Consider the following 57,671-nt stretch of genomic DNA (forward strand, 5'->3'; position numbering starts at 1 on the left):
GGACATCAAAGTCGATGCGAAGGGTTGGGTTGTCGGATTCGACTCTGTCTTTGATGCCTACAACGGAGACCTCAAGATCTCCGGAACGGAAGGTGTCGAACTTCGTGGAGCTGAGCTGTTTGCCTTCGACAACATCAAAGTGAAGTCGAAAGGTCCCGTCATCGCGGAAGATTCATTCTGGAGTGCGATTGATACGCCAGAGTCCAGTGTCAAAGTCGCCGCGAAGGACGATGTCGTGCTGGACGGCAGCTGGGTCGAAGCGAGCGAGAAAGTTAGCATCGCTGCGGACGGAGACTTGTTTGCTGAAGCCGCTGTCATTCAAGCAGAAGGAGTCTCGTCAAAGGTTCGAATTGCAAGCAAAAGTGGAAACGCTTCAGTCTACAATGCGTCACTTCGAGCATCTGAAAAGATCTCTCTCAAAGCCTTCTACAATTTGGATCTGACTGATTCCAGCATCGGAATCACTGATGGAAGCATTAATGGCCGAGTGATCGCCAAGGCCGGCAACATTGATTTGGAGGGCTCAGAACTGGTCGCTCCGAACGGAATCACTGTTCGCGGTAGTATTCATGGGATTCCGAGTTTCGTCGATGACGACGGAACACTTCCGCTGATCTAATCTTCATTGCGGACGGAACGACAATGGGTTTGACCGGGGCTGAGAACAGAACCGGCCATCTCTGTTGAAAGTTTGACGATCACGCTGATCACAAAACCCTGTTGGGAGAACGCTTTTCCCAACAGGGTTTTTGCGTTCGCCGTCGGGCGTTTCAGGAGATGTTCGAAGGTCAGTTGCCGGAACCGAACAGAATGAAGCTTGCCCAGAAGAACGGATGAGCGCCTCCGTGTTGCTCGCGTCGTTCTTTGATTCGTTGACGCTGGGCGCGACAGAGCGCAGCCCGACGATTGGGAGACTCCAGAAGCTGCTGGTAGAAGGCACGCATCAACTCGCGAGTTTCGATATCGGGAACTTTGAACAGAGATGTGAGAATAGAGTGAGCGCCAGCATTCAGGAATGCACGCCGAATTCCATGAACTCCCTGCCCGGAAGAGATGTCGCCGAGCCCACTTTCACACGCACTGAGAACGACGAGTTCGGTGTTTCGGAATTCCATTCTCGCGATTTCCTGAGCGGTCACCCAACCATCCTCAAGCCGATCTTCGTCACCGGGTTGGGAAGCTCGATTCGCTCCGGCGAGGACGATCCCCGAGCGGAGTAGAGGATTCTCGGCTGATCTAAGTCGAAACAGATTCGTATTGATCGAAGCGGATCTCTGGAACGCATTCCCGAAATCCTCCTGCTCAGCCAGCGGAACGTAAAATCCATGTGTCGCCAGATGCAGGATTCGGGCTGCGTATGTCGACTTGAGTAACTCTTCAACTGCATCATTCCCGATGTAAGTTTTGACGGGACCGTAAGCGGTTTCTCTCAAGAGATGTTCGACGTCGGTTGCTTCGTCTTCAGCTCCTGGAAGCCGCTTCCATCGAAGTGAGCGGAGATCAATTTCTTCTTCGCCACGCATCGTGAGTAACATTCGCGACTGGTCTTCATCGTTCACACGGGCAATGGACTCCTCCCGCTCGGCGAGGTCTGCATCGAAGTTTGGATTGGAGATGACGACCGTTCCAACTCCCGGAGCCCCGTTCGACCTCATAAGATCACGGGCTGAGGAGACGTAACTGATCTCTTTGCTTTCAACGAGATAGCGATCATCAGCATCAACAAGTGCCGCGAATGGAACGGTGGAGATCGCTGCGTCTGGCCCGAGGATGAGTGTCTCGGCATTGTGGATTTGCTTCTGGAATGGACCTAACAGGGCTTCGTAGAGTTCGAATGCAAGCTCGCGGTATTGTTCTTCAAGTTGCTCTTCGTCAGAGAAACGCATCATGCGCGGGACCTCGCGGGTGGTCCGTCGCAAGACATCGATCATGCTTTCGATTTCAGCTGCATCACCAAGGTCAGCGAAGTCAATTTGCAGCTCCTGCGACTGATTCCGGACAATGAACGCGACATAGCGATGACTCGGTTCAGAAGAGTCGCGAGGACGAAATTGGTCGACCTTCAGGAATTCCAGGTATGCCCAGTTCTCGTCGATAAACTGCCCGAGTTCGGTCAGCACTGCCGATGGCGAAGGCAAACTGATTTGTTCTCCGCGCAGTCGTTCGCTCAGGTCGCTTTGAGCTTCGGCGATGGCTTTTAATCGCTTCTGTCGTTCGATCGCAATTTCTTCTTCGGAGAGGTTCGAACTCTCTTTCAATGCCAGATCGGCAAGTTCCTGGTTCAGCAGTCGGATCTGCTCAATTAGCGCGAGTGTTCGTGTGTCGAAGGATCGCGAATGTTGCAGTGACTTCGTTCGACAACTCAAATCGAGAGCCAATCCTTTTCGCTGAACTGTCCATTGGAACGCATTTTGGATGACCTCCGGATCAGATTCGTCGTCTACAAGGGAGACCAGCAAATCGAGTGGTCGCTCCTCTTTGTTGAGGAGATTAAGAAGCGACGAGTCGCTGAGAAGTCCACCGATTTTAGATAGCTCTGCCTGTTCAATTCGCAAACACTGCTGCACATGAGAACGAGCACTCTCGATGTTGCCGAGAAGTTTCTCGATTACGGCGAGCTGAAAACGAGTTTCCGCGACGGTCTTCGACTCTCGACCGAACAGGTGTTCCTGAAGCTGGAGTGCGGCTGTCAGATGTTCGCGTGCTTCGCTGATGTTCCCGGATTTCCGCTGAACTGTTCCCAGCGTCGACAAGAGGACCTGTCGGAGTGCGGCGGTGGTCTCATCAATTGCGAGTCCCGCTTTCGCTCGCTGCAAAACCTGTTCGGCTTCTTCAAGTTCATTCCAGTTCAAGAGTGCTGTGCCGAGATGGATGAGCAACTGTTGAAACTCCGCCGTCTGGTCGAGCCCAGCTGCTTCGTATTCGGAAACGACGGAATCAAATCGTTTGTGAGCTTCCTCGGAACGTGCCGGGTTTGAAGCTGTCGAGACCGCCAGGACGACTTTGTTGCGGAGAAAGTTTCGGTCATCCGGTTTAAGGATTCGCTTCATTACTTCGTAAGACTTCAGGATCTGAGAGTGACCGAGGTCCGGCTGGCCGATTCCGTAGTAAATTTCTCCGGTGAGCTGGAGTGCGGTGGCATACTCCAGGTTTTCATCCCCCCAGAGTCGACGAAATCCGTCGCTTGCAGAACGTGCAAGTGGGAGTGCGGAACCGAAGTCTTCAATGGTGGAATAGAGGGTCGCCAACTCGAGACGAGCAGAAAACGTATCGAAGCTCCCATCGCCCATTTCTTCTTCAGCGGTTTGAACAGCTTGTTCTGCGAGCAGTCGGGACTCGCGATATTTTCCCAGGATTCGCAACAGTCGGGCACGCTGGGTCAGAAGAGGAATCACTTCGGAGTGACGAAATCCGAAATGCTTCGTCGCACAGGTCACGGCAAGGGAGCTCATCTCAAGGCTCTTGTCGAAGAGTTCCTGCGACTCGTAGTAGTCCGCCATTTCTCGTGCATAGGCCAGCAGAGGCAGGCTTAACGGCCCGAGAATTTCCTCAATATCCTGAATGAGTTGAGGGGACCGCTCCACCAGTTTTGGATCGATGCGGTTCGCATCCTGTTTTTTGAGTGCGTCCGTGTCTGCAACTAGTTGCGTGTAAGTCGGCAAAGATTCCTCGTCCAAAGCTGCAATCCTCCGCGCGAGTTCGAGTTCCACTCGGAGTTGATCAAGAATGTCTGGCCACTTGGCATACAGGACAGCTTCAGAACTTGTTGCAAATTCTCTGACAGCAACAACCCGGTCCCACGCACCGATCGATTCGTAGTGCTCGCGGAGTCGCAACAGGTTGATGTCGAAGTAACCCCATTCGACTCGATCGATCTTGTTGAGATCGTCGATTTTCTGGAACGATTCGAAAGCCTGATCCAGGAAGCGAAGCGCCTCTTCCGGACGCTCCATCAGGATGGCAACATGACCTTTGACGAGAAAATGTTCCGACACGATGAGAGGATCGGAATCGAAATGTTCGGCCACGAGTGCCGAGATTCGTTTCAGAACCTGTTGGGCTTCCTTGTCTCGATCCTGTTTCGCGTAAACGACGGCCAGTTTGTGGTGGGCACTCCGGTATGTTTCGTCGAGGCTTCCTTCGCCATACCGGGCGATCAACTTTTTGAGGACGGTTTCCGCCTGTTGATACTTCTCCGTTACGTCGTAGCTGTTGGCTGCATTGTACAAACACCACTCATAGGTGCTGGTGTAGTCAGACAATGACTTTCCATAACGATTCGCTTCCGGATTCCAGAAACCATTCTCGAATAACTCAATCGCTTCGCTGTAGTAGGCAACCGCATCCAGGTTTCGACCCTGATCCGCGGAGACGTTTCCGAGGTAGTTCAGAACCATTCCAAGATCGTAGTCAATGTTGTCGTTCGAGTTGTTTCGGAGAAGCTCAGCCGCTTCCGCGAGTCGATGTCGTGCTTCGTAAGGATCGTCGAAGTTGTAGTAGTACGCGCCCAGCGAGGCCACGGCCACGCAATGAGCGTAGCTTCCGCGACCCGGCCGCGATTCCCAAAGCTGAATCGCCTGATTCAGGTGAGTCACAGCGTCTTCAGAAAGTTGCTCTGCCAGCACGCATCCCATTTTCGTGAGCGTGTCGACATGCTGATCAGACTTCTCTCCCAGCGAGGAGCGAAAACCTTCGGCAGCACGTTCCATCAACTCCATCATCATTGGGTCTGCGGAATCCATGCTGGCTGCGAATTGGGAACAGGCCGAAGCATATTCCCAGTGATCTGTGCCGAGGAGATTTCCGAAGTCGACCAGAAAAATGGTGATTTGATGCCGAAGCTGTTGGTGGTCCTGAGCTCCAAGGATCTGTGGATTCAGCAATCGGGTCAAAAGATCGAACCGTGCCCGCAATGTCTCGAGACTATCTTGACCGAAAAGACTTGATGCCAGACCAAGACGCTTTCGCGCAAGTGCCAATGCTTCGGTCGCTTTCCCGGATTGGCTCAGGGTTTGAATTTCCGGGAGGAGGTTCTGGAATTGCTGATAGTGTTCCCATTGGTCATCGCTCCACGACTCCGCGTCGGTCGTGACAACAGGATCGACCCGGAGATCGGTCGCGCGAAAATTCTCTGTTCCCCATTGCTGATCGACGATCTGCTTGGCTTCCTCGATCGCTTGCCTGGAGGTCATCCAGTCCTGATTCTCCCATTTCGATCTCGCGACCGTGCGAAGCGCGTAGACCAAATTGTCGGCGATTGGTCGGAGACGTTCACGAGGAAATCCTTCGCGAGATCCAATTGCATAAGCTTCTCGAAGCGGCGGAAGTGCCTCCTCGATTTCCCCCTGCATCAGCAGGATGGCTCCGCGTATCTCGAGGCTGCTGAGATACTCTGACGCAAAAAGTTGACCGGCGTTGCGAAACTGCTCAATCGCAGAGTTGGCAGAAGAGAGGCCCTTTTCCAGATCGCCGGTTGTCACCTCATACTGTGCGAGGAGATTCAGGACAACTGCGTGATCCGGATGTTGCGGGTGTTGGACCTGTTGCAAGTCGATTCTCAGTTTGGCCAGCTGCGTTCCGACCGTATCGATCTGGCCAAGTTGAAGCTGCGCCGACTGAATCGACGTCATCGCCATGATCAAGAATGGGTGTCGCTCGCCGAAGTTTTCTTGTGTCACTTTCGCGAGATTCTCGGCAGCCTCAAGTCCGCTCGTCGCGTCTTCCTCTTTCACTGCCTGCTGCAACTGCCGTTGCCAGGCGTACAACTCCTGTCGTTGGGGCAGAGGCATTTCCAACATGACTTTCAGGAATCCCTCCTGTTGTTTCGCCGCAGCGACCCGCCAGTGTTCTTCCGGTTGATTCAATGACAAAACTCGAACGGCATTCTTCGAGTGTCGTTCCGCAACCTCGTCGCGACCGAGTTCGAGAGCATAGTTGCTGAGCACAATGCTCCGGGTTGCAAGACGGAGATCGTCGGGCGGAAAGAGTTGTTCTTCGATGGCGAGTACGCGCTCTCCGGAGGCGAGTGCTTCTGAGACTTCTCCATTTCCCCACAGGGCAGTGATGGATTGATTCCGGGTGGTTCTCCCATCTTCCAGGTTTTTTCGAGCTGCCTGGGATTCGATAGCTTCAGCTTCATAAGAGAAAGCTGCGGGAAGAAAACTGCCTGCACAGAAGAGTGCGATCACCGCGATGATCCACCGTGAACAGCTTCGCGAATTCCGGCAATCAGAGGTCATCACAGTGCACGCCATGTTCAAGGGGAAGTGACTCAAGAGCGAAAGCGTTCCGCGTCAGCGTTCTCTCCGTTAGCGAATATTCTACGGCAGTGCGTATTGCGATGAAAACTCGATATCAGCCGGAGTTTGACCAATGACCCGGAATTCGAGGCAGGCAACTTCGGGTATGACTGTTCTCAGACCTCCATTAAAATGCCGGTCCACTCGAAACCGCCAAGAGGGCAATCCGTCGACTGGAGAGAACCCGAGACGGGAATTTTGCGAGTGGATGATTCGGAGTGTGAAGACTTAGGAGTCAGTCTGTGATCGTTTCGCATAAGTATCGGTACATCTTCATCAAGACAAACAAGACGGCAGGCACCTCTGTGGAGATTGCACTGTCAAAGTTTTGTGGACCGGATGACATCATCACGCCGATTTCGCCCGTCGACGAACAGAAGCGAACAGAGCTTGGCTATCGCGGACCGCAAAATTATCAGGCACCGATCTCTCAGTACGGAGTGAAGGACGCCTTGAAGCTGATGACCAAAGGCAAGCAGAAGACGAAGTTCTACAATCACATGTCAGCCCGTGAAGTGATTGATTTCGTCGGACAGGACATCTGGGATCAATACTTCACATTTTGCTTCGAGCGAAATCCCTGGGACCGGATCGTGTCGCTGTACTACTGGCGCAACAAGACCGAGCCGCGTCCGACCATCTCGGAGTTCATTGAATCTCCCGATCCGCAAATGCTTAAGAATCGAGGAATCAATCTCTACACAATCGACGGCGAAGTCGTGGTCGATCGCGTGTGCAAGTTTGAAAATCTGGCTGACGACCTCGAAGAGATCCGCAAGCAGGTTGGTATCCCGGAGCCTCTCGAGCTCCCTAACGCCAAGTCAGGTCATCGCAAAGATAAGCGAAGCTATTGCGAGATTCTGAGTGACGACGATCGAGATCGCGTGGCAGAGATGTTCAGCGACGAAATCGAACGGCTCGGATACACGTGGGAGTAGAGCAGTCGCAGCAGCGAGGCTGATTCGGAAGTTGGTCCGCTTGGGCGGATTGAGTTGTTGAGAAGTTGGAACTGTCGAACGGAAAGATCACCCGCCGAAGAGGGGAAAATAAAACGAGCCTCGACCCCGGCGGGCTGACCGGGGGAGGCTCTAATCCAGTGAGGCGGGCCAGCACTCACTGGCGTTCCTTAATCGTCGGTAACAGAGGGCAATAAGTCAATAAACAAAAGCGTTTTCAGTGGAAAATCTGGGATGAGAGAAGAGATTTTTTCCGAGCTTTCTGGTTGCAATCGTCGCACCCAATGCGTGAGTGGTGTTGACGCGTACAGTAGGTTAGGTTTGGTCGAGCACCAAACGGCAGAAATCCATTCAAAACGGTCAAATTCCCAGTGAATGACGCCAAAATCCGTTTCGGGCGGGGTCGGAAGAAAAAAGAGCAGTCGAGACGCGACAGCCTCTGATTTCGCCCTGTGCAGTCGCGAATTTTTCGGACTCAATTTGTGGGTCGTCGACACGTCTCCGGCAGAACGAAGTTTACTGACACCAAATGTCAGTTTGTCAGCGCGAAACATCATTGTTCAGAAGGCGGCTGAGAGACTGTCGATCTCGCTTCGCGAATACAAAACGGCCCGACAGAAACTTTCGATTCTGTCGGGCCGTTGATGTCTATTCAGAGATCAGCGGAAGCAGCTTTAGGCCGGAACCAGAGCAACTTCGCTTTCGTTGACCTTTGGGTCTCGCCAGTTGAAGCTGCGAGCGATCGCGTCCTTTGCCATCAGCGTCAGCATGTCGCGGTCAACATGTGGGCAAAGGTTTTGCGGAACCGCTGTCTGAGTGTTCGTCGAATCGAATTCCGGATCGTCTTTCCAATACGATTCGTAAACTTCCATGTGCTTGAAGAACACTTTCTCCATTTCGGTCGGTTCGGAAGTTTGGTTCTCGTCTGTTTCCAGTCCAAGACCGTAGAGCCCGATTACTTCTTCGATGACATCTCGAATCAGCCGTGAAGGGACCGGAAGGCGAGGTGTCAAATGGTAGGTCTTACCGTGCAGCGTTTTGTCGGTCACGATCGTCGCCATCACTTCGGAAACCCAGTCCACTGGGACAAGATTCTTCCGCTCGTCTCCGGACGACTTAACGTTGATGTTGCTGGCGTCGACCTTCCCGGAGAAGTGAGTTTCGTGCATGCTGCGTGCAATCGTGTAAGCGAGTTGCACCATGGCGTAAAAGTTGTGGTAGGTGAACGTCAGACCCGTTTGCGAATCGCCGACGATAATTGCCGGGCGGAAGACGGTCAGGTCATTGATGAAGTTTGCTTCACGGACCAGCTTCTCGGCCATGACTTTGCTTTCCTCGTAAGGATTCGCAAATTCCTGTCCGACGTCGAGTTCTGACTCGAGGATGCGGCCTTCTCGAAGCCCAGCGACGTAAGCTGTTGAGACGTGGAAAAACTCCTTGATTCCGGCTTGCTGGCAGAATTCGAGAACTGTCGCGGTTCCATCGACGTTCGATCGCCACGGTTCGCTGTCTCGACCGGTGCTGACGAAGGAAAGGCTCGCCGCGTTGTGAATCATCGATGAGCAGTTTTCACTCGCCCATTTGATGTCTGTGTTCGACAAACCGAGATCCGGAGAGTTGATATCGCCTTTGAGTACGACAGGTCGGGGCAACTGTTCTCCGAGAATGTTGTCCCACACTCTCATCGCTGCTTCGACGCGTGCTTCCGGACTGGTTCGACGACTGGGACGAGCAAGGACGGCCAGCTTGACACCGTTCTTCAACAAATCCTTCATCAAATATCGACCAAGCAGACCGGTAGCGCCTGTCAACAAAAGGTGGTCCATACTCAAGACTTCCTGTAAAGAGGAGTGGGAGTCAATGCAGCAGCTTCGCTGTCTTTTTGCAAAAATCACACTTGAAGATTGTGGGAGAGACTACTCACGCCCAGAGCAAGACTCAACTGAATTCACGAATCGTAAAACCGAATCTTGAATAATTGAGCGGCCAGCGTCTTGTCGTGCCTCTTTGATGATTCTAAACGATCGTGTCGACCTGAGGGGTGAGAGATGAAGATTTTGCGGCTGCAAACCGGGAATTCCGGAGTTTTCTTCAAGTTGGGGCGATCTGTTTCAAAGTGTGAGAAATCCCGGTTATGATGTCTGTGTGTGGCTGTAACTGATTGCCGTGTCGTTGGTTACGCGTTCCTAGCGAGAGGCAGCCGCTTCGCAGGGGTGACTTTGCCACTGATTCGGTTCGGGAATGTGGGCGAAAAGAAGTTCTTTGGAAGAATTTATGAAGTCGGGGGAGTTTGTTCCGACAATAGCAGACAATTTGGCGTGCGGCGGCTTTGTGGTCTTCGTGAACGTTTGGCCAGTGACGCGAGCCTTTACGGACGGTAAGGGATTCGGCTATTCTGTCACGCCAGATACAACTTTGTCTCAGATGAGCCTGTTGCTCACTCTGAGAGAGTTTGCCCCGTGTTCACACGCGATTGACTGTGCCTGTGTACTGGCAGTGTTAAGAGCGAAATCGGGTCGACGATTGCTGTTCGTCTCGGATGTGTCTTTCCTGCGGGTGACTCCTACTGAGTTCCTTGCAGTCCGAAGGGTCCACAATCCGGCGAACGTCCGATGAGACACACATTTCACGAATCAAGAATACAGTTATCAATCAGGCGGCTATCAGCGTCGCATTTGAAGAGTCGTCTTATCGGCAGACTTCAGATGGTGTCAAGGTGATGGCGCTTGTTGTGAAGATTGACTAAGTAACGACAGCGTTTGCACACAGTTTCTAGTACTTAAATTTCACCAAGGTTTGCACAGAGTGTATTCCAACTCTTGTTTCCGAGACGTCATGCAGGGTAACCGGACAGTCCGGATAGGTGTCAGCCAACAAAGTTCGCTGATTTCTTCAGCGAACGTCAGACGGATCACGTTTCAAGATTTGACGATCGAATCCGGTTCGATGTCGAGGCAAGAGTTCATGGCGTCAAGTATGTTGCTGGGCGGTTTTTCTGTCCCCGCGTGTGAAGAATTCGCGGATTTGAGAGAAGTTCAGGCGAGAAACCCGCAGGAGTCAGCTCTGGTTCGAGGTCGAACCAGTCACAAAAAGGATCACCGCTTCAGAAAGGTGAGTTCAAATGGATTTGAGGCCAATCGAGTCAGTCGGGATAATTGCCAGTTCTTTGGCAGTTGACCAGACGAGGCTCCCTTTGAGTCTCCCGTGATTCCACAACACATCGACATCAATGGGATGCACCCTGTTCGTCGCCGCAGGCGAAGAGGGTTTTATGAAAAAGGAAATGTTGATCAATGTTCTCCAGCCAGAGGAGAGCAGAATCGCCATCGTTGAAGATGGCACGCTCGAAGAATTGTACGTCGAACGCACAAGCATCGAGCAGTATACAGGGAACATCTATAAAGGCCGGGTCGTCAACATCGAGCCCAGCATTCAGGCCGTCTTTGTCGACTTTGGCGTCGGGCGAAACGGATTCCTTCACGTCAGCGATGTGGAGTATCAATACTACAAGCACCTGCTTTCCGACCGGGAACGCAACGACGCCGAACGGAACCGAAACTCGAAGTTCAACGAACGGACCTCTCGAAATAAACCCCCGATTCAGGACATCTTCCAGCGAGGAAGCGAAGTCCTGGTTCAGGTGATCAAAGAGGGAATCGGGAATAAAGGTCCGACACTTTCGACCTATATCAGCATCCCGGGGCGTTACCTCGTCTTGATGCCGGGGCTGAATCGTCTTGGAGTGAGCCGCAAGATTGCAGACGAAGATCTGCGACGCGACTTGCGAAAAATCCTGCGCAATCTCGATCCGCCTGAAGGGCTCGGTTTCATCATTCGTACAGCGGGTGCAGATCGGACGGAAAAAGATCTTCAGCGGGACATGAACTATCTGCTTCGCCTGTGGAAAACGATCGTCAGGCGAATCAAAAAGCTGCCTGCCCCGGTCGATATCTACGAAGAAAGCGACATCGTTCTGCGAACCATTCGGGATATCTACTCGAGCGGAATCGATGCCATCTGGATCGATGAAGAAGAGACCTACAAACGGGCTCGCGAATTCATGAAGGCGGTCATGCCCAAGAACGCTGACTCGATCAAGCTGTTCGAAGGGAAGGAGCCGATTTTTCATACCTACAAGATTGAGAACGAGATCGACCGGATTCAAAGTCGACACGTTCCACTACCCGGTGGGGCATCGCTTGTCATTGACCAGACCGAAGCCCTCGTGGCGATCGACGTCAACAGCGGAAGCTATCGGGCTGATGACGATGCGGAGAAGAGTGCCTATCAGGTCAATCTTCGCGCAGCGGAAGAGATTGCTCGACAGATTCGCCTGCGTGACCTCGGCGGTGTGATCGTCAACGACTTCATTGATATGCGAGACGAACGGCATCGACGCGGCGTGGAGCGAAAACTTCGCGACTGTGTTGCCAGAGACCGGGCGCGAACAAAAGTGCTTCGCATCAGTCCGTTCGGCTTGATCGAGATGACACGGCAGCGGATTCGACCGTCGCTTCGCCGAAGCATCTATGAAGACTGTCCATGCTGTAATGGGACCGGACAGGTCAAGACAGCCGAGAGTATGGCCATTGAAGTTATGCGTGCCTTGATGACAGCCTCAGCCCATTCTGATGTCAGCACCGTCAAGGTGGAACTGCATCAGCAGGTTGCCGACTACCTCATCAACAACAAACGCCGCGAGATGCTGGAACTCGAAGAAGAATACTCCGTCAAGGTCCACTTTCAGACCGCCGCAAATGTGGGACCGGCCCATCTCAGTCTCCGCTGTCTGAACAACAATGGATCACATGTGAAAGTAGCGGAAGCTCGAAACTAACGGAGTTCACCTGCGATCATACTCCCCCCGATAGAGGGTCCGCCTTGACTTTCAATTCGGGGGAGAAGTAGCCTCGTTGTTGTGCAGGGCGCAGCGAGGTGGACATGTGAACGACAACCTTCGTGAACTCATTGAGTGGACTGTCACGCGGCAGCCCACATGCGATGAAATTCGCAGACTCATGACAAGACGCAAGCGGGCAGGATTCAACCTGGTTGAATTGATGGTCGTGATTGCGGTTGTCGGCATTCTTGTGGCTTTGATTCTGCCAGCTGTGCAGTCATCCCGCGAAACAGCCCGGCGGTTGCGGTGCCAGTCTCATCTCAAACAGATTGGTCTGGCTGTCCATCATTACGAGGCTTCGCATCGCGTCTTCCCCGCGGGCTGGGGTTGGAATGGATATCTCTATCGGCTGCTTCCCTATGTGGAAGAAGGCACGACTTACCAACTGATCACGACAGCGATCGAGGCGGACCGGCTCGATGAAGAGGCGTCGGACTTGCTGGCTCTTCGTCCGGCACTCTTTGCGTGTCCTTCATCGTCGACTCCACGGGACATGAAACACGTTTCAAATTACGCTGACAATGTGGGGTACGGGAAACGGCACGAGTTTGACGAGCAGGGCGAGCTTCGGAATGTTTCTTACAACGGGATTTTTTCCTCGCTTGATCGAATCGATTGGGACGGACCGATTGGCGGAGTCGTGACAACGGCGATGGTTTGAGACGGCCTGTCGAAAACAGCGGCCATTTCCGAGATTGCGACGGAAGGATCCTCCAGCCCGTACCGACTCACCTATATCATCGGTGATCATCTCGGGATGGTCAATCAAATGGACCGGGCTGCTGACGAATGTGGAAGCCTGCGTCCTGGGATGGAGGATCATGGAAATCGCGGGGACCATTGGCTGTTGGGTGCGGAACTTTCCACGCTCTACAATCATGTCGCCACACCCAATCAGAATACCTGCAAGCTGGGAAGCTGTGTTCCGTGTATGGTTTCTTCAACTGCCAGTGAGCATTCCGGCGGAGTGAATCTCGCATTTGCGGATGGGCACGTGGTCTTCCTTTCAGAATCGGTTGATCGAGATGTCTGGCGAGCGATCGGGACACGAAACGGAAACGAAGTCGTCACAATGCCGTCGTTTTAGAGCAAGTTGCTCTTTCCTGTGCACTCGCTTGAACTTTTTCATCAGTTAAAAGGGTGAGTTTGCTCGTGCGAGTGAGTGCATATCGAAACAGAAGGTGCTCTGGAGTGCTGAACTTATCGTCGCGCGGACAACTGAGAAGTCGTGTCCTGATGGCACGAGGCGAAGGCGCGATGGCTCAATCGTCAGGCTGCCAATCTTTAGAGAACATGATGATCAACAACAAGTCCCGGTTCGTACTTCTGATTCTATTCATGAGTTTCGGTTGTTCGCAGCAACCGGAAAACCGACCACTTGTGAAGGTTCCAGCAGCTCAGGTGACAATCGGAGACGTCGAGATCTCTTTGTTTCCATTGGGCCATGAACGTTTTGCGCCCGTCGAGAAAATTACTTACGGAGTGCCGTGGTACGTCAGCGGAACTGTCGAAGGTCCGGACGATCTGCTGGGAGCGATGATTGTCGTCGATGCAAAAGTCTTCGTTCAGAAGGTCAAGAAAACAGCGATTTTCGACACAGACGTTGTGACCCTAACCGCGAATCCGGAAGGAGGTTTTCAGTTCTCTGCGGAAATGAAACCGATTCCCAGCGAGTATCCGAGCCCGTTCGAGGTCACTGCGAAATACGACATCGGCCATACTGCGGAAGATATTTCCAGTCAGACGATTTCGGTTGTCGTCGAATAAGGCGATTCAGAGATTGGTGTTGGGAGCTAACATCTCGGGAAAGGGGGACTTCCTCTTTCCCGGCTTCTTGTTTTGGATACCGAACAGGGAATCAAATCATGAAGTCGGTCTTCTGACCGAGAATTCGATCGACGAGGTCTTGAGGCAGGTCGATGGCTTCGGATTCGCCGTCGCTCATATCGGTCGGATTGATTCCACAATACGCTGCGGCCGTGCCGAGATGTCGCCAGCGACCCGCACGTTTGGGCTCGTGAGGCAAAACGGGAGTTGTGCACCGGTTACATCCGATGGTGGTGTAACCCTGATCGTGAAGCGGGTTAATGATCACATCCTGTTCCGCGAGATAGGCAGCCATCTGCTCGTCGGTGAAGTTGGCCATGGGATTGATGCGGACAGTGTTCATCTCGATGTCAACAGCCAAGAGCGGGCATACTCCGCGACGTCCTCCATCGGCTCGACGCAAGCTGCCGATCAGGGCGTCGTAGTCTCCTTTGGTTTTTAAGAGAGGCTCGACTTTCCGCATGTGGCAGCACTCTTCCTGCCCCTCGACAGACATATAAAGAACGCCCATTTTCTCGGTCTGTTCGACCATCGTCAGTTCCGGATGAAGCGTGCGGACGGTCAGTCCGTAGTCCCGGGAGATCCGATCGCGGGTTTCAAGCGTCTCTTGAAACATGACTCCGGTGTCGACGAAGAGAACGGGAATGTCCAATTCGAGACGGGAGATCATGTGACACATTACGCTTCCGGATTTTTGCATCGCCGAGATGGCAGCGACGCGGTCTCCGAAAATATCTTTCGCCCAGCGAAGCATCTCGTCCGGAGTCCGTTCTTCGAAGTTTTTACTGAGGCGATTGAGTTGCGTTTGTGTGAGACGAGCCATTTGCTTTCCATTTCTCGCAACGGGTCGACAGCCAGGATTGCTGAGGATGGGGTCGTTGAGAAGTCAATTGTTTCATTCCGCGGCGGGCAGTTGTTCCACTGAGAATCTCGAACTCAGCAGCTGATGATGGGATCACAACCTGTCGGCCATATCGAATACCGGATTGCGGCCGCTGGTCATTGAGGACACGGTCTCCTCCGCCCGGGTTCTGCATCAAGAGCGGAAAGTGTAGCAGCGTAGGAGTCGAATCATCAAATCGAATTTGCGACGGTCGTTCGAGTTTATTTTGCAAAATGCTACACTGATCAACTCTAACTTGTGCGTTTTCCAATCCTCGAGAAAGATGAGAGTTCATCGCAATGACAAACAGGCTGATGCTTCTTCTGCTTGCCGTGACGTTTCCTGGAGTATTGGAGGCCGCGGAGCCACTGAAAGGGCTGCTGATTACGGGCGGGTGTTGCCACGACTACGAGAATCAAAAGACCATTATCACCGAAGGGTTGAGTCAGCGGGCCAATATTGTCTGGGATGTTGTTCATGAAGGAGGAACAACACGGGACCATAAGGTGTCTGTCTATTCCGATCCCGACTGGGCGAAAAAGTATGACCTGATCGTCCACAATGAATGTTTCGGCGGTGTCACTGACCCGGAATTTGTCAGCTCGATTGCGAACGCTCACTTCGATGGCGTCCCCGCGATTTTCATTCACTGTGCGCTTCACAGCTACCGAAATTCCGGAGCTGCCGATGCGTGGCGTGAACTGATTGGGGTGACATCCAAAAGCCACGAAGGGAAGCGAGCCTTGAATGTCGTTCGCGTGGACGATCATCCGGTTATGACCGGTTTCCCCGAGGAGTGGAAAACTCCGAACGGAGAGCTTTACAAGATTGAGCAAGTCTGGACGAACTGCACTCCACTGGCTTTGGCGTTCGGTGAAGACACGCAAAAAGATCATCCGGTCATCTGGGTGAATAAATTTGGAAAAGCGAACGTCTTCGGAACGTCACTGGGGCATCACAATGAAACAATGAACAACGACATCTGGCTCGATCTGGTTGCTCGCGGGGCATTGTTTGTGACGGGAAAACTGACCGAAGACGGCAACCCGAAGCCAGGATACGAAGGTTCGGGAGTGAAACCGATCGAAATCGGAAAACTCGAATCTGTTCAGGATCCGGTCTTTTCATCGGAGACGAAAACAGCGTCGACGAAAGTGCTGGCGACAACGCCCGAATAATCGATATTGGTCTTCATCCCTGAGAATCCTCCAATCCTCAGGGACGAGACTGTTGTCGCCCTCGAGTTTCTCACGTAACTTGGACAGTCCGTGCTGTGCGTTTTCAGGAGAAATGCGCGCCCATCTCCGGCAGGAGCGGGAACGGAATTCAGTCACTAACAGTGTTGGACCCCTGACGTCTGGCACTTTGACGTTGAGAGAAGATTCGAGGAAAATCGATGGCGACTGTGGAAGAGATCAAAAGTCTCGTGGAAGGAATCAATGTCCCGGCATTCGACAAATCATTGTCGAACGCGAAGATGTTGAAGAACGTTTCCGTCGAGGGAAACCGTGCTGTTGTCGACATCGAGTTTCCAACCACTGCCTATCCTCAGCCCGGCGAGTTGGAAGAGACTATCCAAAGTGAGATTCAAAGCCGCTTCCCGGGCATGGAGGCGGCTGAGATTCGCTCGAAATTTGTCGTCAAGGGAAAAGATTCCGGGGCGAAGGTCGGGTTAACTGTCCGCAATGTGATTGCGGTCGGAAGTGGAAAAGGGGGTGTCGGGAAATCGACTGTGGCTGCTTCGCTGGCTTATGGCCTCAAGCAGTCAGGAGCGACTGTCGGGCTGATGGACGCAGATGTTTACGGTCCGAGTATTCCTCACCTGCTGGGGGCGACGGGACAGCCTGCGATGAAGCAAATCGAGGGTCCCGACGGACGAACGATCGAGAGAATCGTCCCAATTGAAGTGGACGGCATCAAACTGATGTCGATGGGTTTCATGGTCGGCGAAGATCAGGCAATTGTCTGGCGCGGGCCAATGCTCCACAAAGCGTTGTCTCAGTTCCTGCAGCAAACGGAATGGGGAGCACTCGACTATTTGATTGTCGATATGCCGCCCGGAACCGGGGATGTTGCCTTAACGCTTTCACAAATGGTTTCGCTGGCAGGGGCTGTGGTTGTCTGTACTCCGCAGAAAGTGGCGCTGCTGGATGCCGGGAAAGCGATTTCCATGTTCAAGACGGTCAAGATTCCGGTTCTCGGGATGGTGGAGAACATGACCGGGGAAATCTTTGGACAGGGCGGAGCCAAAGCGAAAGCGGAAGAGATGGGCGTTCCGTTTCTCGGCGAAATTCCTTCGGACCCCATCATTCGAATCCGTGGCGACGAAGGCAAAATCTCGCGCCTCGTTCAGGAAGAGAATCCTGTTCAGGACGCCATCATGAACGTCAGTTCTAACACCGCAATGGAAGTAGTCCGACAATTGTTGGCCAATCCAACAATGCCGACACTTGAGATTCTGTAGGCAAATCAGAACCTCGATCTGCCAGGCAAATTGGCTTCGAAAACTAAAAGACGATCCGCAACTGAACTGGTGCGGATCGTCTTTTCTTTTGATCAGTCACAAAGAATCACGGGGTCCGACGAAAGCGACGGAGCCCGCATCTTCGACTAGCTGCCTTCGTATTCGGCCAGATATCCCTGAAATTCCCGACGATGTTGTTCTTCATCTCCAAGAGCGGTGATGCAGAGGTCTTGCGTCACGTAGTCAACGCCGTCGCAAAGCTGAATGAGCTTGTTGTACTGTGCGATCGCCCCATTTTCTGCATCGATGACCCCTTTGATGACGGCCACGACGTCAGTCAGTTTTTGCGGGGGCTGCAGCGACTTCTGTGAAGCCTGAAATTCCATACTTCCGGGAACGACACCGCTCAGAGTCTTGATTCTCTGAGCGAGATTCTGGGCATGAGTGAGTTCTTCCTGCACGTCATTGGCGAGCGATTTCTTGATTTCCTCAGCACGAACCCCGTCCAGATTGATCGAGTTGGACAGGTAGTTCATGACAGTTTCGATCTCCATCCAGTAGGAGACCTTCAATTCCTCGACAATTTCAGCAAGTTTTTCGTCAGCCACGTCTTCGACTCCGATCTCGAGTGTTCAAGAGGATGGGTTCGTCAGCAAATTCTCACATCTTTCGCATTCTCATTGTAAGAAATTGTAGGCGTTGTTGCGTTTTCGTCAGCCCGAAATCTCGACAGATTCAACATCGTCGATGCTCACCGGCCCGACGGTTTTCCCATCGTCGGTGATCAGAAAGAGAAGTCCCGCCTGTGAGGTTCGGGCGTCCGGGTAACCTGTGACCTGTGTGCCATTCTTCCGGAAGATGGTGACTTGATGGGTCTCGTTGAGTTTTCCGACATTCGGGTCGCACAATTCCGGAAAACGGTTCCATGCCCATGCCCAGAGTGTCAATTCCGGATCCGGGCGGCCGGCTAGATCGACCCACTCCTGTTCTGCGAGGAGAAGATCTTTCCGTTCCGCGGTTTTGCACCAGGGAACGAGTGTCTCATGAATCCATTTTCTTCGGGATTCGACAAGGTCGTGAAAGTTTTTCATGCCAGCAAGCTCTATGGTCCGCAACGATTATCGAACTGAAAGCGATTTGAACCGATCGAAGTGATGAAAACTCGGCGACCCTCATTTGAACGCGGTTCCTTCCGTCGGTACAGTGAACGACTCATTCTTTCCTGTGGGATCGGGGAATTTCCGGTCCGCAGCCATTTCATTGCAATTTCGTATTGAATTTCTCCCGAATTCAGGACTCCACAAACATGTTCGCCTTTCCTCAACTCCTCGCGCAGGCCGGTGAAGGAGCAGTGTCGCTGCCCTATCTTCCGGTGACGGTGGGATGGTGTATCTTTCTGATTCTGTTGTTGGTGTTCAATTACACGACGCGGGCGGGGACGATTGCCCGAGCCACGACGAAGGAAGCAATTCGGCAGCCGATCTTCCTGCTCGTCACAGGGTTGGGTGTTTTGGTGATGATCGCCAACTATTACGTTCCCTTCTTCTCGATGGGGGACGACACCAAGATGTACATCGACTGCGGTTTGGCGATGACGCTGATTTGTGCCCTTCTCATGTCCGTCTGGACCGCGAGTATCAGCGTTGCTGAAGAAATTGAAGGAAAAACGGCAATGACGCTTCTTTCGAAGCCGATCAATCGCCGCCAGTTCGTCTTTGGAAAATATGTGGGGATTACTCAGTCGTCCCTGTTGCTCATCTTTGTCCTTGGGATCGTTTTCTTTTCCCTGACGTACTTCAAGTTCGGGTACGACCAGAAAGAGTCCGGGGAAACTCAGGCCGCTCTGTTTTACTTCCGTGATGTCGGACTGCCATTCCAGATTCCGTATCTCGTGAAAGAGCGGTTCAACATGGCACGCTCGATCTTGCCGGGACTCACGCTGATCTCAATGGAGGTTGCAGTGATGACGGCGGTCAGTGTCGCAATTTCGACACGCATGCCGATGCTCGTGAACATTTCGACATGCTTCTCGATCTTTGTGATCGGCCATCTGACTCCCGTGCTGGTGCTGTCGGATGCGAACGTGTTCGTGCGTTTTGTGGCGAGGGTTCTGGCGACATTCCTTCCGACGCTGGAACACTTCAATATGCAGGCAGCCATATCGACGGGTAAAATAATTCCCACTGATTATGTGGCCATGGCGGGCCTATACTGTATGGCGTATGTCGGCGCGATGATTATGGTCGCGTTTTTGATGTTTGAGGATCGAGATTTGGCGTAGGGAGACCAGAGATGCAATTTCACAGTGACAACTGAAGCGACTGATTGCTCGATGGGACGAAATCGTTGATCGGACGAAACGAGAACTGCGTCGGCCTTGGCGGCGCAGTTCTCGCGATGGTCATCAGGTCAGCTTGAGGTTTCGTCGTCAGAGCCAGTCGAATTCGAGGCATAACGTGCAATCCAACCAAGAACTGGCTTTGGCTCGATTGATTCCTCGTCGATCGTGGACTGACACGAATGGACTTGGATTGTTTCTATGGACCGCACTCTATTGCCTCGGAATTGTGGTCTCGCTGATTGCACTCACGCTTTGGTGTGACGTTCTAATCGTCAACACTCAAGTCTCTCCCCAGCATGTTGTGGAGTCGGTCCAGGAAGGTGGCGAAGTCGTCATCGAAGACCGGGGATTACTCCGACAGGTGGAGCGGTTCGGTCATTTGACCGCATGGAGTTGGCTCGACAATGTTTGCGAGCAGTTCGCAGCATTGCGGACGAATCGCTCAGCGCTTGTCGTGCTGACAGTGCTGCTTGTTGTGCTCATTATCTTTCTGATGTTCGCAAGAGGACGAGCGCGGGCGCACTCGATGGAGGCGGCGAGACAGGTGGCCACCTGGCTCCGGACGTCGATTCACCGGCAGACGCTTCGCTTGGGCCCAAGTGATTTGACCGGACAGCGATATCAGGCAGCATTCCGGTTGTTTACCAGTGATGTCGATGATATCCGGGATTCGTTGACCACTTATCGGCGGCGCGTCGTGCGCGGGTGGATGTTCATTCCGACACTCCTTCTCGTCATGTTCTCGATTGACTGGCGGCTGGCATTGCAGTGTCTTCTGCCGACGGCCTTCTGTTGGTTTGTCTATCGCTTAGAAAGAAAACGCGGAGCTGCTCAACGACAACTGGCGGAAGCTCATGCAGAAACGGAGTCCCGGTTTCTTGCCGACGGACTGAAACAAACGCGACTTGTTCGCGGCTATCACATGGAGACCTTCGAGCAGTCATTGTTCGAAAGCCATCTCGGACGTCTCTCGTCAGAGTCTCGAACCGGCGACCGGCTTGAGTCGGGAGCTCTCAGGCTCGCACGGTTTGTCGTGGTTGCGTCGATCGGAATCGTCTTTCTGTTGATCTCGATGAGAGTCCTTTCGGTTTCCAATCCGCTTCCCCTGTCATCGGGAATCGTTCTGGCGGTGGCGCTCGCGATGTTGTACCGGGAAGCGAGTGCGATTGAAGAAGCGGTCGCTGAGCGACAGCAATTGCATACGAAGGCCGACCAGATTTATCGCTATCTGGATGAGATCCCTGAAGTGGGGCAGGCTGTCGGTGCGAAGTTCATTCAGCCTGTGGCTAAGTCGATCATTTTCGAATCGGTTCACTATTCACATCAGGGCCATGAGATTCTGCGTGGCGTTGATTTGCGAATCGAAGCGGGGGCGCAAGTCGCTGTCGTTTCGATGGACCCTCTTGTTCCGCGGGCAGCTGCGTACCTGCTTCCGAGGTTTATCGAACCGTCGAAGGGACGCGTCCTGTTTGACGGAGAAGATATCGCCTGGGGTACTCTGGAGAGTCTTCGGGCAGAAACTCTCTATGTCGGGGGCGACGACCCAGTTTTGTCAGGGACCGTTCTTGAGAATTTGATCTGCGGTGACACTCGTTACACGATGCAGGATGCGATCGAAGCAGCGAAGAGTGTTCACGCAAACAAGTTTCTTTCGGGACTTCCGCTCGGGTATGAAACTGTGCTGGGAGAACACGGAGAGACTGTCGCGACTGGAGAGAAATTCCAGATCGGACTTGCTCGCGCCGTCCTGCGAGACCCGGCTGTTTTGATCATTCAGGAGCCGGATGAAATTCTCGGGGAAGACCTCAGAGCTGCCATTGATGATGCCTATCAACGTCTCTCGAAAGGGAGAACATTGATCTTCCTTCCGAGTCGGCTTTCAACGATCCGACGTGCTGACAAGGTTGTCCTTTTGCATGAAGGTCGAGTGGAAGCATTTGGAAGTCACAACGACTTGCGAAAGGCTTCCGAACTCTATCGGCATTGGGACTATATCAACTTCAACGCCTATAGTCGGGAGTCACGTCGGCTTCACTCCGGCGGATGATTTCGCGTCTGAGCGAGCGGGCACGACAAGGAATTGAGTGTCCTTCAAACTCTATTTACTCGGTGTTGAAAGACAGTCGAGTGCTGTTGTTGCGGAGATCCGGACTTCCGGGAGATCGTACTCAGCCATGTGCATGAGGTCCGGAAGGGCAAACATGGCGTATTCTTGCAAAGCTCCCAGGCTCAAAGCTGCTGCTGAACGAACGATGGCTTCTTCGTCATGGAGAGCCACTCGCAATGCAATCGCGGCATCTTCACGATAATCCCCGGTCATGCCAGCGAGAGTGACTGCGGCGAAGTAACGTTCTTCAACCGGAACACTCGCCAGGGCCTGTTCCAAAACCGCATAGGATCGTGGGTCATGAGGAACGATATTCAAAAGTGCTTCGGCAGCATGGAGTCGGGCGAGGCCGGTTCCCTGATCGCGTATTTGACAGAGTTGCTCAACAGCGTCCATTGCTTCGGGACCCATTTTCCCGAGTAGGTATGCCGAGAGTTGAACAACCTGAGGATCGTCTTCGGTCAACAGGTCTCGGAGTTCGTGGACGGTATCCCATGCGTCGCCTTCGAGGTCCCGAATTGTTCCGGCAGCATGCGTCCGCACGAGAGGATTCGGGTCTTCGAGGAGTTTTCGAACTTCAAGTGAAGCAGGCTGTGCTTCAGGTCCCTGGAGGCTGAGTTGGACGAGTCCAGAAATTCTCTCTCCGGGAACTTCGCTCGAAAGCAAAGCGATGACGGGTTGTAGATTCTCTGGAATCGGGGTCGCAGCCAGTTCTGCGGCTGGGATCTCTTCCGGGCTGGCTACCGGAGTCTCTTCTGGTCGAGTCGGTGCCCACTTCGGTTGAATCACGGTCGGATTCAAATCTGATTCGACGATGAGTCTCGTGCTCTCGCTGGTTGGGTGTTCAAGAACGGGAGCTGGTCTCACCTCGACTGCCGTTTTTACTTCCAATTCCGTTTCGGTTTCGGAAGAACTCTCTACGAGAGTCGAAGCGAGAGTCACTTTTCCGGGGCTTGCTTTGGGTGTTGTTTCCTCAGCGGGCGTCGAAGTGGCTTTCGGAGCAGTTTCTCCTTCTTCGAAGATCGCATCCCACCAGGGTGTTTCTGAGGAATTCGAAGGTTCCGTTGTCTGGCTCGCGATTGCGTCGCCTTGCGTATTGGTCGGTGCCCAATCGAACTCGCCAATGGATGCGATTGGCTCGCTTGGCAAACTCTCGACTTGTGCAGGTTCCGGAGTCTCCGCAACTTGAGGTTCGGCGCTCTCGGTGTTGGCAGCGACGTTTACGAATTCAGGAAATGACTGTTCCGATTGAGGAGACGGTTTCTGCTGAGAAGAATCCAAAGTTTCGGTCGCGGCTGCCGCGGTGCTTGCTGCAGGACTCGGTGTGTGTTCGAGATGTTCCTCGAGGAGTGCCAGGAATTCCTGTTGCTGGGCCCGGGTGAGCTGGGGATCTTCGGACTTTGGCTGTTGAGTTTCAGAGTCAAGAGTCTCCACCCAACCTTCGTTTTCAACCGGCACGATGACGTTGCTTGCATCGGACTTGGCGATGGCAGTTTCCGTCTTCTTCAGGTCAAGAGGTTGAGGGTAATTCTCTGCTTTTGCGAGACTCTCGTTGAGAAGCGTGATTCTGTTTCGGGCGACAGAATGTGTTGGATCTTCCTCAAGAATCTGTTCATACAGTTTCTGAGCGACCTCCGTCTTTCCCTTTTGCTCATACTTCTCGGCGATTTCGAGCAGACGATCGAATCGGTCTTCTTCTGCAGCTTGAACAGCTGGCGCAGGAGATCTGGAGGCCATCCAACTGGGTTTCGATGCGCATCCTGTCGCGGCCAGAAGGACTGGTGCAACTAACAGTAGAGTGTGTGAGATTCGACGCATCCGTAGTCCCCTCAGTGAATCTTCTCGAGTGGCGTTCGAGTCGAAACGGCTGATTCCTGCGATTCAATACGGGTTCCCGCGCACCCATCCTTGGTGCACTCCCTATCGGAATTATCGGCGGAATCATTTCAAGACTGCATCGAATGATTGATTTTGTGCTCTCGTTTCGATCTTCGGAAAAATTCCTCAAGTCGATTCGGGCAAGGAGAGTGTCGATCTGTGTCGCACGTCCTCACGTTCGGGCTTCATGTGAGGAGTTGGAATCGAGGTTGGTGGCGTGACGCACGGCAGTTTGTTCTCAGCTGGTTCGTCGTGGCTTTCGAGGACAGTTTCGACAAGCGTCCGGAGAACCGAATGCCGGGTGACCATCCCGACGAGAAGACCGCGATCGATAACGGGAACGCGTTGATGAATATGTTCCCGGAGGGTGCACGCCAGCTTCAGAATGTTGTCGTGAGGATGGGCGATCAGCCGGACTGGAAGCATGAACTCACTGATCGGGCGATCGATCTCGCGTTCGATGATTCGGTTCTTCAAGAAGATGTAATCAGGAACGACACCGAGAAGCGAGCCCTCTGAACTGGTTACGTATACTTCGGGGAGTTGGCAGAGAAGAAGAATTTTCTCTGCTCGCAGGGAAGAGGTTTCCGGCAACAGGCTCAGCGGAACTGATTGCATGATCTCTGAGACCGTCGGGGTTTCCATAACCTGCTCCGCTGCCAAAGTGTCTTTTGTGGCCCTGAAGACAGAACTGACTCTGAAAGTGCGAGGGTGGAGAGATCCTTCACATTTCATTTTAATCTGTTCGTGTCTCAATGTTCTTCGGCACAATCTGCCGGAATCATGATCTCAAAAAACGATCTGCCTCAAACAGATGTGATTTTGACAGAGAACTGTTGCAGACTTTACAGAAAGTTCGATCACGCCCTGTGACGAGAGAGGAGGGCGAGATGTGAGAAGTTGCTCATCGATCTTGCCAAGCTCGGCGATTCGGCCGATAATGCCGATGGATGACAGAAAGAGTGAACAAGTGGAACTGACAAGCCAGGAAAAGCTGGAATCTCTTCTTCAATCGTCCCGGATTGGGATGATTGGCCTCGTAGTTGCAATTCTGATTCTCGCCGGCTTGATTCACTGGTTACGGTCGTGGTATCGGGATCGTGATGATCCTGCCGGTGGTCCGAATGAAATCCTCAATCAAATGAGGGAATTACACTTGGAAGGTGACCTGTCAGAAGAAGAATTCCGATCCATCAAAGGTCAGATGAAAAGACCACGAGATTAATTCATTCCGAATTTCCTCAAAGGATGTCTTGAGTCACTCGGCACGACTTTGTCTCCAACAGGGAGAACGGTGGGGTTGAGTTGTCATTTCAAGAAATCACGCTGAATCGGCATCCCTTGCGAAGCTGGTTCAGCAAACTACCCCTCCCAAGGGTATATGCCAGGATGGCCATCCAGAATCACAACACCTCTCCGTTGTATCCTGGCAATTGAGTCTGATTCACTGATCATTTCCGTATCGGTTCACGAAGATCCAAATCAAACCCCAACTCGAAACCAGTCATGGAGGTTGTTTCGAGACCTGCCGATGCTCGAGTCATCGATCGACAGTTGAGAAGGAATGTTGAATGACCTCCAAAGAGTTTACAACCGGCCGAAGCAGTTCGGGCAAGAAGAATGCAAACTGTTCTTTTTGTGGGAAAAGCTATCGTGATGTCGGACCTCTGGTAGAAGGGCCTGGAGACGTCTATATCTGCGGGGAATGCATCGATTTGTGTCAATCGATCCTCGATCAGGATCGTCGTCGCCGTGGTGACAATAAAAAATTGTTCCAGAAGGTTCCCACACCTCGGGAAATCGTCGCCCACATGGATCAGTATGTGATTGGTCAGGAACGGGCCAAACGGACGATGGCGGTCGCTGTCCACAATCACTACAAGCGACTCTTGCTTGCCAGTGAAGGGGAGACCGATGTCGAAATCGAAAAGTCGAACATCCTGTTCATCGGCCCAACGGGCTCAGGAAAGACTCTCCTGGCACGAACCATTGCGAGATTCCTGCAGGTTCCATTCGCCATTGGCGATGCGACCACACTGACCGAAGCGGGTTATGTGGGCGAAGATGTTGAAAACCTGTTGCTGAAACTCCTGCACTCCTCTGATTTCGATATCGAATCAGCGCAGCGAGGAATTATCTTCATCGACGAGATCGATAAGATCGGGAAGACCAGCCAGAACGTTTCGATCACACGAGATGTCTCCGGCGAAGGTGTTCAGCAGTCGTTGTTGAAGATGCTCGAAGGAACAGTGGCGAATGTTCCTCCTCAAGGAGGTCGCAAACATCCTGAGCAGCAGTACATTCAAGTCGACACGACGAACGTGCTCTTCATCTGCGGAGGAACGTTTGTCGGCCTGGAAGAAATCGTTGCGAAACGATTGGGCAAGAAAATGATCGGGTTCGGTCATGATCCTCGTGATATCGAAGATCAGCGACGCGAACTGCTCGCAAAGGTGAACGTCGAGGATGTGCTTGAATTCGGGTTGATTCCAGAACTTCTGGGTCGGTTGCCTGTCCTCAGCACCCTGCGAACACTGACCGAAGACGAACTGATCTCGGTATTGACGGAACCCAAGAATTCATTGGTCAATCAATACACGAAACTGTTTGAAATGGAGGGAGCCACTCTCGAATTCCAAACAGGTTCTCTTCGAGAGATCGCAAAAGTCGCTCGTGCAAAAGAGACCGGAGCACGTGGACTGCGAAGCGTAATCGAAGATGTGATGTTCGAAATCATGTTCGAACTTCCTGATCAGGAACGTGGCCGGCACTACGAGATTACCCCCGAGATCGTCCGAGGAGAAAAATCGCTGTTTGCTCGTGATGAATCGGCCGCAGCCTGACCTTTCGAATCCCGCCGGTAAACAACCGGTGCTGATTTGATGATCTAACGAAAAAGGTGATTTCCCGATTGGGAAGTCACCTTTTTTTGTGGAATATGCTTCGCCGACATCTCCTTCGAGTCGGTCGCTGCGATCGGGAATTGAACCGATTGTGAATGTCAGAAAATCGGTCTCGCTGTCATTCGGACAAATGAGATAGACTGGCCCCGAATTCGGAGAATTTCCGCACCCACGGAGTGAAATGGTTCCACTTTCCGTGTAAGAACGGTGTCTTACTGGTGCGGCGAGAGTTTTTACGTTCGGACGACGTGGCAGAAGGATCTGCCTGGAATGATGAAATCGCAAGCAGCGGAGTCTCAGCAACTGACGTTTGTCCACCATCTCGGACAAGCGGTGGTCGGTTTTGTCACCCTTGCTGGGGATTTGACACTGTTTGGGCTGCGGATGGCATCCTGGATTATTCCGGGTTGGCCACGTGGGAACGTCTTGTGGCCGGTCATGTATCAGATCGGCGTGCTGAGTCTTCCGGTGATCTTGATCACAGGTGGCTTCATCGGCATGGTGCTTTCCGTTCAGGCGTACGAACAGTTTGCCTTAATGCATATGGAAAGCCAGTTGGGCACAGTCGTGAACGTCACATTGCTCAAAGAACTGGGACCGGTTCTGGCTGCGGTGATGCTCGCCGGGCGTGTTGGAAGTGCGATGGCTGCGCAGCTGGGCACGATGCGAGTCACGGAGCAAATTGATGCTCTGACGGCTCTCGGAGCGAACCCGGTAGCCTATCTTGTTGTCCCACGCTTTCTCGCCTGCTTTCTTCTGATTCCCTTGCTGACGCTGTTTGCCGATGGGATCGGAGTCTTGTCCGGGTGGTGGTTCAGCACTCAGGTTCTCGATGTTGAAAGCTTTTACTACTGGCATCACTCCCGTCGATTCGTCACTTCTTATGATCTCCTCAGTGGGATTCTAAAAAGCGTTTTCTTCGGGACAGCGATTTCCTTGATCGCCTGTCATCGCGGATTTCATAGCCGCGCAGGGGCTGAAGGTGTGGGGCAGGCCGCGACGGAAGCCTTCGTCTATTCGTTCGTCGTGATTCTCGGGATTGATTTTCTCCTGGGTTACCTGTTGATGGAACTCTATCCAATTCTTTGGAAGTAAAGAGCGAATCGATTTCTGTTATGTCGTCACTCATTGAACTTGAAAATGTCTCGCGTCAGTTCGGGACCCAACAGGTGCTGCGGGATATCACTCTGTCGGTTGAGACAGGGAAAACGCTCGTTCTCATCGGGGAGTCGGGATGCGGCAAAAGTGTGACAATGAAGCTGATGATGAATCTGCTTCCCCCCAGCAGTGGCACCGTTCTCTGGGACGGTCGACCTGTGAAAGACAGGACCGAAAAAGAAATCGTGCGCGAGCGATTGCGGTTCGGATATCTGTTTCAGGGAGCGGCTTTGTTCGACAGCTTAACGGTCTTCGAAAATGTTGCGTTCGGGCTTCGACAGAATCGCCGGCTGCATCCGAAGCAGATTTCGCAAACAGTTCACGAACGGCTGCGCGACGTCGGACTCGACCCCGCCATCGTCGTCGATAAGAAACCGGCTGAACTCTCAGGCGGCATGAGAAAACGGGTCGGGCTCGCTCGGGCACTCGCAATGGACCCGGAAGTGATGCTCTATGACGAACCAACGACCGGGCTCGATCCAATCATGAGCGATGTCATTAACGAACTTATTCTGCGAACTCGCGAGCGATGTAATGTCACAAGCATTGTTGTGACTCACGATATGAACACCGTTCAGAAAGTTGCTGACCGCGTGGTGATGTTTTATCCGCTGGCCCGCCTCAATCCGGAAGATCCGCAAATCATTTTTGATGGGGCAGCTGAGGAAGCCTTTGAGTCCCTCGATCCACGCGTCTCGCAATTCGTGCGAGGGGAAGCCGGTGAACGACTTCAGGAACTCGCCATTGGCTAACGCATCATGAATACCGAACTGCAGCAATTCGACTGAGCAAACACTGCAGCAATACAGCGATTAACGAAAACGAATTCCGGCGAGTCGATCGAGTCCGTGAAAATGGGCGACCACTCGTCTTTAAGTCAATCAATCAGATCTGTCTGAAACCTTAGTCTCCAACTGGTCGTAGTCACATGTCCGAACGACAATTGCAATTTCGAGTCGGCCTGTTTGTCTTAGCGTCGATGGTCATCGGTGCCGTGCTGATTCTTCAGTTTGGTGACATCAAGGATTATTGGAAGAAGACATATCCGCTGGCCATTCACTTCGATGATGCCCCCGGTTTGTATCCCGGAAGCCCGGTGAAACAAAACGGACTCGGAATCGGGACCGTCCGCAGCATCGTGCTCGACGAAGCAGAAGGAGGCGTTCTCGTCGTCGTTGACATCGTTGAGGATCATGTGATTCGCATCGATGCGGAAGCTTCTCTGGTGCAGTCCTTGCTTGGCGATGCCAAGATCGAGTTTTCCTCGGGCCGTGCAGGAGAAACGATTCCGCCAAACTCTCGAATTGATGGAATCGCTCCGGCCGATCCGATGCAGATCGTGCAGAGGATGGAATCAACGGTCAACGAATCGTTGGTCTCATTCACGGACACCAGTCAGGAGTGGCAAAAGGTCGCGGTCAATCTCAACAACTTGATGGAAACCCGCGAGGGCGATCTCGATACCGTGATTGAACGAACAGCACTCGCTCTGGACTCATTCACGAGAACGATGAACTCAGCGACGAAGACGTTTGATGAAGTCGGAACAACACTGACGCAGGCAGGTTCGACGCTCGAAACGGCAACGGCAGCCATTTCCAATGCGAACAGCTTTATCGCCGACCCGCAGCTTCAAGCCGATTTGCGGAGAACAGCAGCAGCGCTCCCTGTCATCGCTGAAGAGACCCGGCTCACCATTTCAACCGCGAGAGATTCGATTGTTCGGCTGAGCAAGAACATGGACGAAATTCACTCCGCGACCGCCCCGCTGGCCGAACAGAGTGATCTGATCGTGAATAAACTCTCCGGAAGTTTGATTCAACTTGAATCGCTTTTGACCGAGATGAATCAGTTCGCACAACTGATGAACGACGAGAATGGCTCCGTGAAGCGTCTCGCATCGGACCCGGAGCTGTATCAGAATCTCAATCGCTCCGCAGCTTCGCTCAGTGTATTGCTCGAAAACCTAAATCCGATTCTGAACGACATGCGGGTCTTCAGCGACAAAGTTGCCCGCCACCCAGAGATTCTCGGAATTCGCGGCGCGGTGAAGGGAAGCTCGGGATTGAAGGACTCCGCTGAGATCGAACAGACCGGAGGGTTCTTTCGCAAGTAGAACAACGATCCCGAACGGGACATCAATATTGAGAGTCTATGAGCTGAGAGTGTCGCTGACTCGCTGCAACAGAAACTCGTTGCATCCCAGCCGCTTCGTCGCTTTCACTGAGACGACATTGAAACCTCTCTGTTCATAGAATTCCGAGATTGCCTCGACCGAAGCAACTTCAAACGGATAGCCGCCAAGCCAGTCGCGCCAGTCATGGACGATCGACATCCCGCGGTTTCTCCGATACTCGCGAAACGCATTCTTTCGCCGGATGATGCTGACGAGGATCGTGCGAATGCAGAAGTACGGAAAAAAGATCGCCTGCATGGAATACCGACCGACAGATCCCGAGCAGTAAATTTGCTTCACTTTTCTCCACAGGTCGGACTGCCAACCTTGATCGTTGTAAATGGCGATGGCCAGAAAACCGTCGACTCGCGTGAGTGAGATGATGTTTTCCAGCGCTTGCCACATCTCTCCGGTGTGATGCAAAACCCCCCACGAATAGACGAAATCGAATTGTCCGAGTCGGGACAGATAGCCCGAGTCGAGCACCGATCCCGATTCGATCACCCAACGGTCATCGTCGGGGAAATAGCGATCCTTCAGCGATTGTGTGCAGGCGACCGAATTGGGATCGAAATCGAAGGAGTGAACCGTTGCCCCGAGTCTGCGGGCACAAAGCGAAAACAGTCCACTTCCCGATCCCACATCGAGAAATGAGCGGTTTTCGAGCGTCTGGACCTGAAGCAAATCTCGCAACGACTGCTCGGCGATTTCGATTCGATTTTCGTCCAGACTGCTGAGAAACTCAGCCCAGTTCTTGCCAAAAGCAAACCGGCGGCCCTGATCGATTTCCTCTTGGGCTCCCTCCAGAGGGGATGATGATTTCGCGACATTCATGTAGCGCTGAGGTTCCTGAAAGGATTCTGCTGGGCAAGAGGACGTCCATTTTCGAGAATTGACGGCCGACTTTCTTGTTGCATGATATCAACACAAATTGAACTCTTGGAGAGTGTTTGCAAGTCGAGCGCAGCTTGGCTACGGTGTCGAATTCCAGTCAAAGTACACTCTCGTTGAGGAATCGATCCATGAGCGACTATCCCCGTCGGGCGCTCGTTTCTGTCAGTGATAAATCCGGCCTTGGCCCATTTGCCAAAGGTTTGGTGGATCTCGGCTTTGAGATTCTATCGACCGGCGGTACGGCTCGCTTTCTCAAAGAGCAGGGTCTTCAGGTCATTGATGTTTCGGAATACACAGAATTTCCGGAGATCATGGGCGGGCGCGTCAAAACTCTCCATCCGAGAGTGCATGGAGCGATTCTCGGACGCCCCGATCTTCCCGACGACGCAGAAGCCATTCGGGAACACGGGATCATCCCATTCGAACTGGTTGTCGTGAATCTGTACCCATTCGAGCAAACCATCGCCAAACCCGATGTCTCGATTCCGGAAGCCATCGAGCAAATCGACATCGGTGGTCCCAGCATGGTGCGTTCCTCCGCAAAAAATCACGCTTACGTGGGGATTGTCACTAATCCAGAACAGTATGAACCCGTCCTGAATGCACTTCAGGAGGGAAGTTTGCCATTGGAGTTGCGGCGACAGCTGGCAGCATCCGCATTCGAAGCAACAGCTCGATACGACCGGGCGATTTCCGACTATTTCACAACACTCGAAGACGATGCCTCCGAGTTTCCGAAATCGCTCTCGCTGCAATTTGAGAAGAAGAGTGATCTGCGCTACGGAGAGAATCCGCATCAGTCGGCAGCGGTCTATCTCGAATCGAATCCTCCCGCAGCTTCCATCGCATCTTCTGTGCAGTTGCACGGCAAAGAATTGTCTTACAACAACTATTTAGATCTCGATGCCGCACTTTCGATTGCACTTGAATTCGAGCAGCCCGCTTCGGTCGTGATTAAGCACACGAATCCGTGTGGATGCGCCGTTGGAGAAGACCTCGCTTCTGCTTTCGATAAAGCCTACGCAGGTGATCCCGTCAGTGCCTTCGGTTCAATTCTTGGATTCAATCGCGAGCTCGACCTCGCCACCGCCGAAATGTTGGCAGAGCCGGGAAGATTCATCGAAGCAATCATCGCACCTGGCTATTCTCCCGAAGCACTAGAAGTCCTTCGTACGAAGCCGAAGTGGAAAAACAACGTTCGCATTCTGGCATGTGAAGGATTCCGGGAACCATCACCTGTCAGCCACGATTACCGGCGCCTGACTGGAGGGCTTCTGGTTCAGCAGCGCGATGACCGTCCCGATCCACCGGAAGACGAACGCATTGTGACGGAACGAGCCCCCACGGAACAGGAATTGGTGGACCTCCGCTTTTCATGGAAAGTCTGCAAGCACGTCAAATCGAATGCCATTGTTTTCGCAAGTCAGGGAATGATTGTGGGAGTCGGAGCCGGGCAAATGAGTCGCCTGGATTCATCAATGATCGCTGCCCACAAAGCAGGCGAACGAAGTCAGGGAGCGGTCGTTGCCTCAGACGCATTCTTCCCGTTCCGAGACGGTGTCGATGAAGCGGCCAAAGCGGGTGTTACGGCAGTCATTCAACCGGGCGGCTCACGCAACGATGAACAGGTCATTGAAGCATGCAACGAACATGGCATGGCGATGATCTTCACCGGTCACCGACACTTCAAGCACTAATCGTTCTGCGTGACGATTCTGCACTCGCTTCATTCGATGAATGTTGAGTTGACCGTTGAGGACGCTGCGGGCCAGAAGCGAAGCGGCTTCAGTCGAGTCCTTCCGGCGGGAACTCTTCGTTCATCAGCTGACTCTCAATCTGTTCTGGTGAGAGGTCTTCGACCACCATGTACTCACCGGTCATCCAGCGATTCAGATCGACGTATTTGCATCGCTTGCTGCAAAAGGGAAACAGAGCAGAGTCCCCATCAATCTCAACGGGAAGGTCATTCTTGCAGATTGGGCAGGTCAGGCGGGAAATCATTGGCTCAAGTCTTGTGTCGCTGAAAGATTGCCACTCGTGGAGGGCGCTTGATTACACCTCCATGTGACGAATTCTTCTTCAATGCGTCAACCGCTTCGTTCTGGATTTCTTTGAATTCTACAGACGAATGGAACCTCCGTTCACATTGAGTTTCGTCGGCAAACCACTGATACTCTAATGAATCAAGACGACCTCCTTCCAAAGATCATGAGATCGAAGAATTGTGCTGCTCGCAATTTCGATCGACATGCCTTGAGTTTCCTACCCAACAGTCAGTGATCACTGAAGCGTGGTTTCAGGAATTCGATTGATCGCTGCAATCTTCTTGAATCAGGAGAATCCATGAGTCGAAACCGATCTCTGGAGCCCCAACACTCTCGTCGGGCATTCTTGAAAGAACTGTCGGTCACATCGTGTGCACTCGGACTTGCCAGCTTGAGTTTGAACGCCGCTGAAGAACCTTCCGGTTCGGATGAGCCTGACAAGCTGGAATCGCTCGTTGATTGCCATCTTCACATCAATCACTTTGATCGCTCGATCGAACAAACCATTCAGCACATGGATCAAACCGGCACCGCGAAAGCATTCGTGCTTCCGCTTGAGACCGGTGAAGGTGGCGTTCTACTTCGATCAGAAACCGTCCTGCACGCCTATCATCTCTATCCCGAACGAATCATTCCGTTCTGTCAAACCGATATCCGAAGCCCGGATTGTCTGGAGCGATTGAGCGCATACCGACAACTCGGTTGCCGGGGAATCGGAGAGCAAAAAGAACATGTTCCACTTAACGACAAACGACTCGAAGCAGTCATTGAGTTTTGTGATGAGCATAACTGGCCCATCACCATTCACTTTCAGGACGGAGCAGGAGGTTTCAATCAAGGACTTGCGGACCACCTGGAGTACTACTTGAAGAAGTATCAGACCGTTCGAATTATCGGTCATGCCCAAACCTGGTGGGCGAACATTAGCGAGGATGTTCCTGATTCTGACAAGACTCTTTATCCGAAAGGGCCAGTTGTTCCCGGGGGATTACTCGATCGGTTGCTGGGCGAGTATCCCAATCTGTATGGAGATATGTCAGCTGGCAGCGGATTTAATGCTTTAAGTCGCGATGAAGAATTTACAGCCGGGTTTATTGAAAGAAACTCAAAGCAACTCCTCTTTGGAAGTGATTGTCCCTGTCTGGATGGGGAGGGACAGGGGTTTCAAGGGACATGTTACAGCATGCAGTTGCAGAACTTCTTAGCAGGTCTCGTTTCGGATAAGAGTGTTTTAAACGATCTCTTTTCGCGGAATGCTTTGCGAGCGCTCGAAGGCCACACATCAAGCGATGAGTAAGGAAGATTGATGAAGTTGTTTGTTTGGCAGTTGTTTGTTTGGCAGTTGTTTGTTTGGCAGTTGTTTGTTTGGCAGTTGTTTGCGTGTTGCGTTTTGCTCAATTGCACTTATGCACAGGAACTTGCAAATGCTCAAGGAAAGGGAGGGCTTCGCAATCCTCTTACTATTGTGGCTGGGGAAAATGGCAGGACTGTGAAGTCGCTGGAGGAGTGGGAGGAAAAGCGACAGGAAATTCTGAGCAATATGCAGGAAGTGATGGGAGAACTCCCTGATCGGACAGACCTGCAAGACCTTGAGATTCGCTACGAAGATGCTGTGGAAGGAGATGGATTCCGCCGCCAAACCGTTCAGTTGAAAGTCGAACCGAACGATTTTCTCAAGGCCGATCTCTATCTTCCCACTTCCGCCCTGAATGACGATTCCGGACAGGCGGGAGAGGACACGCTCGGGAAGTTTCCGGCCGTGCTTGCTCTTCATCCAACTGGACCGCTCGGGAAGAGAATTGTCGCTGGCGAGGGTCCGCGTCCCAATCGGCAATACGCCGTCGAACTCGCTCGGCGAGGTTATATTGTTCTCGCACCAGACTATCCTTCGTTCGGCGATTATCAATACGAATTTAATTCAGGCGATTATCTGTCTGGGACAATGAAGGGGATTTATAATCATCTACGATGTGTTGATTTTTTAGTCGATCATGTTCCGCAGGTTGATAAGGACCGGATTGGAGTTTTAGGACACTCGTTGGGTGGTCACAACGCAATCTTTGCAGCTGCTTTCGATGATCGGATTCAGGCTGTTGTCACAAGCTGCGGCTGGACTCCGTTTCCATTCTATAAAGGCGGAGATTTAACAGGATGGACGAGCGATCGCTATATGCCGCTGATTCAGTCGAAGTATCACGGTGACTCGAATGAGGTCCCGTTTGATCTTCATGAGGTAATCGCCGCTCTTGCACCCCGGCCATTCTTTTCAAGCAGCCCTTTGGAGGATGACAACTTTTCCGTGGAGGGTGTGAAAGCATCCGTTCCGTTGATTCTGGGTGTGTATTCCATGTTTGACGCGACAGGCAATGTCGTCGTCCGGTATCCCGAATGCGATCATGATTTCCCGACAGAGATTCGGCAGGAAGCTTACGCCTTTCTGGATCAGGCATTGAGTCATACTCCAGTTCGCGGGATTGACTATTCGGCGGAACTGCCGCGGATTCCTGGGAAGGAGCCCGAAGAAGCATTGCGTAGTTTGGAAGTTGTCGACGGGTTTCGGATTGAACAGGTGGCAGCGGAGCCACTGGTGACGGATCCGGTCGCGATGTCTTTTGACGAAGACGGCCGACTCTTCGTTGTCGAAATGCGAGACTACTCGGAGCAGGAGCATGAACAACTCGGGCGAGTGGTCGTGCTTACTGACAGTGACGAGGATGGCGTGTTCGATGAGAGTTCCGTCTTTGCCGAAGATCTCTCTTGGCCGACGGCGATTATCTGTTCGCAAGGGGGAGTTTTCGTCGGAGCAGCCCCGGAGATTCTTTTCTTAAGGGACAATAACGACGACGGCCAAGCGGATGAACGGCGAGTCGTCTTCACGGGATTCGGAAGATCGAATGTGCAAGGGCTTGTGAATTCCTTTCGATGGGGCCTCGACAATCGCATTCATGGGGCGACAAGTTCGTCAGGCGGAATCGTGAGGCGAGCGGATGCCGCTGAAGACACCGGAATTCAGCTTCGTGGGAGAGACTTTTCCTTCGACCCGATCAAGCTTGATCTCAAGGCGGAGAGTGGAGGGGCTCAGCATGGAATGAGCTTTGACAATTATGGTCGGAAGTACGTCTGCTCGAACAGTGATCATGCACAGATGGTGATGTATCAGGATCGAGATATCTCACGGAATCCGGCATACACAATGGCGGGGCCGCGCGTTCGAGTCGCGGATGATGGAGGGCAGGCACCTGTGTTTCGAATCAGTCCTGTCGAACCGTGGCGCATTGTTCGAACACGATTGCGCGTCTCAGGACAGGTTTCAGGACCTGTCGAAGGAGGAGGCCGTCCGGCGGGTTACTTCACCGGAGCGACAGGGATTACCGTTTACCGAGGTGATGCGTGGGGAGAAAAGGAACTCGGGACTCTCATCATCGGGGATGTGGGAAGCAACATCGTTCATCGAAAAAAAGTGATTGCGAATGGCCTTTCGATCTCTGCTCGCAGGATTGATCAGGAGCGGGAATTCGTGCGGTCGACGGATGTCTGGTTCCGGCCTGTTCAGTTTGCGAATTCCCCGGATGGCAACCTTTACGTGTTAGATATGTATCGCGAAACGATCGAACATCCGAAGAGTCTTCCTCCGGAGATTAAACAGCATCTCGATTTGACGAGTGGCCGTGACCATGGTCGGCTCTATCGAATCTGTTCGGTTAATGAGGCTGCTTCGGGGGCAGAAAGATCAGAGCGGGTGTTTCGACTTGGAGATCTTTCCTCGGCTGAGCTGGTTTCGTACCTGGGGCATTCGAATGCATGGCATCGTGAAACGGCCAGCAGGCTGCTGAGCGAGAGAAACGACGCCGAAGTCGTTGGATTACTCGAAGAGAAAGCTCGCACTGGTGAAAACGCGTTGGGGCGAATTCATGCGATGTCGTTGCTTGAGAGTCAGGGAAAGCTTTCTCCCGAAGTGATTTCTCATCTCCTCGAAGATGCTGACGCAAGAGTTCGCGAAGCTACGCTTCGCAGGACTCGATGGAATCCGAACATTCGTCAGCTTGGTGGTCAGCTTGCGATGATGACTGACGACGAAGACGCCTGGGTTCGCTATGAACTCGCCTACACTGCTGGGCAACTTAGTCAGAGAGACAAGATTGCGATTTTGCATCAGCTCTGTCTTCGAGATGGCGACGACTCGTGGATGCGTCTCGCGATGGCCAGTTCAATCAATCGCGGCGCGACAGAACTGTTCTCAACGTTGATTGAAGACAAAGAATTTCTCGCACGTTCGCATGCGCCGGATTGTCTCGGAATGGTGATGGAGATTGTGAGTCGAACGGAGTCTCGCGAGGCGATCGAAGCTTGTGTCGAGCAGTTTGTTGAGAATGTCAACGATGCTGGAACGGTTCAGGAAAAGGTGCTCGAAGTTGTCTTGAACTCCAATCCATCGCTTCGAGATCGTACGTCAGGTGGAGCCGTTGACCGGTTGGCATCTCGTGTGATTTCTCGGTCGCGAGAGGTCGCGTTCGATGCGAATGCAACACTTGAGGACCGTGTTCGAGCCATCAACAATTTGCAGCTGAGTCACGATCCCGCAGACGCGTCACGATTGCTTGGGGAGTTGAATTCCTCGGTGCCGAATCGGATGAAAGTCGCGATTCTTGACGCGAGTTCCATTATTGATTTTCGGCAGACTGCGAAGGCGATTGTTGCTCACTGGGTGTCGTGGAGCCCCGGGTTTCGTCAGCAGGCTGAAGAAGTTCTTTTTCGTGACGCCCGCGGTGCTGAGATTCTCTTTGACGCGATCGATGCTGGCGACGTTTCACCCGCAACGCTCAGTAGAGTTCGATTGGAGTCTGTGGTGCGGTCCGGGCAACCGGAAGTCGCTGACCGTGCGAAGGCGATTCTTCAACGAAGTCCTTCGTCAAGTCGAGCGCAGGTGATCGCGGACTATTCCGAAGCCCTCGATGCGGGAGGCAATCCGGCTCTCGGGCAAGGCGTGTTTGTGAAGCACTGTGCGGCTTGTCATCGTCTCGGCGGAGTTGGAGTCGAAGTGGGGCCGCATCTCGGAGCGATGAAGAATCGAGGGGCTCAGGCAATCTTGTTCAACGTTCTTGATCCGAATCGCGAGGTGAATCCGCAGTTCGTGAATTACCTCGCGATTACTGAGCAGGGGCGAACACATACAGGGTTGATCGCGGATGAGTCTGCGACGAGCCTGACCTTGCGACGAGCCGAAGGGATTGAAGATCGGATCGCGGTCGATGAAATTGATGAACTGACCAGCACGGGGACGTCGCTCATGCCGGAGGGGCTCGAAAAGGTGATCTCGGTTCCGGAAATGAAAGACCTGATTTCCTACTTGCTCTCGGTTCAGTAGCTTGCGTCGCGATTAGTATCTGGAGTTGCGTTCAGTAGCGAGTGTCGAGAGGCTCGTGAGTTGTGCTTCGCGGCGACTGGCAATCGCTACGGAATGCTGGACAAACGAAAACGACCCCGAAGGCTGAGTTGTGCCTTCGGGGTCGTTTTGGATTCATCTGCAGGAGTCGTTCACTCAGAGAGTGAAGCACTCAACTGCTGTGATCAGCCTTGGATCGACGGAACCGCTTTTGGCTCATCGCCAGGTGCTGGGTCCTGCTTTTGAGGCTGTGATCCACGTGCCTGTTTGATCGAGTTTCCGAGGTAGCTCAGAATGATTCGGATCGATCGGATGCTGTCATCGTTTCCGGGAATCGGAAGGTCGACAGTATCAGGATCAGAATCGGTATCGATCAGGGCGACCGTCTTGATTCCGAGGATTTTGCACTCGTGAATGCAGTTGTGTTCTTTTGAAGGATCAACGATCACGACTGCTTCCGGGAGACGGTTCATGTCTCGGATGCCGCCGAGGTTGCGTTGAATCTTGTCGAGTTCCCGGCGAAGTCGCGATTGCTGCTTCTTCGAGTAGGTCGACAGTTCGCCGCTCTTGTCGAGAGCTTCGAGTTCTTCAAGTCGCTTCAGGCGGCTGCGGACAGTACGGAAGTTGGTGAGAGTTCCACCCAACCAGCGTTCTGTGCAGTATGGCATTCCGCAGTCTTCAGCAACTTTGCTGACGATGTCGACGGCCTGTCGTTTTGTTCCAACAAACAGGATCAGACTGCCTTGAGCAGCGACCTTGTACAAATATTTCTGCGCCCGAACGAGTCCGCGAATCGTCTCTTTGAGATCGATAATGTGGATGTTGTTTCGCTTCCCATAGATGTATGGGCGCATTTTTGGGTTCCACTTGCTCGTCTTGTGACCGAAGTGAACACCAGCTTCCAAAATTTCTTTTACAACAATTTCCGCCACGTGAAAATTCTCCAGTGATTGAGGCGTACTGCGACCGCAGAGGAATCGCGCATCCTAACCTCTTCTTCAAATGAAGTCAAACAATGTCAGGTTGTGGATTTGAAACTCTTTGCGGACTGCGTCGGTCGTCGTAAATGTAGATTGGGACGCGAGTTCCGGACGAGAAGCCTTCAGACTCTTCCGGGATGATAAAAAATCCGTCCGCGCGGGTTGTGGAAGAAAGGATGGACGCACCACTGATTGCCAGAGGGTGAATTTGGTTTCCTCGCAGTTGGGCCCGGCAGTAGTCCGTGCGGCCAAGAGGCGATGAAACCTTTTTGGCCAGCTCCCCGATTGTTGCTGGGAACGGCCAGTCTCGGGTGTCGTTGCACAGCTTGCGAAGGAACCGACCTGCGAAAAAGTCGTAAGCACACATGCAGGAAACCGGGTTTCCCGGGAGCAGGAAGATGACGGTTGACTCAATTCTTCCCATGCCAGTCGGGCTGGACGGCCGCATGCGAATCCCGTGGATCGGCAATTCTCCGAGGTCTGCAACGAGCTGGGGAGCATAGTCTTCCGCCCCCACGCTTGAGCCCCCGCTGATCAGGATGATGTCTGCACCGGATTGCTCGAGGGCTGCTCGAATCGATTGAGGATCGTCCGCGACGAATTGAATCGACTCAATCTGCCCTCCATCGCGAGTGACAGCTCCTCGAAGCAGGAATGAGTTCGCTTCATAGATCTGATGGTCCGGAAGATCGGTCCCCGGCTGAACGAGTTCGTTTCCGGTGACGATAATTCGAACGCGTGGCGGAAGCAGAACGGAGACTTCCGGGGCACCAATCGATGCCAGGACCGCAACGTCTTGCGGTCGGAGGAATTGTCCCTGTTGGATGACTGCGTCACCAACTTTGAGGTCTTCACCAATTCGCCCAATGTTTTTCATCGGGCCGACTGTCGTTGTGACGCGAATTCGGTCGGAGGAGACGTCGACATATTCAATGGGGACAACCGCATCTGCCCCTTCGGGGATTGGGGCACCCGTCATAATTTGTACGCACTCGCCTGACTTGAGTGAGATCGTGCATGGGGTCCCGGGGTAAGAGTGGCCAACAATTCGCATTGTCGTCGGCTGAAAATTGGTGGCTCCAGTTGTGTCGTCAGCGATGACAGCGAATCCGTCCATGGCAGAACGGTCGAATGGGGGAACGTTGATTGGCGAAGTAATTGTTGTCGCTGCCCAGCGTCCGTAGGCGGATGACAGTGGCACTGTTTCGGAGACTTGTGGGAACGAAGAGCTTTGCGAGTCGATCCATTCCCACGCTTCAGCGACCGAGTTTCTGTCTCGAAATCCCGACATTCTGACGTCACGAAAAGAGGGTGGCTGCTGCATGAGTGCTTGCCAGGTCGGTGTTTCTATCGGGAGCGGGACGCGGAACGTGTTTCCGGTGTATTGACAATGAAATTGTGGATGGGACGATGAGTCATTGCGGAGGAACGGATTCCCAAGCCGTTTTCCGTCGCCAGTTTCCATTCTAAAATAGCATTGCAGGATACAAATGTCTGACGATTCGACGTCAAAGCAGCTGATCTACGATCGATTGGTCAATCAGATTGACGCCATCATTTCACATTGCGAAGAGAATCAAAAGCCACTGGAAGTTGATCCCGCCCGGTCGCAATTGTTTGATTTGTTCGTGGAAGCAGAGAAGGCGGGGCTTGTTCAGGAAGACGCCGATCCGGACCTTTCGGAGCATGGGTTGTGTGCGGTGTTGTCAGCACGTTGGGGATTGCAACAGGCTGCCCAACAGTCTGCGATCAGTCAGACGAAGCTCGATCAGACTCAGTTAACGAAAATGCGCAGCTTGTGGTCTGTGATGAGACTGTGGATGGAGTGGACCTACGCGTGGTCACGCTGGGCGGAGTTCCACTAACAGCTGAGGAATTTCGGGGAGATGACGATTGCTCCGAACGGGATGGCACGTCTGTGCGCATTCTGAGTGTCAAGAAGTTTGTAGTTCGTGGACCGGTCGAAAAATTTGAATGAGTTTTTTGAAACTTTTCTGAACCACGGGCGTCGAATTTCTGTGAGGAGTCGACTTTTTCGAGTTGTGCAGCCGAGAATTGACTGAAAGGTCCCTTTCTGCTGCCCATCTTGAAGGGGAAGTCTTCACATGTCAGTGTGAATCGATGAGCGAGCACTTTTGGCGATTTCATCGTTTCACCTTTGCGGATGATGAACGTTTCGCATAAATTATGATCAATTCATCACTTCGGTTCGTTTCAGAACGTCAATTCAATTTGACATGACATCAGCGGTGTGGCATTTCGGATCGAGATGGAACTCTATTCGTTTGAGTTCTGTTTCATGAGTCGAGTGTTGTGTTGATTGCATGTTTTTGCTCCGCAGGAGTAGTCGGTCATTGGGTGTGAGAGATAGAATTCCTTTCACACATTTCGGATGCGGATCTCAACTTGAGATTCGCAAAGATTGCGTCGGATCACCGTTCAGTGTGGCCAGTACTTTTCTGAACTGATCAGGCTTTCGGAGTTAGTTATCTTGGAGAGTAATTGAATGGCAGAACCAAAAGCAGCGTGGGGAATTGACATCGGCCAGGCTGGCCTGAAGGCGTTAAAGGTTCGCTATATCGAGAGTGCCAATCAGGTTGTGGCTGAGGCGTTCGATTACATTCCGTTTCCAAAGATTCTTTCGCAGCCGGATGCGATTCCCGAAGAGATCGTCCCAGAAGCGATGCAAACGTTTCTGTCTCGGAACGATTTGACCGGAGATCACGTTGGAATCAGCGTTCCCGGTCAATCCGCTCTGGCGAGATTCATTCAGCTTCCTCCTGTCGAAGCAGGGAAGCTCCACGAAATCGTCAAGTACGAAGCTCGTCAGCAAATTCCCTTCGCGCTCGAAGACGTGATTTGGGATTATCAACCGCTCGGTGCTGGAGCAGAAGAAGGCGGGTTCCTGCTGGATGCTGAAGTTGGACTGTTCGCGATGAAACGCGATCAGGTTTATCAGCACATGCGTCCCTTCACGAACAACAAGGTGGAGCTCGATCTGATTCAGATCGCCCCACTGGCGCTTTACAACTTCGTAAGCGTCGATGAAATGGGAATTCGTTCCGACACTGAAGGTGATGCTGGTGAAGAGCATTACATCGTGCTGGATATGGGCTGCGACAACACCACTCTAATGGTGACGAACGGTTACAACGTCTGGATTCGAAATGTCCCGATTGGCGGAAATCATTTCACACGGGCGTTGACGAAAGAAATGAAGCTCAGCTTCGCGAAAGCAGAGCATCTGAAGTGCAACGCGACGAAGTCTCCCGATCCTCGGGCGGTCTTTCAGGCGCTGCGACCCGTCTTCAATGATTACGTTTCAGAAATTCAGCGTTCGATCGGCTATTTCTCAAGTGTGAATCGGACTGCGAAGATTGAGAAAGTCATTGGGCTGGGGAATGGCTTCAAGCTCGCCGGTCTTCAGAAGTTTCTGCAACAGAACCTGCAATACGAAGTCGAACGTCCGGAAACGTTCAACGCACTCGCTGGCGATGCAGTGCTGAACTCTCCAATGTTCGCCGAGAACATCCTCAGCTTCGCGGTTCCGTACGGTCTCTGTTTGCAGTCGCTGGGTGTCTCACGCATCCAAACGACACTGCTGCCGCCAGAGATCACTCAGGCCCGGATGATTCGAAAGAAAAAACCTTGGGCAGTCGCGACCGCAGCAACAATGCTTCTGGGCTTCTCACTGGCAACCGTCGGGAACGCTGTCTCTTATCAAACCGTTCACACCGATGATTTCGCCGAGGCTGAGAAGAAAGCCAACGATTTTAACTCGAAAGTCAACAGCCTGAAATCAAGCTATGACTCGGAAGTCGGTCGTTACACCGCGACAGGTGAGCGCCTCACCGGATTAATCGATGGTCGACGTGACGTTCAATGGTTGGAACTGTACGACGCCGTCATCGATTGCCTTCCTCGTGATGAAGGGGAAGAGCCAGAAGAAATCGAACTCCGCAATCAGATTTCATTGATCGAGTTCAGTACCGATCGCGTGGCTGATGTCGCCACCTGGTATGCCGGACTGACGGGACCGCAGAAGTCGATGATTCCTGCCGACCAGCGTGAAACTGGTCCAAGCGGCGAAGGATACATCGTCACATTGAAAGGGATGCACTGGCATCACGACGAGAACGATCCGGTTCGCGGACGATCCGTCAACTACATTCGACATACCCTTCTGAAGAATCTTCATCTGCCAACCATCCAGAGACCGGGCTTCCCGGAACGGGATGTCACTCGGATGGGAATTTCTCACGCCACGATCATGGACTTCAGTCCGACGAAAAAGATCATCATCGAAGATACCGGAGCCCCACCAACTGAGAACTCGCGAGTTCTTGCTGGAGGGAACAATCGAGGAGGAGCGGGAGCTTCTCGAGGATACGGAAGCGGAAGTTACGGTCCCAGCGGGTACGGAGGTGGTGGATATGGAACGACCTCTCCAATGCCAACGACCGGTCCCGGAGGGACGACGCGTGAAGGTGTGAAAGAACTCGAACAAACCAACTTCGAGATTCAATTCGCCTGGGTGCCAATTCCACCGGAAGAACGCACAGCGGAAGTTGTCGAGGTGGACGAAGTGATCGAGGATATTCCTCTCGAAGAATTGGAGAGTGCCCCGGCCGCCACGGAAGAACCCGCGCCGACAGAGTAAACGTTCGGCCATCGAACAGCAGGTCCCTGGAGATCACGAAAGTGATCTGAGGCCTGATTTAAGAGTTGCGAGAAAATTCAGCGAGTACGCTGTGAACAATGAAAACCGTTCGTTGTTGTGGCCCACAGAGTCTCCTGTGAATTGATACAATTTAGACAGTTGTCTGAGTCGTGAAACGCGTTGATTTGCGAATCTCAGTTGTCACATCAATAAGGTGTTGTCATGGATAAACTCCAACCTCTCATCAGAAATCGATTCTGGATTCTGGGGGCGCTGACGTTGCCGCTGGCAATGTACGGGTTCTTCTCTGCCAATGGAGCATTGAAGGCAGCCACAGAACAGCGGGTATCGACCTTGAAAGGGTTGACGATTCCGACCGGGACCAATGATCCGAATGAGGATTACAAGGAAAAGCTCGCGACGATCAACGCGGAGTACGAGCAGAACGTTGAAAGCTCAATTGTCGAGATCTGGAATAAGCAAAAGGAACGGATGACCTGGCCATCGGTCGTCGCGAACGATGTTCCTCCGATCTTTATGGATCCCGAAGGATTCGATCTCGATGTTACAGACACGTACAAACGGCACTACTCACAGCTGATGTTGAAGCTGCAGGAACGCGTCGAACCAGTCATGCCAATCGATCGAAACGCAGCTGGTGGAGCAGCGATCGGAGTTCCGTTCTCCGGACGTGGAGCAATGCCCCAGGAAGCGGACGTTCCGTGGCAGCAAAAAGTTATCCTCGCAGCGCAACTTCCCATTGCTCAATTCGATCGCCTTGCAGCAACTTCAGAACAGGTCTGGAACGCTCAGATTGATATCTGGCTTCTTGAGCTTCTCTTCGATGCTGTTCGCAAAATGAATGAAGACAAGGACTCTGTGACTGAAGCGGTCCTGCGTCGAATCGACGTCCTGATATTGTTCGGCGGATCGGGAGAACCTCGTCCAACTGGAGCACCTGCCGCTGCCGGTGGATATGGCGGGTATGACAGCGGCTACGGTGGTGGATATGACAGCGGTTACCCTGGTCCCGGTGGCGGGGGCGGCGGAGGATACGGATCTGATCGCGGTGGCTCAGGAGCATCGATGTCGGTGAACGTGGCGTTCGATCCCGCTCAGGAATTCGGTTCATCCGCGGATGCATCGGCTTCTGCGTCAACTGCCAGCATGGGATACAGCGCGGGCGGATACGACGACGAATACGGTTCCGGCTATGGTGGTGGTTACGGGGGAATGGCCTCCGGTGGAAAACAGCTGAGATACATCGCCGATTCTGAAGAAAAACGAGTCCTTGAACGCGGGTTCTACATGAGCGTCATTATCATGCAGAGCAAAATCCCGGATTTCATTGTGGAGCTTGCGAACTCTGAGTGGCCAATCCGGGTGACCCGTTTCCATGTCGGGAAGAACCCTTACTTCTCCGAAGCCGGTGCCGGTGCGCAGATGTACGGAAGCCCCATGGGAATGATGGGCGGTTACGGCGGCGAAGGTGACTACGATGGAGATGAAAGTTACGGCGGCGGCTATGCCGGAAGTTACGGGGGAAGCTACGGAGGCGGATTCGGAAGCCTCGGAGCTGGTGGACAAGGTGCTGGAATTCCAGGAGTTGGGAATCTCAGTTCGAACTTGCCTGCTTACGCGACCGCAGCAATGAACCATCCTGATCTTGTTCAGTTGGATCTGTGTGGTGTGATCACGATGTTCAAGCAGCCTCAGGAAATTATCGATGCACTGACAGTCGCTGACGGCGAAGCAGTCGTTGACGATACGACGATTTCGACGGACGGAACAGAAATGGAAGTCATGGAATCAGAGACTCTGGCTCCTGAAGCGACAGAAGATGACTCGCTGGAAATTCCAGCGACAGAGAGTGCCGATCCCGTTGAGATTCCTGCGACGGAATCAGCCGTTGAAGAAGAAACGGTCGAGGCGGAAGCAGTTCCTGCTGACGGCACCACAGAAACATCAGAGGAAACATCAGGCGGCGATATTCCGGCTCCGGAAGAGCCTTAACGTCGTTTGGAAATGTGACCAGTTCCGGGGAACGATTTGTCGTTGATCGCGTCAAAAACAAAGAGTCTCTTGAACAGTCATGTGAAACACTGATTCAAAAGAAGAATGCGGAGGAAGTTTCAGAAGTCGGGATGGTGTCGAGAGACAAGTTCGTCTCTCAGTCTTTTGATTTCTGATTCATCGTCCGGTGAGCGTCGAGAAGAAAACGCACATTGAGGTTCGAAGCACATTGATGTGCGACAGAGTAAGAGAAGCCAGTTTCGAATACTCTACAACCAAATAGGTTGAGGTAAATTATGGCAAAGTTTGACATCAAGAAGTCCGCGATCAATCACGTCGAAAAAGTTGTTTTCGGGATTGTGGTGGTGGTTGTTTTGCTTGGATTGGTCGGAACCCAGTGGAGTCCCTATCAGGGAACTCCCGGGGAAATTCTTCAACGTGTCAACACTGGCGAAGTGAATCTTGCCGGCAACCGATGGCCGGAAGAAGAGCGTGAGAAGTTTCAGGATACTGAAACTGATCCGATCGTTGAGGGAACTCTCTACGCAAGCGTTGATCCACGGCCTTGGGAGTTGAGCGAGCGGATGTTCAAGCTGGCTGAAGGACAGGACGAACCTGTTCGCGAACCGGAACTCGATGCTCCAGAGTCCCTTATCGCGACCGCCAGTCGAGTCTTTCTCAGAATGGCAGATGAGCTAGAAGATCTTTCTGAAGAAGAAGAGTTGGCTTCCTTGACCACGGAAGAAGAACCCGAAGACAGCATCTTCGGTGATGAGCTTGCCGAACGTCCCACTGGAGCAGGGGGATTGGGAGGCGGATATCCGGGTGGTTACGACGGTGGTGGACCGGCTCCGGGTTACGGAGATCTCGCCATCGAACTGGGCTACAACGGCGGATACGACGGTGAGGACGACGGAAGCTACGGTTTGTCGTACCCTGGCGGATATGACGGAGGAGGCTATGGCGGTCCTGGCATGGCGGGGCCGACTCTTCCGAAACAGAATGGACAGGGGTATCACTTTGTCGCTGTCCGTGCAGTCTTCCCGCTTTGGGATCAGATCAAGAAGTTCGCAGAAGCCACCAACACATCAACTCGGATGGCTGCCGCTCTGTTCCAGATTGTCGACTTCGAGCTGGAACGTCAAATGCTTCAGCCTGATGGAAAGACCTGGGGACCTTGGGAACCGGTCGACATCAACGTTGCATTCGACGTCTTGGACAACGTTGCAGGATTTGAACCGGATGTTGTCAACAGCGTGATTACCAACAGCGTGATCACGATGCCGCTTCCGATGCGTATCTCCGGTGCTTGGATCAATACAGCGACACACGAACGAATTAAGAACTTCGTGTTGAGCAAAGAGGAGATGGAGATCGAGCTGAAAATGAATGAGGCGTTGCTCAAGAAGCTCGCCGACTCAAAGAAGCAAATCGTGGAGACACGCGTCAAGAGAGGTGGATTCAACGATTTTCAGTTTGATTCAGGCGAGATGCAAAGCCAGTTGATGGGATATGGCAACCCATACGGTGGTGGAGGTTACGGCGGCGGCTACGGCGGCAGTGGATATGGAGGCGGCGGTTACGACGACGACTATGACGGCGGCGGATATCCCGGCGGCTACGGCGGAGGTGGAGCAAGCTTCGGAGGAAGCAACCGGCGCGGAAGAGGTCGCAACAAGTCAACGGCGACGAACCCGACCATGCAGACACTCGTCGACGAAATTGCTGAAGGAGCCGAAGACGAAACTGCAACCAAGAAGAAAATTGAAGAATGGATCAACGGTCGGCTTTCCGCAGTTGGTCAGCTGTTGTTGTTCCGCTACTTCGATTTCAGCGTCGAGCCTGGACGGTCTTACCAGTATCGAGTTCGGTTCGTGCTGGAGAATCCAAACTTCGGAAAGCGAATTGCTGACGCAGGTGGATTGCAACACGTCGTCGAAGGAGAAACGCGAACTACTGACTGGAGCAACGTAACAGATCCAGTGAGAGTGGATGACGAGTTGATGTTCTTCCTCACCGAAGTCAGCAGTCCCAGAAGTACCCGTGTTTTGCCAACGGCAAAGGTCGACGTTTACCAGTGGGATACCGAATACGGCACCATGGTGAACCAGAAGATCGAAGTGCATCCAGGTCAGGACCTCGCAGGGACAGCCGATGCAGAGGTGATCGATCTCGGTGAGCAGACGATGGAGCAGGAGAAGTATACGTTTACTGCGGATACCTATCTCGTGGATGCCATCGAAGATCTGCGGATCGATTCTGATTTCCATTCCGGAGAACTGGTCGAAGCCTCGCTGCAGTTGAAACTCCCTCGTGGATACAGCGATCGGTTCCGCAACGACGGACAGATCCTCGTGAAGAACCGCGACGGCATGCTCGAACGCCACGACGAATCAGAACAGGCCAGCAAACGGGACTACATGCAGCAGTACATGGCGAAGCAGAAGGAAATCTATTCCTACCTTGATCGTACCGCGGTCGCTTCCGGTCCTTATGCTGGTGGCTACGGAGACTACGGCGGAGAAGGTGATTATGATGGCGGTGGCGGCGGCTACGGCATGGGAATGTACGGAGAAATGGGAGCGACTGGTCGTCGTGATCGAAGTGTTCTGAGGAAGCGACGGTCGGGAAGTTCCAGCAGTCGTTCTCGTGGTACGACGAGATCTTCCAGCGGTTATCCTGGAGGACGTTAAAGTTTGCTTCCTGTTGGATTGAGCGAATTCGCAAAGTTTGCTCATCGAACGCCGACCGTTAGAAACATCGATTCGGTCTCCGTCGTTCGAATCACTTTCAGGAAAACGGCAAGCTGTGATTCCAACACTGAATACTGAATAACGAAAGGCCCGGGAGGAGTTCATCCTCTCGGGCCTTTTTTATGCGCACGATGACTTCGCCATCGTTGTTGTCTTCAAGAGCCGTCTTCCTGGCATTCACTGTCGCTCCTGCTTGCTGGTTTGACTGGGAATGAGTAGAACCGGGACTGTGTAAGCAGGATTTCCCCTTGAGGAAAGACAACAGAGATGAGAGGCAACAGCAAAGTGAAAATACGATCGAGTTTCTTGTTGATCCTGGTTTTGTCTGGTGTGGCTCACCTCGACGCTGGCCAGGTGCTGACGATTGCTGGCACGGGGAAGAGCGGACATTCCGGAGATGGTGGACCCGCCGCTCAGGCGCAGGTCGGAAATCCTTTCGGCGTTGAGATTGGCCCCGATGGAGCGTTGTACGTTTGCGAAGTCGATAACCACATCGTCCGTCGAATTGATCTATCGTCTGGAGAAATTTCGACGGTCGCTGGGACCGGGAAGAAAGGCTATTCGGGCGACGGAGGGTTGGCGACGGAGGCGAAGCTCAACGAACCGTATGAAGTTCGTTTCGATTCCCACGGCGATCTGTATTTCGTTGAAATGCAAAATGCCGTTGTCCGAAAAGTTGATCTCGACACCGGATTGATCTCGACGGTCGCTGGCACCGGGAAGACAGGGTTCTCCGGCGATGGCGGACAAGCTGTTCAGGCAGAGATGAATCGTCCGCATTCGATCTCTTTTGATGGTCAGGACAAACTCTATATCTGCGATATCGGCAATCATCGCATTCGAATTGTCGATCTGGAGACTGGAATCATCGAAACGTTTTCGGGAAACGGAATGAAGCAACCGACTCCGGATGGCGAGCATGTTGCCGGCCTTCCCTTGAATGGTCCGCGTGCTCTCGATTTTGATGGAAAGCACAGCCTCTATCTCGCTTTGCGTGAGGGGAACGCCCTTTATCGGATCGATCTGAAATCGATGACAATTCACCATCTCGCGGGAAACGGACAGAAAGGGTATTCGACCTCTTCTCCGTCCAAAGAAGCGAAGTTGTCCGGTCCGAAAGGAGTGGCTGTCAGTCCGGATGGGGATGTCTTTTTCGCCGATACAGAGAGTCACACAATTCGTGTCTATCGCCCCGCGACGGATCGTGTTGAAACGGTCGTGGGAGACGGAATGAAAGGGGACGGACCGGATGGAGCGCCCAATCATTGTCGGCTCGCACGCCCACACGGAATCTGTCTCGGAGATGATGGAAGCATCTATATCGGTGACAGTGAGAACCATCGCGTCAGGAAGTGGATGAAAACAGAACTGGAATCAACCCCGTGAATTCATCGCTGGACTCATCAGATTCAGACAACGCGCCGCAGTATCTGAAGGATTCCCGACAAAAGCAGTTTCTATCGGTCTTCAGCCGGGATGAAGCGAAAGAGCGGTTTACCAGCCATCTCGATTTGCGACCGTTAGGAAATGAGAACGTCCGTCTCGGTGACTCTCGGGGACGCATTCTCGCGAGCGACATTATTTCGCCGATCGATGTTCCCGGATTTGACCGTTCCAACGTCGACGGGTTTGCCGTCCAGTCGATTGATACAGCGAGTGCTCAGGAGGAGAGTCCGGCAACTCTTGTGATCAATGGAGAATCCCTGCTTCCGGGGAATGCTCCGACAATTGTTGTCCGCCCGAACACTGCGACGCCGATCTCAACAGGTGGAATTGTTCCGCGAGGTGCGGACGCGGTCGTGATGATCGAAGACACGGATGTCATCGATTCCGATGTCTCTCCGCAAATTGCGGTGTCGCGTTCCGTTCCGCCGGGGAACATGATTTCGTTCGCAGGCAGCGATATCGCAAAAGGGGAAACGGTTCTCTGGGCAGGAACACTGATCACGTCGCGCGAAATCGGTGTGATTGCCTCGCTGGGAATTGAGCAAATTTCTGTTCGTCGACGACCTCAGGTCGCCATCATCTCGACCGGTGATGAAGTTGTTGAGCCGGGGCAGCCGCTCCCGTTGGGATCGGTTTACGATTCCAACGCGGCGATCCTTTCGGCCGCTGTTCAGGAGTGCGGAGGAGAGCCGATACTGCTCGGGCGCGTTCGCGACGATCAGAAGATGCTTCGGGAAATTGTGCAGAAGGGGCTTCAGTACGATCTCGTTCTGTTGTCGGGTGGCACATCCAAAGGAGCTGGCGATCTCTCTTATCAGGTTGTTCGAGAACTGACGAACCCCGGAATCGTCGCTCATGGAGTTGCACTTAAACCGGGGAAGCCCATCTGTCTGGCTGTGACCGATGGCAAGCCAGTCGTGATCCTACCCGGATTTCCGACGTCAGCGATTTTCACATTTCATGAATTTGTCGCGCCTGTCATTCGGCAGTTTGCAGGAACTCCGGAAACCGCTGCACGCAAAGTTCAGGCACGGCTTCCGACTCGAGTGCATTCTGACAAAGGGCGAACGGAGTATGTGCTCGTTCGGTTGTTCGGTGAAGCTGAGAGACGGTTGGCTTTTCCGATGGGCAAAGGGTCGGGTTCCGTCACGACGTTTTCCATGGCAGATGGATTCGTTGTCATTCCACAGCACGTCGAGATTCTCGATGCAGGAGAAACCGTCGAAGTCAGTTTGATCGACGAAGAGATTCAGACGAACGAACTCGTCATCATCGGCAGCCATTGTGCCGGGTTGGATCGTGTTGTCAGTTTGCTGAGGCAGTCCGGGTGTGCGGTTTCGGTGATGCATGTCGGAAGTGAAGCCGGGCTGATGGCTGTCGATCGCGGAGAATGTGACCTCGCGGGAATTCATCTCTATGACCCGGAAACCAATCAGCACAACACGCCTTATCTCAATGAGAGCCTTGAGTTGATCGAAGGCTATCGGCGAATGCAGTCTTTCGTGTTTCGAAAAGATGATGACCGTTTCGCCGGAGCGACCAGTGAGAACTTTCTCCGCATCGTGTCCGAGCAACCGGACCTGTCGATGGTCAATCGGAACTCCGGAAGTGGGACGAGAATTCTCATCGACCGCCTGATGTCCGAAGCCGGTCTTCATCGACCGCCCGGGTATTCGATGCAAGTGAAGTCTCACAATACAGTCTCAGCAGCTGTGCTTCAAGGTCGAGCGGACTGGGGAGTGGCCATCCAATCTCTCGCGGAATCTTACGGACTCGAAACGATTCCGATTCGAAACGAACACTTCGATTTTGTGGTCCGTCGTGAGAATCGACAATCCGGACCGATTCAGCGTTTCGTGGCCGAACTTCGAAACCCTGAGCTTCGATCATCGTTGAAGCAAATGGGATATGAGTTCGTCGAAGACAATACGCCCGCTGAGCAATGAGTGGTGGAACCGGTCAGTTCAGGCTGCATTCGACTGCTCGGGGGCAGCAGCTGTGTTGCGACCCAATAGATTCAACAGAAGCTGACACGTCGTTTTGGTCGCTCCCTGCTGTTTTGAAATGAGGTCTTTGGCTCGCTCACCCATTGCGAGAGCTTCGTCCGGATTCTTGCAGGACTGGACTATGAACTCTTCAAGTTCAGTTGCATCGGCAACTCGTTTGACAGCCTCTGCTTTGAGGAGCAATTCGACGACCTGACGAAAGTTTCGAGTGTTGGGGCCGAACGAGACCGGAATTCCATGGGCGGCCGGTTCGATCATATTTTGTCCGCCGCGATTGCCGAAGCTTCCTCCGACAAATGCAACATCTGCCAATGCCCAGCAAGCCTTCAGTTCACCGACAGTGTCGAGAAGCCCGACTGCTTTCCTGCTTTCGTCGAAGAGTTGTTGCGAAGGCGATGATCGACGGATGACATTGAAGCCGCGCCGCTCGATCATCTCTGCGATTTCGGTGCCTCGTTCCGGGTGTCGAGGAACAATGATCAACCGGCTCTTCGGAAGGTGATTGAGCACTCGCAGATAGATGTCGAGGACCATTTCTTCTTCCGGCGATTGTGTACTTCCCGCGACCCAGACAAATTCCGATTCCTTTAGTTGAAAGAAGTCCCGCAGCTGCAGTGCATTCGGGTTGGATGGATCGATTTCCACACCATCAAATTTGATAGAACCAGTGACGTGAACGAGATCACTTCTGCTCCCGAGTTCAACGAATCGGTTTCGAGTCTCTTCCGACTGAACTGCGACCAGTGAGAGATCCTGGAGCGACGGTTTGATCAAGCTTCGAATTTTACGATACCCGTTGAAGCTTTGATCGCTCATCCGACCGTTAATGACAGCGACGGGAATCTTCGAGCGTGATGCTTCGGCCAGAAAGTTTGGCCAAAGCTCCAGCTCGACGAGAACGATCATGCTGGGACGGACGCGTTGAAGAGCCTTTCGGACGGTCCATGTGAAATCGAGCGGAAAGTAGGAAACCTGACAGCCCGCGAGCTTCTCTTTCGCGACCTGAAAACCTGTTTCGGTGGTGGTCGTGATCAGGAACTCCAGTGACGGATCGAGAGATCTCATCCCATCGACGATTTGTTTCAGCTGAATCACTTCTCCTACACTGACAGCGTGAATCCAGATCAGCGGATTCGCGTCGGAAGTTCTGATCGGGAGTTCTCCCCCCAGCTTCTGGCTCCAGCCTTCTCGATATTTTCCGTAGCGGAACCGTCGGTAAAGAAGCCACGGCAAAGCGCAAAGGATCCCCAGAATGTAGACCAGATTGAAGAGGATTCCTTTCACAGCCGGGCTCTCAGTCGATGAAAATTCGATCACGCATCGCTCGGCAACAGTGCGATACGTTCGTCTATTAAGCCCAGCATATTGATTTGCACAAGAATCAGAAAGATCGCTTTTTGCTGGAGATGGGGCAGATTGATTGCTCGCGAAGTTTGCCCGAAACGCTACAGTTGAACCTGTCAGTGAAACGCGACGTTCTCGACCGGTCTCATGGTTTCCGGTGCTCGAATAGCGATACAGCAAAGGTTCTGAATCAAGATGTCCAATCTGTCCACACGCCGAATCGGTGACCTCGATTGTCATATTCTTCCGGGTCGTCGGACGGAGTTGCTCGTCGTGCTTTGCCATGGATTCGGAGCGCCCGGCGACGATCTTGTTCAACTTGGCCAATACTTTCAGAGGATTCTCGGTGCAGATGCCGAACGCATGACGTTTGTCTTTCCGCACGCACCGATTTCACTGGCAGAAGGAGGTTTTGGTGACTCCCGGGCCTGGTGGCATCTTGACATGGAGCGGCTGAATCAAGCGATCACGTCCGGCGATTTTCGAGACATGCGAAGAGAGTCCCCGGCAGAATTGCCACACGCACGCACGCTCTTCACACAGGTGGTGACAGAGCTCTCTTCCGAATTGGAAATTCCTGCCAGTCGAGTGGTCGTTGGCGGTTTTTCTCAAGGATCGATGTTGGCAACGGACTATGCGTTGCATGCCGAGTCGAAACCGGCCGGGTTGATTGTGTGGTCCGGAACGCTTCTGAACGAAGATGTCTGGCGACCGCTGGCTCCCTCACTGGCGAAGCTGCCGATCTTTCAGAGTCATGGAACCACTGATCCGATTTTGCCATTCGAAGCAGCGAAGTGGTTGCATGATCTCTTTCGAGAATCAGGAGCGGATGCAGAATTTCTCGAATTTCGTGGTCCGCACACTATTCCACCCGAAGCAATTCAGAACGCCGCTCTTCTCATCAAAGAGGTGCTCGACACATCCTCTGCGGACAACTCATGACTTCATGAGTGAACTCATCAAGAGGAATGATTTCGGGCCAGTAGTCAGAGACCGTGAAGCTGCTGGCGATCAATTCTCGAAGCTGCCGGTCAGACTCAGCTCGTTGAGGATTGCCAGAAATCTACGGCGGAAATTCGACAGAGAACATTTCTCATGGCTCGATTCCTGAGCCTTTTGACTCAATTGCGATCGAGTCCTTTGGTCCTGGATCTGCTGAATCGCAGCCACAAAGTCCTTCGGACTCGCACACAGAAATCCGTTTTCTCCGGTTTCGATTTGCTCGCAAAACCCGCCACGTCTGTCGACAATCGGAACGGAACCGCATCGCATCGATTCTGCGACGGTCCGGCCGAACGATTCGGAGATGGTGGGATGATGATAGAGAAGTGCGTGCCACGACCAGTAATGTGAGCGTGCGGTCAAGTTCGCTGTGAAGAAGCGGGCCCTGTCTCGACAAGCACGCTGCAACGGGTCGCGGAGGGCTCCCGGGGCACCGATGAATTCCCATTCGATGTCCGGGAAGTTTTCCGCAAGTCGCTCGTAGATAGGGACTAGACTTCGCGGCCACTTTCGCTCGTCGGGAGTACAGATTCGGCCGATTCGCAAACTCTTCGCCTCATCCCGTGACGGCGTGTCGTCGGCCCGGATCGGAACGGGAATGGGTTGCCAGAGGACTTGGGACGACTGAGGTGTCCGTTGATGCAGCCAGTGTGAGCAAGCGAGATGGAGGTCAGCTGACGTTCGAGAGCCCTTCGAGTGATGATATTGAAGACTCGGCGTCGATCGGATCTGGGCCACACGATTCGGTGAGGAGTTGTGAAGGGTCACCAGATCGACATTCAATCGACGGACCATATTCTCCGAGACTGAGTCCGCGACATGGATCCTACAATGCCGGAAGGCAGAGCGAGTTCTCGAATTCGGGGGCGAAAGGAATACGATCGAGTGGTCAACGTCTGGGAACGCGTGAGTGATGGACCAGGCGCAAGCGGCCGTTCCTCCGCAGATTTCCCCAACGTTGCAGACCTGTGCGATTTTTATCATCAACTTCCGCTCCGCGAGCAATTCCACTTCTTCTCAAAGTGGCTGCGGTCATTGTTCCATTGCTGAGAGCGAGTCGCCAGCCCACGGGTTGTCTGCTGCCCCAAATGACGCAGCGGAAGATCTTCAACCGCATGAATTGCATGGGAGCCGAACTGATCGAGGCAACGGCATTGAAGATCAGTATCAGAGAAGTACAGCTGAAGGTTTTCGTCGAAGCCGTTGAGTGTCTCAAAGACGTCACGTTGAATTGCGAAACACCAGCCAGACAACAGCGATTCGACCTTCCATGCTTCACGCATTTCGATTGAAAGATCAACAGCAGGCCGCCATTCAGGGCCAGTCATCAGACAGGAATCATCTTTGAGCGGTGAGGTCAATTCCCCACACCACTCACCTGTCGTAATCGCATCGTTGTTCAAGAATATGAGAGTCTTGCCACGAGCGAATCGGGCGGCGAAGTTCCATGACGCGGTGACCCCGCTCCGGGTCGGGCGACGCAGGATTGTGCAGTTTTCAAATTGAGCAGACTGCAGCGAGGCGACTTCGGGCGTTCGACTGCCGTCGTCGACGATCAGAATCTCAGCAAGAGCCGGGTGATGCTCGATCAGAGATTGAACGCAGTTCACGGTCAAATCGCTGCGACCGAACTGCGCAATGATAATAGTCGTTTCGTCCACGTCATCCTCCAGTCTTTCAATAGTCGAAAGACTGGTTGCGCACGGACTCAAAGACCTGCGCATCGAGATTCAGGCGAAAACGCTTTTCTCAGAAGCGGATTTGAGAACTATGAAGCAGACGGAGTGGCTTCGAGAATGACGGTGCTGGCCTGTCCCAGGCTGGTGAAGTTCACGTTCGCGAAGAGCATGTTTTCCGTTGACTGGTGTTCTCCGGAAACGACCTGAATTCCCAGAGAATCATCCGGTTCCGAACAGTTCAGCGTTTGCGGAATCACTCCCCGATTCAACGCGACCAGCGAAGCAGCAATTTCCAAAAATCCGGTTCCCGCACCTGCGTTTCCGAAATACCCCTTCATAGAGGTGACGGGAATTCCATGGTCCCCAAACATCTCGCGATAACTCGCTGCTTCCATCTGATCGTCGTGGACTGTTCCGAGACCGTGAGCATTCACATGTCCGAGATCCGATGGCTGAACCTGACCGCGACGCATCGCTGAGTTCAGTGAGTTTGTGACCGCTTGGCGGGTGTCCGCCGTTCCGTCGGGGCGTGCCACACACGACGACGCTCCAGCCAGGAATCGGCCGTAAATCGTCGCGCCTCGGGCGAGAGCGTGTTCTTCTTCTTCAAGGATCAGACAGCCAGCGCTCTCAGCAACAACTTGGCCATTGCGGTTTCGGTCGAAGGGTTTACAGCTTGCCGAGATATTAGATTCGTCGTAGCCGAGTTCATCGAGAAGACGGGCATGAAGGGTTTTCACAGGATGCAGACGCGTGCCTGTTCCACCAACGATCATGACCTCAGCAGCGCCACGTTCGAGGATGTTCAAAGCTTCCGTCATCGCCACACCGGCGGAAGCTTCATCGATTGTCACAGAATTGTTCGGGCCTTGAGAGTCGGTAAAAATCCCGATGTGGCAGGCAGGCATATTGGGGAGATACTTCAGCATCCACAGGGGTTCCATCGCCCCCAATCCGGTTCCGCCCCATTCCCGATAGTCAAATTCCCCATCAGTCGAATTACATTTCTTGCAGGCGTCCGCCAGACTTTCGGGAGGATAATACATCAGGTTGGCGCCGTATTCGACGCCGATCCGGGAATGGTCGATCGAACCCATATCGATTCCGGAATCGCGGAGCGCCATCAATGCCGCAGCTGCGCCCATCTGGACCTCTCGACACATCACTTTGATGCTCTTTTTCTGGTCCTTTTCCGTGAAGTACTCTTTCTTCAGAGACTTCTCGTTGAATTCCGGAATTTCCCCTCCGACACCATGGAATGCAACATGGCGGTCTTCGGACTCGACCATCCCAATGCCCGACTGTGAGGCATCGAGAGAAGCCCAGAAATTTTCACGTCCGATTCCAATTGGCGACACGACGCCAATTCCGGTGACGACGACTCGTCGCTGCTTGGTCTGTGAACTCATTGCTGGAATTGTCTTAGATCTGTCTGCCAGGGAGTTGTCAGTGAATCCACAAACGCTGGGCCTGGCGAACCGGCGTCTATCAATGTTTTCAGTGATATGAAGATTCTGAGTTGAGAGCCTGTTGCTCTCAGCGTGGCACTCGTTGATCTGTTGGAATCACCACTC

General features: G+C 53.0%; 38 protein-coding genes and 1 pseudogene (1 of these 39 running past the window's edge). 24 read left to right on the plus strand and 15 right to left on the minus strand.

Going from position 1 to position 57,671, the window contains the following annotated elements; genetic code table 11:
- On the plus strand, nucleotides 1-619 hold the final stretch of the coding sequence (locus KOR42_RS04145; protein ID WP_146507343.1) for a right-handed parallel beta-helix repeat-containing protein. It extends 2,003 nt beyond the left edge of the window; 619 of the gene's 2,622 nt are visible here — the last part of the coding sequence; the start codon falls outside the window, past its left edge; its stop codon occupies nucleotides 617-619.
- Between the two features lie 169 nt (nucleotides 620-788).
- Here the strand turns inward: KOR42_RS04145 and KOR42_RS04150 are convergent, their stop codons facing one another.
- Complete coding sequence (locus tag KOR42_RS04150; protein ID WP_197440845.1) at nucleotides 789-6,188, minus strand: CHAT domain-containing protein; 5,400 nt, start codon at nucleotides 6,186-6,188, stop codon at nucleotides 789-791.
- Nucleotides 6,189-6,541: 353 nt separating this feature from the next.
- Here KOR42_RS04150 and KOR42_RS04155 point away from each other — a divergent pair, with 353 nt between their 5' ends.
- Nucleotides 6,542-7,237, plus strand: coding sequence for a sulfotransferase family 2 domain-containing protein (locus KOR42_RS04155; protein WP_146507345.1), 696 nt, complete (start codon nucleotides 6,542-6,544; stop codon nucleotides 7,235-7,237).
- A gap of 692 nt (nucleotides 7,238-7,929) precedes the next feature.
- Here KOR42_RS04155 and KOR42_RS04160 read toward each other — a convergent pair.
- Complete coding sequence (locus tag KOR42_RS04160) at nucleotides 7,930-9,081, minus strand: SDR family oxidoreductase (RefSeq protein WP_146507346.1); 1,152 nt, start codon at nucleotides 9,079-9,081, stop codon at nucleotides 7,930-7,932.
- 1,445 nt (nucleotides 9,082-10,526) lie between these two features.
- Here KOR42_RS04160 and KOR42_RS04165 point away from each other — a divergent pair.
- From KOR42_RS04165 to KOR42_RS04180, 3 genes and pseudogenes are all read left to right on the plus strand, one after another.
- A complete protein-coding gene (locus KOR42_RS04165) occupies nucleotides 10,527-12,092 on the plus strand; it encodes an Rne/Rng family ribonuclease (RefSeq protein ID WP_146507347.1) in 1,566 nt (521 codons plus the stop codon).
- 181 nt (nucleotides 12,093-12,273) lie between these two features.
- A pseudogene (locus KOR42_RS27295) lies at nucleotides 12,274-13,242 on the plus strand (DUF1559 family PulG-like putative transporter).
- A gap of 149 nt (nucleotides 13,243-13,391) precedes the next feature.
- Nucleotides 13,392-13,922 (plus strand): hypothetical protein, encoded by a 531-nt coding sequence (locus tag KOR42_RS04180; RefSeq protein ID WP_146507350.1) that lies wholly within the window; start codon nucleotides 13,392-13,394, stop codon nucleotides 13,920-13,922.
- 91 nt (nucleotides 13,923-14,013) lie between these two features.
- Here the strand turns inward: KOR42_RS04180 and KOR42_RS04185 are convergent, their stop codons facing one another.
- Nucleotides 14,014-14,805, minus strand: a complete 792-nt coding sequence (locus tag KOR42_RS04185; RefSeq protein ID WP_146507351.1) for a phosphoadenylyl-sulfate reductase — start codon at nucleotides 14,803-14,805, stop codon at nucleotides 14,014-14,016.
- A 359-nt stretch (nucleotides 14,806-15,164) separates the two neighbouring features.
- Here KOR42_RS04185 and KOR42_RS04190 point away from each other — a divergent pair, with 359 nt between their 5' ends.
- Nucleotides 15,165-16,043, plus strand: a complete 879-nt coding sequence (locus tag KOR42_RS04190; protein ID WP_146507352.1) for a ThuA domain-containing protein — start codon at nucleotides 15,165-15,167, stop codon at nucleotides 16,041-16,043.
- A 218-nt stretch (nucleotides 16,044-16,261) separates the two neighbouring features.
- Complete coding sequence (locus tag KOR42_RS04195) at nucleotides 16,262-17,329, plus strand: Mrp/NBP35 family ATP-binding protein (RefSeq protein ID WP_146507353.1); 1,068 nt, start codon at nucleotides 16,262-16,264, stop codon at nucleotides 17,327-17,329.
- A gap of 146 nt (nucleotides 17,330-17,475) precedes the next feature.
- Here the strand turns inward: KOR42_RS04195 and KOR42_RS04200 are convergent, their stop codons facing one another.
- A complete protein-coding gene (locus tag KOR42_RS04200) occupies nucleotides 17,476-17,883 on the minus strand; it encodes a ferritin-like domain-containing protein (protein WP_390620865.1) in 408 nt (135 codons plus the stop codon).
- A 159-nt stretch (nucleotides 17,884-18,042) separates the two neighbouring features.
- Nucleotides 18,043-18,420 carry a hypothetical protein gene (locus KOR42_RS04205; RefSeq protein WP_146507355.1) on the minus strand — a complete coding sequence of 126 codons (378 nt, stop codon included), beginning with the start codon at nucleotides 18,418-18,420 and terminating at the stop codon, nucleotides 18,043-18,045.
- Between the two features lie 215 nt (nucleotides 18,421-18,635).
- Between KOR42_RS04205 and KOR42_RS04210 the strand changes: the two genes are divergently transcribed.
- Together KOR42_RS04210 and KOR42_RS04215 are read left to right on the plus strand one after the other, a co-directional pair.
- A complete protein-coding gene (locus KOR42_RS04210; RefSeq protein WP_146507356.1) occupies nucleotides 18,636-19,610 on the plus strand; it encodes an ABC-2 transporter permease in 975 nt (324 codons plus the stop codon).
- 175 nt (nucleotides 19,611-19,785) lie between these two features.
- Nucleotides 19,786-21,717: an ABC transporter transmembrane domain-containing protein gene (locus KOR42_RS04215; protein WP_146507357.1), complete on the plus strand. Its 1,932-nt coding sequence runs from the start codon at nucleotides 19,786-19,788 to the stop codon at nucleotides 21,715-21,717.
- A gap of 51 nt (nucleotides 21,718-21,768) precedes the next feature.
- Here the strand turns inward: KOR42_RS04215 and KOR42_RS04220 are convergent, their stop codons facing one another.
- Both KOR42_RS04220 and KOR42_RS04225 read right to left on the minus strand, forming a co-directional pair.
- Nucleotides 21,769-23,514 carry a HEAT repeat domain-containing protein gene (locus KOR42_RS04220; RefSeq protein WP_197440846.1) on the minus strand — a complete coding sequence of 582 codons (1,746 nt, stop codon included), beginning with the start codon at nucleotides 23,512-23,514 and terminating at the stop codon, nucleotides 21,769-21,771.
- Between the two features lie 267 nt (nucleotides 23,515-23,781).
- Nucleotides 23,782-24,300, minus strand: coding sequence for a CBS domain-containing protein (locus tag KOR42_RS04225; RefSeq protein WP_197440847.1), 519 nt, complete (start codon nucleotides 24,298-24,300; stop codon nucleotides 23,782-23,784).
- Between the two features lie 301 nt (nucleotides 24,301-24,601).
- Between KOR42_RS04225 and KOR42_RS04230 the strand changes: the two genes are divergently transcribed.
- The 5 genes from KOR42_RS04230 (at nucleotide 24,602) to KOR42_RS04250 (ending at nucleotide 29,832) form a co-directional block, all read left to right on the plus strand.
- Nucleotides 24,602-24,880, plus strand: coding sequence for a hypothetical protein (locus tag KOR42_RS04230; RefSeq protein ID WP_146507360.1), 279 nt, complete (start codon nucleotides 24,602-24,604; stop codon nucleotides 24,878-24,880).
- A gap of 346 nt (nucleotides 24,881-25,226) precedes the next feature.
- Nucleotides 25,227-26,498 (plus strand): ATP-dependent Clp protease ATP-binding subunit ClpX, encoded by a 1,272-nt coding sequence (gene clpX, locus KOR42_RS04235; RefSeq protein ID WP_146507361.1) that lies wholly within the window; start codon nucleotides 25,227-25,229, stop codon nucleotides 26,496-26,498.
- 333 nt (nucleotides 26,499-26,831) lie between these two features.
- Nucleotides 26,832-27,653: an MlaE family ABC transporter permease gene (locus tag KOR42_RS04240; RefSeq protein ID WP_197441099.1), complete on the plus strand. Its 822-nt coding sequence runs from the start codon at nucleotides 26,832-26,834 to the stop codon at nucleotides 27,651-27,653.
- A gap of 20 nt (nucleotides 27,654-27,673) precedes the next feature.
- Nucleotides 27,674-28,468 (plus strand): ABC transporter ATP-binding protein, encoded by a 795-nt coding sequence (locus tag KOR42_RS04245; protein ID WP_146507363.1) that lies wholly within the window; start codon nucleotides 27,674-27,676, stop codon nucleotides 28,466-28,468.
- A gap of 176 nt (nucleotides 28,469-28,644) precedes the next feature.
- A complete protein-coding gene (locus tag KOR42_RS04250; protein ID WP_146507364.1) occupies nucleotides 28,645-29,832 on the plus strand; it encodes an MlaD family protein in 1,188 nt (395 codons plus the stop codon).
- Between the two features lie 36 nt (nucleotides 29,833-29,868).
- Here the strand turns inward: KOR42_RS04250 and KOR42_RS04255 are convergent, their stop codons facing one another.
- On the minus strand, nucleotides 29,869-30,726 hold the full coding sequence (locus tag KOR42_RS04255) for a class I SAM-dependent methyltransferase (protein WP_146507365.1): 858 nt from the start codon (nucleotides 30,724-30,726) through the stop codon (nucleotides 29,869-29,871).
- A 188-nt stretch (nucleotides 30,727-30,914) separates the two neighbouring features.
- Between KOR42_RS04255 and purH the strand changes: the two genes are divergently transcribed.
- A complete protein-coding gene (gene purH, locus KOR42_RS04260; RefSeq protein ID WP_197440848.1) occupies nucleotides 30,915-32,483 on the plus strand; it encodes a bifunctional phosphoribosylaminoimidazolecarboxamide formyltransferase/IMP cyclohydrolase in 1,569 nt (522 codons plus the stop codon).
- 88 nt (nucleotides 32,484-32,571) lie between these two features.
- On the opposite strand, the gene KOR42_RS04265 is transcribed toward purH, so the two are convergent.
- The gene (locus KOR42_RS04265) at nucleotides 32,572-32,787 is read right to left on the minus strand and encodes a DNA gyrase inhibitor YacG (protein ID WP_146507367.1); all 216 of its coding nucleotides are present in this window, start codon (nucleotides 32,785-32,787) and stop codon (nucleotides 32,572-32,574) included.
- 342 nt (nucleotides 32,788-33,129) lie between these two features.
- Between KOR42_RS04265 and KOR42_RS04270 the strand changes: the two genes are divergently transcribed.
- Together KOR42_RS04270 and KOR42_RS04275 are read left to right on the plus strand one after the other, a co-directional pair.
- Nucleotides 33,130-34,128, plus strand: a complete 999-nt coding sequence (locus tag KOR42_RS04270; protein WP_146509983.1) for an amidohydrolase family protein — start codon at nucleotides 33,130-33,132, stop codon at nucleotides 34,126-34,128.
- Between the two features lie 9 nt (nucleotides 34,129-34,137).
- Nucleotides 34,138-38,196: a PVC-type heme-binding CxxCH protein gene (locus KOR42_RS04275; protein WP_146507368.1), complete on the plus strand. Its 4,059-nt coding sequence runs from the start codon at nucleotides 34,138-34,140 to the stop codon at nucleotides 38,194-38,196.
- 203 nt (nucleotides 38,197-38,399) lie between these two features.
- Here KOR42_RS04275 and rpsB read toward each other — a convergent pair whose 3' ends face one another.
- Nucleotides 38,400-39,146: a 30S ribosomal protein S2 gene (gene rpsB, locus KOR42_RS04280; protein WP_146507369.1), complete on the minus strand. Its 747-nt coding sequence runs from the start codon at nucleotides 39,144-39,146 to the stop codon at nucleotides 38,400-38,402.
- A gap of 76 nt (nucleotides 39,147-39,222) precedes the next feature.
- Nucleotides 39,223-40,485: a molybdopterin molybdotransferase MoeA gene (locus KOR42_RS04285; protein ID WP_146507370.1), complete on the minus strand. Its 1,263-nt coding sequence runs from the start codon at nucleotides 40,483-40,485 to the stop codon at nucleotides 39,223-39,225.
- Nucleotides 40,486-40,684: 199 nt separating this feature from the next.
- Between KOR42_RS04285 and KOR42_RS04290 the strand changes: the two genes are divergently transcribed.
- The 6 genes from KOR42_RS04290 to KOR42_RS04315 all read left to right on the plus strand — a co-directional run bounded on the left by KOR42_RS04290 (nucleotide 40,685) and on the right by KOR42_RS04315 (nucleotide 52,012).
- Nucleotides 40,685-41,059, plus strand: a complete 375-nt coding sequence (locus tag KOR42_RS04290; protein WP_146507371.1) for a hypothetical protein — start codon at nucleotides 40,685-40,687, stop codon at nucleotides 41,057-41,059.
- A gap of 641 nt (nucleotides 41,060-41,700) precedes the next feature.
- Complete coding sequence (gene pilM / locus KOR42_RS04295; protein ID WP_146507372.1) at nucleotides 41,701-43,854, plus strand: type IV pilus assembly protein PilM; 2,154 nt, start codon at nucleotides 41,701-41,703, stop codon at nucleotides 43,852-43,854.
- A gap of 222 nt (nucleotides 43,855-44,076) precedes the next feature.
- Nucleotides 44,077-45,867 carry a hypothetical protein gene (locus KOR42_RS04300; protein WP_146507373.1) on the plus strand — a complete coding sequence of 597 codons (1,791 nt, stop codon included), beginning with the start codon at nucleotides 44,077-44,079 and terminating at the stop codon, nucleotides 45,865-45,867.
- A 296-nt stretch (nucleotides 45,868-46,163) separates the two neighbouring features.
- A complete protein-coding gene (locus tag KOR42_RS26435; protein ID WP_197440849.1) occupies nucleotides 46,164-48,560 on the plus strand; it encodes a hypothetical protein in 2,397 nt (798 codons plus the stop codon).
- A 327-nt stretch (nucleotides 48,561-48,887) separates the two neighbouring features.
- Entirely contained in the window at nucleotides 48,888-50,006 is a 1,119-nt protein-coding gene (locus KOR42_RS04310; RefSeq protein WP_146507374.1) for an NHL repeat-containing protein, read from the plus strand.
- Nucleotides 50,003-52,012 (plus strand): molybdopterin biosynthesis protein, encoded by a 2,010-nt coding sequence (locus KOR42_RS04315; protein ID WP_197440850.1) that lies wholly within the window; start codon nucleotides 50,003-50,005, stop codon nucleotides 52,010-52,012. The genes KOR42_RS04310 and KOR42_RS04315 overlap by 4 nt, the downstream gene beginning before the upstream one ends.
- Before the next feature lie 18 nt (nucleotides 52,013-52,030).
- Here the strand turns inward: KOR42_RS04315 and KOR42_RS04320 are convergent, their stop codons facing one another.
- Nucleotides 52,031-53,389 (minus strand): 3-deoxy-D-manno-octulosonic acid transferase, encoded by a 1,359-nt coding sequence (locus KOR42_RS04320; RefSeq protein WP_197440851.1) that lies wholly within the window; start codon nucleotides 53,387-53,389, stop codon nucleotides 52,031-52,033.
- Nucleotides 53,390-53,611: 222 nt separating this feature from the next.
- Between KOR42_RS04320 and KOR42_RS04325 the strand changes: the two genes are divergently transcribed.
- Nucleotides 53,612-54,358 (plus strand): alpha/beta hydrolase, encoded by a 747-nt coding sequence (locus KOR42_RS04325; protein ID WP_146507376.1) that lies wholly within the window; start codon nucleotides 53,612-53,614, stop codon nucleotides 54,356-54,358.
- 69 nt (nucleotides 54,359-54,427) lie between these two features.
- On the opposite strand, the gene KOR42_RS04330 is transcribed toward KOR42_RS04325, so the two are convergent.
- The 3 genes from KOR42_RS04330 to KOR42_RS04340 form a co-directional block, all read right to left on the minus strand.
- Nucleotides 54,428-55,213 (minus strand): glycosyltransferase, encoded by a 786-nt coding sequence (locus KOR42_RS04330; RefSeq protein ID WP_197440852.1) that lies wholly within the window; start codon nucleotides 55,211-55,213, stop codon nucleotides 54,428-54,430.
- 188 nt (nucleotides 55,214-55,401) lie between these two features.
- Complete coding sequence (locus KOR42_RS04335) at nucleotides 55,402-56,079, minus strand: glycosyltransferase family 2 protein (RefSeq protein WP_197440853.1); 678 nt, start codon at nucleotides 56,077-56,079, stop codon at nucleotides 55,402-55,404.
- Between the two features lie 107 nt (nucleotides 56,080-56,186).
- Entirely contained in the window at nucleotides 56,187-57,506 is a 1,320-nt protein-coding gene (locus KOR42_RS04340) for a beta-ketoacyl-[acyl-carrier-protein] synthase family protein (RefSeq protein ID WP_146507379.1), read from the minus strand.
- Nucleotides 57,507-57,671: the final 165 nt, after the last annotated feature.

Origin of the sequence: Thalassoglobus neptunius (assembly GCF_007859735.1) — a bacterium.
Taxonomy (GTDB): domain Bacteria; phylum Planctomycetota; class Planctomycetia; order Planctomycetales; family Planctomycetaceae; genus Thalassoglobus; species Thalassoglobus neptunius.

Bases quoted from the DNA above. Each gene is read 5' to 3' on its own strand.
- KOR42_RS04160 (WP_146507346.1), bottom strand. From the start codon at position 9,081: ATGGACCACCTTTTGTTGACAGGCGCTACCGGTCTGCTTGGTCGATAT.
- KOR42_RS04165 (WP_146507347.1), top strand. From the start codon at position 10,527: ATGAAAAAGGAAATGTTGATCAATGTTCTCCAGCCAGAGGAGAGCAGA.
- KOR42_RS04180 (WP_146507350.1), top strand. From the start codon at position 13,392: ATGGCACGAGGCGAAGGCGCGATGGCTCAATCGTCAGGCTGCCAATCT.
- KOR42_RS04185 (WP_146507351.1), bottom strand. From the start codon at position 14,805: ATGGCTCGTCTCACACAAACGCAACTCAATCGCCTCAGTAAAAACTTC.
- KOR42_RS04190 (WP_146507352.1), top strand. From the start codon at position 15,165: ATGACAAACAGGCTGATGCTTCTTCTGCTTGCCGTGACGTTTCCTGGA.
- KOR42_RS04195 (WP_146507353.1), top strand. From the start codon at position 16,262: ATGGCGACTGTGGAAGAGATCAAAAGTCTCGTGGAAGGAATCAATGTC.
- KOR42_RS04200 (WP_390620865.1), bottom strand. From the start codon at position 17,883: ATGGAGATCGAAACTGTCATGAACTACCTGTCCAACTCGATCAATCTG.
- KOR42_RS04205 (WP_146507355.1), bottom strand. From the start codon at position 18,420: ATGAAAAACTTTCACGACCTTGTCGAATCCCGAAGAAAATGGATTCAT.
- KOR42_RS04210 (WP_146507356.1), top strand. From the start codon at position 18,636: ATGTTCGCCTTTCCTCAACTCCTCGCGCAGGCCGGTGAAGGAGCAGTG.
- KOR42_RS04220 (WP_197440846.1), bottom strand. From the start codon at position 23,514: ATGGCCTCCAGATCTCCTGCGCCAGCTGTTCAAGCTGCAGAAGAAGAC.
- KOR42_RS04225 (WP_197440847.1), bottom strand. From the start codon at position 24,300: ATGGAAACCCCGACGGTCTCAGAGATCATGCAATCAGTTCCGCTGAGC.
- KOR42_RS04230 (WP_146507360.1), top strand. From the start codon at position 24,602: ATGGATGACAGAAAGAGTGAACAAGTGGAACTGACAAGCCAGGAAAAG.
- clpX (WP_146507361.1), top strand. From the start codon at position 25,227: ATGACCTCCAAAGAGTTTACAACCGGCCGAAGCAGTTCGGGCAAGAAG.
- KOR42_RS04240 (WP_197441099.1), top strand. From the start codon at position 26,832: ATGAAATCGCAAGCAGCGGAGTCTCAGCAACTGACGTTTGTCCACCAT.
- KOR42_RS04245 (WP_146507363.1), top strand. From the start codon at position 27,674: ATGTCGTCACTCATTGAACTTGAAAATGTCTCGCGTCAGTTCGGGACC.
- KOR42_RS04250 (WP_146507364.1), top strand. From the start codon at position 28,645: ATGTCCGAACGACAATTGCAATTTCGAGTCGGCCTGTTTGTCTTAGCG.
- KOR42_RS04255 (WP_146507365.1), bottom strand. From the start codon at position 30,726: ATGAATGTCGCGAAATCATCATCCCCTCTGGAGGGAGCCCAAGAGGAA.
- purH (WP_197440848.1), top strand. From the start codon at position 30,915: ATGAGCGACTATCCCCGTCGGGCGCTCGTTTCTGTCAGTGATAAATCC.
- KOR42_RS04265 (WP_146507367.1), bottom strand. From the start codon at position 32,787: ATGATTTCCCGCCTGACCTGCCCAATCTGCAAGAATGACCTTCCCGTT.
- KOR42_RS04270 (WP_146509983.1), top strand. From the start codon at position 33,130: ATGAGTCGAAACCGATCTCTGGAGCCCCAACACTCTCGTCGGGCATTC.
- KOR42_RS04275 (WP_146507368.1), top strand. From the start codon at position 34,138: ATGAAGTTGTTTGTTTGGCAGTTGTTTGTTTGGCAGTTGTTTGTTTGG.
- KOR42_RS04285 (WP_146507370.1), bottom strand. From the start codon at position 40,485: ATGTCGGGATTTCGAGACAGAAACTCGGTCGCTGAAGCGTGGGAATGG.
- KOR42_RS04290 (WP_146507371.1), top strand. From the start codon at position 40,685: ATGTCTGACGATTCGACGTCAAAGCAGCTGATCTACGATCGATTGGTC.
- pilM (WP_146507372.1), top strand. From the start codon at position 41,701: ATGGCAGAACCAAAAGCAGCGTGGGGAATTGACATCGGCCAGGCTGGC.
- KOR42_RS04300 (WP_146507373.1), top strand. From the start codon at position 44,077: ATGGATAAACTCCAACCTCTCATCAGAAATCGATTCTGGATTCTGGGG.
- KOR42_RS26435 (WP_197440849.1), top strand. From the start codon at position 46,164: ATGGCAAAGTTTGACATCAAGAAGTCCGCGATCAATCACGTCGAAAAA.
- KOR42_RS04310 (WP_146507374.1), top strand. From the start codon at position 48,888: ATGAGAGGCAACAGCAAAGTGAAAATACGATCGAGTTTCTTGTTGATC.
- KOR42_RS04325 (WP_146507376.1), top strand. From the start codon at position 53,612: ATGTCCAATCTGTCCACACGCCGAATCGGTGACCTCGATTGTCATATT.
- KOR42_RS04330 (WP_197440852.1), bottom strand. From the start codon at position 55,213: ATGGTCCGTCGATTGAATGTCGATCTGGTGACCCTTCACAACTCCTCA.
- KOR42_RS04340 (WP_146507379.1), bottom strand. From the start codon at position 57,506: ATGAGTTCACAGACCAAGCAGCGACGAGTCGTCGTCACCGGAATTGGC.